The 57,671-nt window shown below is 68.0% G+C and carries 43 protein-coding genes, 2 pseudogenes and 1 riboswitch (1 of these 46 running past the window's edge); of the genes and pseudogenes, 24 read left to right on the top strand and 21 right to left on the bottom strand.

All coding sequences use genetic code 11. From position 1 onward, the window contains the following. The 3 genes and pseudogenes from LC490_RS00005 to sctT form a co-directional block, all read left to right on the top strand. Positions 1 to 583 (top strand): annotated as a pseudogene (locus LC490_RS00005) (hypothetical protein); the annotation flags it as partial. A 161-nt stretch (positions 584 to 744) separates the two neighbouring features. Continuing rightward, complete coding sequence (gene sctS, locus LC490_RS00010; protein WP_031373468.1) at positions 745 to 1,011, top strand: type III secretion system export apparatus subunit SctS; 267 nt, start codon at positions 745 to 747, stop codon at positions 1,009 to 1,011. Between the two features lie 31 nt (positions 1,012 to 1,042). Next, the gene (sctT, locus tag LC490_RS00015; RefSeq protein WP_036149407.1) at positions 1,043 to 1,831 is read left to right on the top strand and encodes a type III secretion system export apparatus subunit SctT; all 789 of its coding nucleotides are present in this window, start codon (positions 1,043 to 1,045) and stop codon (positions 1,829 to 1,831) included. Positions 1,832 to 2,221: 390 nt separating this feature from the next. Here sctT and sctU read toward each other — a convergent pair whose 3' ends face one another. After that, a complete protein-coding gene (gene sctU / locus LC490_RS00020; protein ID WP_051885283.1) occupies positions 2,222 to 3,331 on the bottom strand; it encodes a type III secretion system export apparatus subunit SctU in 1,110 nt (369 codons plus the stop codon). Positions 3,332 to 3,631: 300 nt separating this feature from the next. Between sctU and LC490_RS00025 the strand changes: the two genes are divergently transcribed. From LC490_RS00025 to LC490_RS00040, 4 genes are all read left to right on the top strand, one after another. Continuing rightward, on the top strand, positions 3,632 to 3,952 hold the full coding sequence (locus LC490_RS00025; RefSeq protein ID WP_223618807.1) for a hypothetical protein: 321 nt from the start codon (positions 3,632 to 3,634) through the stop codon (positions 3,950 to 3,952). Positions 3,953 to 4,061: 109 nt separating this feature from the next. Further along, entirely contained in the window at positions 4,062 to 4,742 is a 681-nt protein-coding gene (locus LC490_RS00030; protein WP_057919497.1) for a hypothetical protein, read from the top strand. A gap of 151 nt (positions 4,743 to 4,893) precedes the next feature. After that, entirely contained in the window at positions 4,894 to 5,520 is a 627-nt protein-coding gene (locus LC490_RS00035) for an SCO family protein (protein WP_223618808.1), read from the top strand. A 7-nt stretch (positions 5,521 to 5,527) separates the two neighbouring features. Then, entirely contained in the window at positions 5,528 to 5,983 is a 456-nt protein-coding gene (locus tag LC490_RS00040) for a copper chaperone PCu(A)C (RefSeq protein ID WP_223618809.1), read from the top strand. 1,056 nt (positions 5,984 to 7,039) lie between these two features. Here the strand turns inward: LC490_RS00040 and LC490_RS00045 are convergent. Further along, the gene (locus tag LC490_RS00045; RefSeq protein WP_036149219.1) at positions 7,040 to 7,618 is read right to left on the bottom strand and encodes a response regulator transcription factor; all 579 of its coding nucleotides are present in this window, start codon (positions 7,616 to 7,618) and stop codon (positions 7,040 to 7,042) included. 157 nt (positions 7,619 to 7,775) lie between these two features. Next, a complete protein-coding gene (locus LC490_RS00050) occupies positions 7,776 to 10,364 on the bottom strand; it encodes a glycoside hydrolase family 3 protein (RefSeq protein ID WP_223618810.1) in 2,589 nt (862 codons plus the stop codon). A 134-nt stretch (positions 10,365 to 10,498) separates the two neighbouring features. Between LC490_RS00050 and LC490_RS00055 the strand changes: the two genes are divergently transcribed. Next, a complete protein-coding gene (locus LC490_RS00055) occupies positions 10,499 to 11,524 on the top strand; it encodes a LacI family DNA-binding transcriptional regulator (protein ID WP_031373134.1) in 1,026 nt (341 codons plus the stop codon). Positions 11,525 to 11,613: 89 nt separating this feature from the next. Here the strand turns inward: LC490_RS00055 and LC490_RS00060 are convergent, their stop codons facing one another. The 9 genes and pseudogenes from LC490_RS00060 to glnA all read right to left on the bottom strand — a co-directional run bounded on the left by LC490_RS00060 (position 11,614) and on the right by glnA (position 24,538). Then, positions 11,614 to 13,176, bottom strand: coding sequence for a sodium/sugar symporter (locus LC490_RS00060; RefSeq protein WP_223618811.1), 1,563 nt, complete (start codon positions 13,174 to 13,176; stop codon positions 11,614 to 11,616). A 275-nt stretch (positions 13,177 to 13,451) separates the two neighbouring features. Continuing rightward, positions 13,452 to 16,130: a TonB-dependent receptor gene (locus LC490_RS00065; RefSeq protein ID WP_223618812.1), complete on the bottom strand. Its 2,679-nt coding sequence runs from the start codon at positions 16,128 to 16,130 to the stop codon at positions 13,452 to 13,454. Positions 16,131 to 16,590: 460 nt separating this feature from the next. After that, complete coding sequence (locus tag LC490_RS00070; protein WP_031373131.1) at positions 16,591 to 17,973, bottom strand: S8 family peptidase; 1,383 nt, start codon at positions 17,971 to 17,973, stop codon at positions 16,591 to 16,593. 535 nt (positions 17,974 to 18,508) lie between these two features. Further along, positions 18,509 to 18,868, bottom strand: coding sequence for a VOC family protein (locus LC490_RS00075; protein ID WP_223618813.1), 360 nt, complete (start codon positions 18,866 to 18,868; stop codon positions 18,509 to 18,511). Positions 18,869 to 18,891: 23 nt separating this feature from the next. Beyond that, positions 18,892 to 19,743 carry an AraC family transcriptional regulator gene (locus tag LC490_RS00080; protein ID WP_031373129.1) on the bottom strand — a complete coding sequence of 284 codons (852 nt, stop codon included), beginning with the start codon at positions 19,741 to 19,743 and terminating at the stop codon, positions 18,892 to 18,894. A gap of 236 nt (positions 19,744 to 19,979) precedes the next feature. Then, positions 19,980 to 21,227, bottom strand: a pseudogene (locus LC490_RS00085) (ammonium transporter); the annotation flags it as partial. Positions 21,228 to 21,367: 140 nt separating this feature from the next. After that, a complete protein-coding gene (locus tag LC490_RS00090; RefSeq protein ID WP_031373127.1) occupies positions 21,368 to 21,706 on the bottom strand; it encodes a P-II family nitrogen regulator in 339 nt (112 codons plus the stop codon). Between the two features lie 46 nt (positions 21,707 to 21,752). After that, positions 21,753 to 22,556 carry a TorF family putative porin gene (locus LC490_RS00095; protein WP_223618814.1) on the bottom strand — a complete coding sequence of 268 codons (804 nt, stop codon included), beginning with the start codon at positions 22,554 to 22,556 and terminating at the stop codon, positions 21,753 to 21,755. A gap of 572 nt (positions 22,557 to 23,128) precedes the next feature. Next, positions 23,129 to 24,538: a type I glutamate--ammonia ligase gene (gene glnA, locus LC490_RS00100; protein WP_031373125.1), complete on the bottom strand. Its 1,410-nt coding sequence runs from the start codon at positions 24,536 to 24,538 to the stop codon at positions 23,129 to 23,131. Between the two features lie 290 nt (positions 24,539 to 24,828). On the opposite strand from glnA, the gene LC490_RS00105 reads away from it, so the two are divergent. The 5 genes from LC490_RS00105 (at position 24,829) to LC490_RS00125 (ending at position 28,769) form a co-directional block, all read left to right on the top strand. After that, positions 24,829 to 25,635, top strand: a complete 807-nt coding sequence (locus LC490_RS00105; RefSeq protein WP_031373124.1) for an undecaprenyl-diphosphate phosphatase — start codon at positions 24,829 to 24,831, stop codon at positions 25,633 to 25,635. A gap of 31 nt (positions 25,636 to 25,666) precedes the next feature. Next, complete coding sequence (locus LC490_RS00110; protein WP_031373123.1) at positions 25,667 to 26,158, top strand: DUF2750 domain-containing protein; 492 nt, start codon at positions 25,667 to 25,669, stop codon at positions 26,156 to 26,158. An 85-nt stretch (positions 26,159 to 26,243) separates the two neighbouring features. Further along, positions 26,244 to 26,747 (top strand): META domain-containing protein, encoded by a 504-nt coding sequence (locus LC490_RS00115; RefSeq protein WP_223618815.1) that lies wholly within the window; start codon positions 26,244 to 26,246, stop codon positions 26,745 to 26,747. Positions 26,748 to 26,874: 127 nt separating this feature from the next. Further along, positions 26,875 to 27,804, top strand: coding sequence for a DUF4377 domain-containing protein (locus LC490_RS00120; protein ID WP_223618816.1), 930 nt, complete (start codon positions 26,875 to 26,877; stop codon positions 27,802 to 27,804). A gap of 110 nt (positions 27,805 to 27,914) precedes the next feature. Beyond that, the gene (locus tag LC490_RS00125) at positions 27,915 to 28,769 is read left to right on the top strand and encodes an META and DUF4377 domain-containing protein (protein ID WP_223618817.1); all 855 of its coding nucleotides are present in this window, start codon (positions 27,915 to 27,917) and stop codon (positions 28,767 to 28,769) included. Between the two features lie 24 nt (positions 28,770 to 28,793). On the opposite strand, the gene LC490_RS00130 is transcribed toward LC490_RS00125, so the two are convergent. From LC490_RS00130 to LC490_RS00155, 6 genes are all read right to left on the bottom strand, one after another. After that, positions 28,794 to 29,267: an RDD family protein gene (locus tag LC490_RS00130; RefSeq protein ID WP_051885217.1), complete on the bottom strand. Its 474-nt coding sequence runs from the start codon at positions 29,265 to 29,267 to the stop codon at positions 28,794 to 28,796. A gap of 139 nt (positions 29,268 to 29,406) precedes the next feature. Continuing rightward, the gene (locus LC490_RS00135) at positions 29,407 to 30,033 is read right to left on the bottom strand and encodes a YbhB/YbcL family Raf kinase inhibitor-like protein (protein WP_223618818.1); all 627 of its coding nucleotides are present in this window, start codon (positions 30,031 to 30,033) and stop codon (positions 29,407 to 29,409) included. A gap of 99 nt (positions 30,034 to 30,132) precedes the next feature. Further along, positions 30,133 to 32,208, bottom strand: a complete 2,076-nt coding sequence (locus LC490_RS00140) for a tetratricopeptide repeat protein (protein ID WP_223618819.1) — start codon at positions 32,206 to 32,208, stop codon at positions 30,133 to 30,135. Positions 32,209 to 32,301: 93 nt separating this feature from the next. After that, entirely contained in the window at positions 32,302 to 33,291 is a 990-nt protein-coding gene (locus LC490_RS00145; protein WP_031373116.1) for an alpha/beta fold hydrolase, read from the bottom strand. Between the two features lie 7 nt (positions 33,292 to 33,298). Then, the gene (locus LC490_RS00150) at positions 33,299 to 34,108 is read right to left on the bottom strand and encodes a lysophospholipid acyltransferase family protein (protein WP_031373115.1); all 810 of its coding nucleotides are present in this window, start codon (positions 34,106 to 34,108) and stop codon (positions 33,299 to 33,301) included. Between the two features lie 340 nt (positions 34,109 to 34,448). After that, on the bottom strand, positions 34,449 to 35,768 hold the full coding sequence (locus LC490_RS00155) for a sugar MFS transporter (protein ID WP_051885216.1): 1,320 nt from the start codon (positions 35,766 to 35,768) through the stop codon (positions 34,449 to 34,451). Between the two features lie 407 nt (positions 35,769 to 36,175). Between LC490_RS00155 and LC490_RS00160 the strand changes: the two genes are divergently transcribed. The 6 genes from LC490_RS00160 (at position 36,176) to LC490_RS00185 (ending at position 47,903) form a co-directional block, all read left to right on the top strand. Continuing rightward, positions 36,176 to 37,264 carry a glucokinase gene (locus LC490_RS00160; RefSeq protein ID WP_036149215.1) on the top strand — a complete coding sequence of 363 codons (1,089 nt, stop codon included), beginning with the start codon at positions 36,176 to 36,178 and terminating at the stop codon, positions 37,262 to 37,264. 202 nt (positions 37,265 to 37,466) lie between these two features. After that, entirely contained in the window at positions 37,467 to 40,154 is a 2,688-nt protein-coding gene (locus LC490_RS00165; protein ID WP_223618820.1) for a TonB-dependent receptor, read from the top strand. Between the two features lie 194 nt (positions 40,155 to 40,348). Further along, positions 40,349 to 42,754 carry a family 20 glycosylhydrolase gene (locus LC490_RS00170; protein ID WP_223618821.1) on the top strand — a complete coding sequence of 802 codons (2,406 nt, stop codon included), beginning with the start codon at positions 40,349 to 40,351 and terminating at the stop codon, positions 42,752 to 42,754. 241 nt (positions 42,755 to 42,995) lie between these two features. Continuing rightward, positions 42,996 to 43,634, top strand: coding sequence for a tetratricopeptide repeat protein (locus LC490_RS00175; protein WP_223618822.1), 639 nt, complete (start codon positions 42,996 to 42,998; stop codon positions 43,632 to 43,634). Positions 43,635 to 43,851: 217 nt separating this feature from the next. Continuing rightward, on the top strand, positions 43,852 to 45,048 hold the full coding sequence (locus tag LC490_RS00180; RefSeq protein WP_223618823.1) for an EAL domain-containing response regulator: 1,197 nt from the start codon (positions 43,852 to 43,854) through the stop codon (positions 45,046 to 45,048). A gap of 8 nt (positions 45,049 to 45,056) precedes the next feature. After that, positions 45,057 to 47,903, top strand: coding sequence for an ATP-binding protein (locus LC490_RS00185; protein ID WP_223618824.1), 2,847 nt, complete (start codon positions 45,057 to 45,059; stop codon positions 47,901 to 47,903). A 425-nt stretch (positions 47,904 to 48,328) separates the two neighbouring features. On the opposite strand, the gene LC490_RS00190 is transcribed toward LC490_RS00185, so the two are convergent. Next, positions 48,329 to 49,102: an ankyrin repeat domain-containing protein gene (locus LC490_RS00190; protein ID WP_051885211.1), complete on the bottom strand. Its 774-nt coding sequence runs from the start codon at positions 49,100 to 49,102 to the stop codon at positions 48,329 to 48,331. Positions 49,103 to 49,262: 160 nt separating this feature from the next. Then, a complete protein-coding gene (locus LC490_RS00195) occupies positions 49,263 to 50,768 on the bottom strand; it encodes a hypothetical protein (protein ID WP_223618825.1) in 1,506 nt (501 codons plus the stop codon). A gap of 219 nt (positions 50,769 to 50,987) precedes the next feature. On the opposite strand from LC490_RS00195, the gene ggt reads away from it, so the two are divergent. The 3 genes from ggt (at position 50,988) to LC490_RS00210 (ending at position 54,489) form a co-directional block, all read left to right on the top strand. Beyond that, a complete protein-coding gene (ggt, locus tag LC490_RS00200) occupies positions 50,988 to 52,718 on the top strand; it encodes a gamma-glutamyltransferase (RefSeq protein WP_223618826.1) in 1,731 nt (576 codons plus the stop codon). Between the two features lie 300 nt (positions 52,719 to 53,018). Further along, positions 53,019 to 53,099: riboswitch (S-adenosyl-L-homocysteine riboswitch) on the top strand. A 12-nt stretch (positions 53,100 to 53,111) separates the two neighbouring features. After that, complete coding sequence (locus LC490_RS00205) at positions 53,112 to 54,092, top strand: hypothetical protein (RefSeq protein ID WP_223618827.1); 981 nt, start codon at positions 53,112 to 53,114, stop codon at positions 54,090 to 54,092. A 43-nt stretch (positions 54,093 to 54,135) separates the two neighbouring features. After that, entirely contained in the window at positions 54,136 to 54,489 is a 354-nt protein-coding gene (locus LC490_RS00210) for a gamma-glutamylcyclotransferase family protein (RefSeq protein WP_223618828.1), read from the top strand. Positions 54,490 to 54,617: 128 nt separating this feature from the next. Here LC490_RS00210 and LC490_RS00215 read toward each other — a convergent pair whose 3' ends face one another. Then, positions 54,618 to 56,108, bottom strand: coding sequence for an AAA family ATPase (locus LC490_RS00215; protein ID WP_223618829.1), 1,491 nt, complete (start codon positions 56,106 to 56,108; stop codon positions 54,618 to 54,620). Between the two features lie 345 nt (positions 56,109 to 56,453). On the opposite strand from LC490_RS00215, the gene LC490_RS00220 reads away from it, so the two are divergent. After that, a complete protein-coding gene (locus LC490_RS00220; RefSeq protein ID WP_223618830.1) occupies positions 56,454 to 57,365 on the top strand; it encodes an AEC family transporter in 912 nt (303 codons plus the stop codon). 158 nt (positions 57,366 to 57,523) lie between these two features. Beyond that, positions 57,524 to 57,671 carry the beginning of a hypothetical protein gene (locus LC490_RS00225; protein ID WP_223618831.1) on the top strand. It continues 908 nt past the right edge of the window, so 148 of the gene's 1,056 nt are visible here — the first part of the coding sequence; it begins with the start codon at positions 57,524 to 57,526; the stop codon falls past the right edge of the window.

The following is a 57,671-nucleotide window of genomic DNA, read 5'->3' on the forward strand; positions in this document are numbered from 1 at the left end:
GGCCACGCCGGCCGCTACCGCGGCGGCGACCGCAGCTACCGCGGCGCCGGCCACTGCGGCACCTGCAACCGCTGCACCTGCGACCGCTGCAGCCGCTGCAGCCGCGGCGGCCGCACCGGCCGCGACCGCAGCCGCGGGCGCGGCGAAGAAACCGGCGACGCCCTTGCTCGGCGGCGGCGGCAAGATGGACACCGCACGCCTGCTGGCGATGATGGATGCCGGCAAGGAGCCCTTGCGCGGCTTCCTGATCAAGCATTCCAGCGACGCCGAGCGCGCGTTCTTTTTACGCAGCGCGCAGCGCCTGCTGCCGCCGGCCTCGCGCGGCGACATCTCGGTCAACGACTTCATCGTGGTGATTCCGGCCTTCACCGTCAGCGAACTCACCGCCGCCTTCCAGATCGGCTTCCTGATCTTCCTGCCGTTCCTGATCATCGACCTGGTCGTGTCCAACATCCTGTTGTCGCTCGGCATGATGATGCTGTCGCCGACCACGGTGTCGCTGCCGTTCAAGCTGCTGCTGTTCGTGCTGATCGGCGGCTGGGCCAAGCTGGTGCATGGGTTGGTGTTGACCTACGGCGGCTAGCGCCGGGAGGCGGCAATCGGGAATGGAGAATCGGGAATCGAAACAGCGGCCCTGCCGCGTGTCCGGATCGCCGTCCCGCTCTGACGCCTTCGCTTATCCGATTCCCTATTCTCCATCCCGATTCCCCCCTTCCTGAATCCCTAAAGCGAATCCCGACTCTTATGGGCGACATGCTCGAACTGACCAAACAGGCGCTGTGGCTGACGCTGCTGCTGTCGGGTCCGCCGGTGGTCGCCGCGGCCGTGGTCGGCCTGGTCGTGGCCTTCATCCAGGCCGCCACCCAGTTGCAGGAACAGACCTTCGCCTACGCGATCAAGTTCACCGTGATCGTGGTGACCTTGTTCGTCACCGCTTCGATGATCGGCGGCACCCTGTACACCTTCGCCGACCGCATCTTCATCGACTTCCCGGGCATGGTCCGGCATTGATGCGCGCCGGTGAGCCCCGCGCGACCGGCGCATGATCAGCTTCGATTCCGTCACCGACCTGATGCTCGCGCTGGGCCTGGTGCTGCCGCGCGTGATCGGCGCGTTCATGATGCTGCCGCTGCTGACCTCGGAGAACATGCCGCCGCTGGTGCGCAACAGCTTCATGGTCAGCCTGGGCATCATCGCGATCCCGGTGGCGGTGAACGGCGTGCCCCTGCACTCGCTCGGCGCGGTCGACTGGGCGCCGATCATCCTCAAAGAGCTGTTCATCGGCATCTCGATCGGCTTTTGCTTCGGCATGGTGTTCTGGGCGATCAGCGCCGCCGGCAACATCATCGACACCCAGGTCGGCATGACCCTGGCGCAGGTGTTCGACCCGATCCAGGGCCATCAGGCCTCGCTGCACGGCAGCTTCCTGTCGCAGTTCGCGGCTTGGTTGTTCATGGCCAGCGGTGCGTTCCTGGTGTTCCTGGACCTGCTGTTGTCGAGCTATGCGATGTGGCCGGTGACGTCCTACTTCCCGACCCTGCACGCGGTCGGCATGGAGTTGTTCGTCGGCCAGTTCAGTTATCTGATGACCGCCTTGCTGGTGCTGGCGGCGCCGGCGATGGTGGTGTTGCTGCTGATCGACCTGACCTTCGGCCTGGTCAACCGCTTCGCTCCGCAGCTCAACGTCTTCACCATCACCATGCCGATCAAGGCCTGGCTGGCGACCTGGATCATCCTGCTGATGCTCGGCGTGTACGTGGAGATCGTGCTCGACCGGCTCAACGACAACCGCGGCTTGCTCGAGGCCTTGAACCGGGTGTTCACGGTATAGGCGAACAGTCGTCGCTTGGTTTGCCGTCGAGTTGGCTCGCTGCTCGGGACGAGGACGAAAGCAAAAAGCAAATCCCCTCTGCCCCCCTTTCTCAAAGGGGGAGAGCACGGTTTTTGGGGAACAGCGCAGGCTTCGGGGAATAGTGCAGGTTTCGGGTAATACGCTTGCCCCCTTTGGAAAAGGGGGCGAACGGCCGCGCAGCGGACGTGGGGGATTTGCTCTTGCTCTGCCTTCGCGCCTTTGCAACGACAGCATGAGTATGCAGGCCGACGAACAAAGCGAACCATGCCCGCCGGCTCCGAGGCGGCCATGACTCACCGGCTCAATGCGGTTGCCCTTTGTCGAGGAGGCGAACGACCGCTCAGCGAACGTGAGGAAACGCTTACGGCCTCAGCGCGGCTCGTCGAGCGGCGGCGGCAGTTCCATTTCGCTGTCGTCGCCGTCGCGCAGGCGGCGCACGCTCTCGGCCCAGTGCAGCACTTCGGCCACGGCCTCGAAGAACTCGTTGCCGATGTAATCGTCCAGCGCCACATGTTCGTGCAGGCCGCGCGCCAGCTCGACGTTCTGCAGGATCGGCACGCCGGCCTCGGCCGCGGTACGCTTGATCTGCTCGGCCATGTAGCCCTCGCCCTTGGCCACCACCACCGGCAGGTCGGTAACGCCGTGTTCGTACTGCAGGGCGATGGCGATGTGGGTGGGGTTGGTCACGACGACATTCGATTGGCGGACGGCATTGAGCATGTTCTGCTGCGACCACTCCTGATGCAACTGCCGCCGCCGGCTCTTCACGTGCGGGTCGCCCTCGTTCTCCTTGACCTCCTGCTGGATGTCGCGGCGGCTCATGCGCAGTTGCTTGGTGTAGGCGAACTTCTGGTACCACACGTCGATGGCCGAGACGAAGAAGAACACGAAGATGGTCCAGATGCCGATCCGGATCAGGCCGTGCCAGATGCCCGCGCCCATCGCCGCGGGCGGCGCGTACGGCAGCAGCATCAGCTGGGCCAGCATCTTGTAGAGCACGAACATGCCGATGCCGATCAGCGCCGCGCTCTTGATCACCGACTTGACCAGCTCGACGAGGTTGTCCATCGAGAACATCTTCTTCACGCCGTCGGCCGGGTTCAGCTTCTCCAGGTTGGGCTTGAGCTTGTCCAGGGTCAGGATCGGGCCGATCTGCAGGAACTCGATGATCACGCCCAGGAACACCGCCGTCGCCAGCAGCGGCAGCGACAGCCACAGCAAGGTGTCGAAGGCGGTCGAGCCGACCTCGCGCAAGGCATCGCCGAAGGGCTGGTTGATCGCCTTCAGGCTGGTCTCGAACAAACGGATCAACTTCATCCGCATGAAGTCGAGCATCATCCAGCCGCACACCACCCAGCCGAGCACCAGCACGGTGCTGGTCAGCTCCTTGCTCTTGGCGACGTTGCCCTGCTTGCGGGCGTCCCGGATCCGTTTTTGGGTAGGCGGTTCGGTCTTGTCGGCGCCCTGGTCCTTCCCCATGCGCGGCCCTTCCAGCGAGAGGGGGTCGAGGCTAGCACGGGCCTGCGAAAACGGTCGTGCCGGCACACGCCAAATGCGAACTCGATACAAGGCGCCGTGCCCCGCGCTCGTCGCGTTGCCCGCGCCGCTCTGCACGCCCTCAGCCAGGCCTGGCGCCGCCCCCCGGCAGACCCGGAGCGGCCGCCGCGGGCGCCGGGATGAACGGCCCGACCACCACCTAGGGTCATCCCGAGTTGGCCACTTCGGCCCCCGGCGCTACATTTCGCCCATCCCCCCGACTTCACCCGTAACCTGCCCCGCATGAGCACGATCGGCAACGACCCGCGTATCGACCGCAGCAGCCTCGACGGGCAAGCTGCGCTCGAGAACTTGCGCGGACGCGAGCCGACCCCGCAAGAGCAGATCCAGCACGCCCCCCAGGTCGCCGAGACCGTCCCCGCCTACGCGCCGCCCGCGGTCGACCAGGGCGAGGACGTGCTCAACGCCGACGCCTGGAGCGAGGTCCCGGCCGGCGATCGCCTGCTCGCCGGCGACCCCGGCTTCGAGCACCAGCTCGGCCTGATGGACCTGTCGTCGGCCGCCGACCACGGCGCCGACGCCGTGCTCGATTCCCTGAGCTGAGCATCGCCGGCGGCGCTCGACGCCGCAGCGCATCGGCCTAGGCTAGGCTAGTCCCCCCTCCTGTCCGATCGCCGCGCCTGCCGCGGCACGCCGTGACCGACGCCTTGCCGTGACCGACGCCACCCCCACTCCCGAAGCCCTGCGCGCCGGCGCCGACCGCCTGGTTTCCGCGCTCGCCGCGCACAGCGACCCCGAGTACCGCCTGACCGTGCTCAAGCGCGTCGTGCGCCGCCTCGGCGAAGACCGCTATCCCTTGTTCATCCGATTGCTGGGGGTCATCGCCGAAAGCGACGATGCGCGCGCACAGCGTCTGATCGCCGACACCTTCGGCACCGCCCTGCGGCGCATGGACCTGCCCGGCGGCGCATTGAGTTCCTGGGGCGCCACGCGCCTGCCCGATTCGACCGGCCCGGTCGCGGTCAGCTCGCTGTCCGGACATTTCTTCGGCGCCACGCCGCGGCGCCTGCTCGGCCCGGTCGAATACCTCACCGTCTGGCATCTGCAACGCACCCAGCGCACCGCGCTCGGCGCGGCCACGTTCCGCACCGCGCTGTCGCGCCTGATCGCCCTGCTCAACCGCAGCGAAGACGCGCGCACCCTGTATCCGCAGAAACTCGCCGCCGACGCCCAGAACGAACTCGAAGGCGCCTACACCCGCGCCACCCGCGACCGCCTCGCCGCGATCGCCTCGGCCTGGCGCGCCGGTCAGTCGCCCGATGCCGTGGCCCAGGCCGCGCTCGCCGCCGACGAGACCTCGCACCCGAGCGGGTGGGTGGTGCGCGACCTGTAGTCGCGCGAGGTTCGTTCGGCCCGCCGCACGGCGGCGACGGCAGCGCATCGGTCGCGCAGCGCTGCGACATTCGACCACATCCGCCCGCACCGCGGCGGTGCTGCAATGTCCGCCTTCGGTTTCGACGAGGTGGATCGTGTTCGAACGCCAGTTGGCATCAACCTCCGCGCTGGCGCATTCGCCCGAGCGCCGTCGCCTGCTCGCCGGCCTCGCTTGCGCAGGCGTGGTTTCAGCTTGCGGCGGCATGCTTTCAGCCTGCGGCGGCCCTAGGCCCCTGTCCGTCCACGGCATCAACCTGAGCGGGCGCGATTTCGCCAAGGACTTCCACTTGCTCGACCCGCAAGGCCGCGAACGCTCGCTCGCCGACTTCCGCGGCAAGCTGGCGATGGTGTTCTTCGGTTTCACCCAGTGCCCCGACGTCTGCCCGACGGCGCTGACCCGTGCGGTGCAGATCCGCAAACTGCTCGGAAGCGATGCCGAGCGCTTGCAGGTGATCTTCATCACCGTCGACCCCGAGCGCGACACGCCGAAGGTGCTACAGGCCTATACCGAGGCCTTCGACCCGAGCTTCCTGGGCCTGTACGGCGACCCGGAGCGCACCGCGCAGACCGCCAAGGCCTTCCGTGTGGTCTATGCCAAGGTACCGACCGGCGCGTCCTACACCATCGACCATTCCGCGCTGAGCTATGTCTTCGACGCCAGCGGCGCGATCCGCCTGGCCCTGCGCCACGAACAGAGCGCGCAGGACTGCGTGCACGACCTCCGCCAGATTCTCTGAGAGCGCCATGACTTCGATCCGTTTCCTTACCGTCCTCGCGGCGGGTCTGCTGCTGAGCGCGAACGCGGTGGCGCAACCGCCGCAGGTCGCGATCGAATCGCCGTGGGTGCGCGCGAGCGTGCCGCAACAGCAGGCGACCGGCGCCTTCATGCGTCTGACCGCGCGTACCGACCTGCGCCTGGTCGCGGCGCGTTCGGACGTCGCAGCGGCCACCGAAGTGCACGAAATGGCGATGCAGGCCCAGATGATGCGCATGCGTCAGGTACCGTCGGTAGCGTTGCCGCGCGGGCGTACCGTCGCGCTTGCGCCGGGCGGTTACCACATCATGCTGATCGGTTTGAAACGCCCGCTCGGCGCGGGCGAGCAGGTGCCGCTGACCTTGGTGTTCGAGGATGCGGCGGGGCGGCGCAGCGAGGTTGGCGTGCAGGCGCCGGTGCGAGCCTTGGGCGCGGGTGCGCCGTGATTTGCGGTGTCCACGAGTAGGAGCGTCGCGAGCCGCGACCACGGAACGCGCAGAAGCGACAACGCCGATACCGCCCATCGAAGCGGCGCGCTGTCGTGGTGGGGAGGAGCGGCGCGAGCCGCGACCGCGCTGTTTCAATCTCGCGCCGCATCCGGTCGTAACCCCTGTAAGAGCGGCGTGAGCCGCGACCACGGAACGCGCAGAGGCGACAACGCCCATACCACCCATCGAAGCGGCGCACTGTCGCGGGGGTAGGAGCGGCGCGAGCCGCGACCGCGCTGCTTGTCGTTGCGGCGCTTTTTTCCGCAGCGCGATGAAACAAGATCAATAGCAGAGCTTCCGTCCGCTAAAGCGGCCGGGTTACCTTCTTTTGCTGGCCCAAAAGAAAGGTAACCAAAGAAAAGGGCTTTCCTTGCAAGGGCACAGGCCACGAGTGCGATGCTGTCGGCGGGATTTTCCGATAAGACGTCCCTGTCTTATCGAAAAACGCCGCACGTCCTGTGCGGCGCCCTCCGGGTCTACGGTTGCATCGCACATTCAGAACTGCGCCAAGCTATTCACAGCAACAGCAACGGCATCGTGATTGAGACAGATACTCATCCCGGCCGGCGATGGCGACTGAACGCACGCGGTCGGGGCTTGCGCCGCTCCTACCCTGGTAGCGTCGTTGTCTTGCTCTTGCTGCGGCTGTGCGTCGTCTCAACCTCACGAAGGCAATCGAAGACCCGAAGGGCGGCGCGCAGGGATGCGCGCCGTTTTTCATCGGGACAGGGATGTCCCGTATGAAAAATCCCTGCGTCGGCATCGAACGTGCGGGCCTGTGATTCAAAGAGAAGCATTTTTCTTTGGTTACCTTTCTTTTGTTGCTTATGACAAAAGAAAGTAACCCGCCGCTTTAGTGGCGGAAGCTTTTGGCGTTTGATCCTGACCCTGACCTTGCTTGATCGCTTCGAAGCAAGACCATCACAGCGCGGTCGCGACTTGCGTCGCTCCTACCCTGAGCTCCAGCCGGTGGCGCCGCAAGACCGGTGCGGTGCGGCGCAACCCACCCCAACCTCAAAACCCGATCAAACCGCGCTCCGGCCCCGGACGTTTACCCAGCTTGCGTTGCAAGGAGCGGCGATGCATCCCAAGCAAACGCGCGGTAGCGGAGATGTTGCCGCCGGTATCGGTCAGGGCCTGCTGGATGTGCTCCCACTCCATCCGCCGCAACGGCATCATCGTCTCCGGCGCGGGCAGCACCGGGGGCGTGTCGCACGACTCCAGTCCGAGCACGGCGAGGATGTTGGAGATGCTCGCCGGTTTGGGCAGATAGTCGTCGGCACCGCGCTTGATCGCGTCGACCGCGGTGGCGACGCTGGCGTACCCGGTCACCAGCACGATGCGCATGTCGGCGCGCAACTCGCGCAAGGGGCGGATCAGTTGCAGGCCGGATTCGTGTCCCAGCTTGAGGTCGATCAGGGCGAAGGCCGGCACTTGCCGCAGGGCCAGTTCCAGGGTTTCGGCGATGCTCGCCGCGGTGCGGGTTTCGACGCCGCGGCGGCCCAGGCTGCGCTGGAGGGTCGCGGCATAGGCCATGTCGTCGTCGACGATCAGGCCGCTGAGGAGCGGACGTGCACTGCTCGATGCATTCATGCGCGGCATCCTAGTCGATGCCCGCGCGGCGGGCCTGCGGCAAACTGCCACAGGACAAACTGTCCAGGGTGTGGTGCCCCCTCACCCAACCCCTCTCCCGTGAACGGGGGAGGGGCTAAAGCGATGACGCGGGCGCCCACGATTGCGACGAGGCGGCTTATTGGCGCTTGCAGTCCGCGACCCGGTCGGCGTCGGTGCCATAGGCCACTTCGTGCAGGGTGATCGTCGTCCCGGCCGAGGCCTGCAGGCCGAACGGCACCTCGAGCTTGGCCATGTCGGCGCCGCCGGCACGCACGCATTTCAGGGGCACGCCGATGCGCAGCCACTGGCCGCGCGGCAGGCCGCGCAAGGTGTCGCCGAACGGTACCTTGGACTCGCACTTCGGCCCGCAGGCGGCGATCAGGTTCGTCTCGCCCGCGCCGACCGCGTCGACTTTGAGGTCGATCAGCAACTGCACGTCGCCGTTGGTCTCGCGCACCAGTTCGACCGGCGTGTCGGCGACCCATTCCACCTTGGCATCGCCGTTCCATTGCAGGCGCCAGGCGTCTTCCTGCGCCTGGTAGTCGACCGCGGTGATCGCGAGCGCGCGATCCGCGGTCGCCAGCGGCGGCTTGCTCGCTTCGCCGTGCTTGCCCTGCGAATCGACGCGCAGGCGCCAGGCGCGCGGCAAGGCGCCGCGGCCGAGGAACTGCATCGAACGTTGGTCGAGATCGGCCGTGCCCGGGTCCTCCGACAAGGCCGCGACCTCGCCGCCGCGCGCATAGCTCAGGCCATAGCCGAAGGCGAACTGAGGTGCATAGTCCTTGTCGCCGACATTCGCCACCTGCACCGCGGTCTTCGGCCACGAGTACGGCAACCTGCCCTTGAAGTCGTAGGCGATGCCGCCCTGGCCGTCGCGCAGCAGCACGTCGGCGATGCCGCCGCCTTCCGAACCCGGCAACCACGCAGCGACAAAGGCATCGGAGGCGTTGATCTCGCGATTGACCCACAGCGGCCGGCCCGACAGCAGCACGCTGACCACGGCGATGCCCTGCGATTTCAGGCGCTTGATCAGTTCGAGCTCCGGATTGCGGGTCGGCCGGAACGCGAGCGTGCGCAGGTCGCCCTGGAATTCGGCGTACGGGTCCTCGCCGTAGACGACGATGGCGACGTCGGGCTTGCTCTTGTACTGGCCGTCGACGGCGAGTTCGGCCTGGCCGCCCGCGGCCTGGATGCCCTCACGCAGGCCCGACCAGATCGATTGCGCATTCGGGAAATCGGCCGGTTTCAGGCCGGTGCCCTGCCAGTTCAGGGTCCAGCCGCCGGACTGCTTGGCGATGTTGTCGGCGCCATCGCCGGCGACCAGGATGCGTTGCTGCGGCCGCAGCGGCAGCAGGCCGCCCTGGTTCTTCAGCAGCACCAGCGACTCGCGCACCGCCTGGCGCGCGACCGCGCGATGCTCGGGGCTGCCGAGCACCTCGAACTTGCCGCCGAGCGGGCGCTTGGACGGTGCGCCGGCTTCGAACAGGCCCAGACGCAGTTTGACCCGCAGGATGCGCGCCACCGCATCGTCTAGCCGCGCCATCGCGATCTCGCCGCTGCGCACTTGCTTGAGCGCATTGTCGTAATAGCCGCGCCAACTGTCGGGCGCCATCAGCATATCGACGCCGGCATTGAACGCCGCCGCGCAGTTCTCATTGCTGCAACCGGTCAGCTGCCCGTGCGCGTTCCAGTCGCCGACCACGAAGCCGTCGAAGCCCATGCGCTGCTTCAACACCTGGGTCAGCAATTCGCGGTTGCCGTGCATCTTCTGGCCCTGCCAACTCGAGAACGAGGCCATCACTGTCTGCGCGCCGGCTTCCAGCGCGGGCGGATAACCGGCGCCGTGCACGTCGCGCAGTTCGGCCTCGCCGATGTGGGCATCGCCCTGGTCGCGGCCCTCGAAAGTTCCGCCGTCGGCGAGGAAATGCTTGGCGGTGGCGATCACGTGCGCGCCGTCGAGGAATTGTTTACTGCCGAGCTTGCCCTGCAGGCCTTCGATCGCCGCCGCGGCATAGCTGGCGACCACCCGCGGGTCTTCGGAATAGCCTTCGTAGGTGCGGCCCCAGCGATCGTCGCGCGGCACCGTCAGGGTCGGCGCGAAGGTCCACTCCATGCCGGTCACGCGCACTTCCGCCGCGGTGGCCTCGCCGATGCGCCGGATCAGTTCGGGGTTGCGGGTCGCGCCCAGGCCGATGTTGTGCGGGAACAGGGTCGCGCCGATCAGATTATTGTGACCGTGCACCGCGTCGATGCCGAACAGGATGGGGATCGCGACCTTGCCGTCGCTGGCGTCCATCGATGCCGCATAGAAGCGGTCGGCGATGTCCAGCCACTCCTGCGGCGGCGCGTCGTAGCGCCCGCCGGGCTCGGAAATGCCGCCGGGCTCGGAGTTGCCGCCGGCCAGTACCGAGCCCAGGTGGTACTTGCGCACATCCTCGGGCGTGGCGCTGTTGATGTCGGCCTGGACGATCTGGCCGACTTTTTCCTCTACGCTCATCTTCGCCATCAGCTCGGCGATGCGCCGCTCCAGCGCCTCGTCGCGCGGCAGGGGCGCCTTCAGCGCCGGCCAGTGGGCCGGATCGATCTTGGCTACGCCCTCGGCCGCGACGGCCAAAGCCGGCAACAAGGCGAGGGCGAGCGCGCACAGCCGCCAGCGCCCCCGCGAGCGGCACACTTGGATCGATGGAACCGCGGCGCGAACGCGTTCGCTCGTCGTTGCATTCATGGTTCACTCCTGTTGGGGCGATACGATGGGGCACGATCTGCGAATCCGTTCGTCGTCGTCGCGCGCAATAGATGAGTATTCGGCGCGCATTCTGGCAAAATGCGCAGAACACGCGGCAAGGGAAACGACCGGTCATGCGAGTACGCATCGAAGATGTAGCGGAAGCGGCGGGCGTGTCGATGAAGACCGTCTCGCGCGTACTCAACCAGGAACCGAACGTCAGCGAGGACACGCGCAAGCGCGTCGAAGCCGCCGCGCGCAAGTTGCAGTACCGCCCCAATCCCTCGGCGCGCAGCCTCGCCGGCCAGCGTTCGTTCCTGGTCGCGCTGCTCTACGACAACCCGTCGAGCAACTATCTGATGGAAGTGCAGGCAGGCATGCTCGATGCCTGCATCGCCCATCACTACAACCTGATGCTGGCGCCGGTGACCTACGGCGAACGCAAATTCGTCGCCCACGTCGACGAGATCATCCAGCACTCGCGCGCCGACGGTCTGGTGTTGACGCCGCCGCTGACCGATCACCCCGGCCTGATGAAGCGCCTCGGCCAGCTCGGCATTCCCTACGCCAACATCTCGCCGAAACTGCGCGGCGGCCGCATCGGCGTGGTCCTCGACGAAGAACGCGCGGTGCGCGAGATGATGGCCCACCTGGTCTCGCTGGGTCATCGCCGCATCGCCCACATCAAGGGCCATCCCGAACACGGCGCCAGCCAGTGGCGCTTGAACGGTTATCGCGACGGTCTTGCCGCGGCCGGCATCGCCTACGATCCCGAACTGGTGATCGACGGCGACTTCCACTACGACACCGGCGCGATCTGCGCCCAGCGTCTGTTGTTGATGGCGGATCGGCCGACCGCGATCTTCGCCGCCAACGACGACATGGCCGCGGGCACGATCCGCACCGCCAGCGAGATGGGCTTGTCGATTCCGGGCGACGTGTCGGTGTGCGGCTTCGACGACACGCCGATCGCGCGCCAGATCTATCCGCCGCTGACCACGGTGCGCCAGCCGACGCGCGAGATGGGCCGCCTGGCGACCCACGAGTTGTTCAAGCGCATCAAGGCGCCCGACGGCGGTCAGATGATCACCGCCGGCTACGAGCTGCAGTTGCGCCAGTCGACCGGTCCGATCGGCAAGGGCCGCACGCGCCGGCGCTGAGCCGGCGCACGGGCGATGCGCCGAGGCGATATGCGCGGCGCGCGGCGCCCGCCGGGCTCGCGCGCTCGCACTTACCAGAACAGCCGCGCTCACCAGAACAGCGTGTACAGCGCGACCAGGATCGCCAGCACGGCGATCGCGGCGATGTTGAACGAAGGCGCGGTGGCAAAGCTCACGCCGTCGGTATGGATGCGGTCGCGACCGGCGCCGGACGGCGTCAGCAAGGACACCGCGACCGCCAGGATCGCCGCCAGTACGAACACCACGCCGACGCGGTTGACGAAGGGCAGCTCCGGCCAGGCTTGCTTGAGCACGATCGACAGCGCCAACGAGCCCACCGCCGCGGCGAGTGCGCCGGCTTCGTTGGCGCGCTTCCAGAACAGGCCGAGCACGAAGATCACCACGATGCCCGGGGTGAAGAAGCCGGTGTATTCCTGGATGTACTGGAAGCCCTGATCGAAGCTGCCTAGCAGCGGCCGCGCGGTCAGGATGCCGATCGCGATCGACACCGCCGCGGTGATGCGGCCGATCCGCACCAGCTTTCGCTCCGACGCATCCGGGCGGTGCTTGGCGTAGAAGTCGAGGGTGAAGATGGTCGCGACCGAATTGATCTTCGACGCCAGCGAGGCCACGATCGCCGCGATCAGGGCCGCGAACACCAGGCCCAGCGCGCCGGTCGGCAGCAGCGCCATCATCGCGGGGTAGGCATCGTCGTTGCGTTCCAGGCCCGGCGCCAGCATCACCGCGGCGATGCCCGGCAGCACCACGATGATCGGCAGCACCAGCTTCAGGATCGCGGCGAATACGATGCCTTTCTGCGCCTCGCGCAGGTCCTTGGCGGCCAGGGCGCGCTGGATGATGTACTGATTGAAACCCCAGTAGCTGACGTGCGCCACCCACAGGCCGCCGACCAATACGCCGATGCCGGGCAGATCCTTGTAGAAGGGGCTGTCCGGCGGCAGGATCATCTTGAAGTGCTCAGGATGCGTCGCCCACAAGGTCTTGAAGCCGGCGACGATGCCGGCGCCATCGCCGATCTTGCTCAGGGTCAGCCCGGCGACCAGCAAGCCGCCGAGCACCAGCAACGACACCTGCACGATGTCGGTCAACGCGACCGCCTTGAGCCCGCCGTACAGCTGATAGGCCAGGGCGAAACCGCCGAGCAGGCTCAGCGCCAGCATCTGGTCCATACCGGTCACCTGCACGATCGCCAGCGAACCGAGCCACAGGATCGAGGTCAGGTTGACGAATACGTACAGGCCGAGCCAGAACACCGCCATCAGGGTGCGGATGCGGGTGCCGTAACGTTCCTCGAGGAACTGCGGCATGGTGTAGATGCCGTTGCGCAGGAAGATCGGCAGGAAGAACTTGCCGACCACCAGCAAGGTCGCCGCCGCCATCCATTCATAAGACGCGATCGCCAGGCCGAGCGCATAGCCGGACCCGGACATGCCGATGATCTGCTCGGCGGAGATGTTGGCGGCGATCAGGGACGCGCCGATCGCCCACCACGGCAGCGCCTTGCTGGCGAGAAAGTAATCCTTTGCGGTTTTCTCGTGCCCGGGTTTCTCGCGCGAGACCCACTGCGCGAGAGCGAACACGCCGGCCAGGTAGACCAGGACGATGAGGGTGTCGAGCAGGGAGAGTTTCATGCGGTCCTGTCTGTCCGGGGCGGTGTCTTCGCCGTTCTACGCGCTGCCGTGCGGCGCGGCCATGGTCGCGGCCGCTGTTCATCGATGAATTCGATTGCAGTGGCTAAGTGTGCTGCGCGGGAGGCGGCGCGGCGGCGGGAAGATGGCGCACGGAAACTCGTCGAACGACCCCCGATCTTCGCCCACGTCCGCTTCGAATCCCCTTCGCCCCGCCCGCACGCCGTGGAGGTTCGCGCGGAGCGGAGCGAGGGGCTTGGGACGCGGTACGACAGCCATCAGAAGTTCCAGCGCACCCGCACGCCGTAGCTGCGCGCATCGTTGAGGAAGCGCGTGTTGACGCCGGAGCCGACCAGGGCCTTCTGCGACACGTCCTTGTTGGTCAGGTTGCTGCCCCAAACCTCGACCCGCCAGGCGCCGTCGAGCGTGGTGAAACCGGCGCCGGCGTTGATCTGGGTAAAGCCCTTCTGCTCGTCGGGGAAGCCCGCGGTCGCCGAGTCTTCGATACGGTCGACGGTGCCGGCAGTGTCGCGCAGGAAGATCACGTCGCGGTCGTTGTACTGGGTCAGGAAGAACGACGAGCGATACGCAGCCAGCACCTGCCAGTCGAAGGTGCCGCGCGAGAACTCGATGGCCTGTTGCAAACGCGCATTGAAGGTGTATTTGGACGAGAGCGGCAGGTCGTTGCCGGACAGGTCGATCTGCGAGGTGATGCCGCCGTTGCCGAAGTCCTGGCTGCGCACGTCGGCGACGATGCCCTCCTTGATCTCGGTCTGCAGGTACAGCGCATTGAGGTCGAGGGTGAAACCGCCGCCGAAGCGCAGGCGGCTTTCGGCCTCGATGCCGTACAGCTCGGACTTGCCGACGTTGCGATTGACCAGGGCGAAACCGGTGGCCTCGCCGTCGGGGTTGAAGGCAATCACGCTGAGGTCCTGGAAGACCTGGTCGTCGTAGTCGTAGTAAAAGCCGCTGACGTTGAAGGTCGAAGTGCGGCCGAGGAACTCGAAGGAGTTCTTCGAGCCGATTTCGAACGCGGTCAGTTTCTCCGGCTTGTAGGTTTCCGGAATCACGTTGACGTCGAAGCTGTCGTTGAAACCGCCGGCTTTGTGGCCGGTGGAGACGGTCGCGTATAGCAGGTTGCGCTCGCTGAGGTCGTACTCGAAGCCCAGGCGCCAGTCGATGAAGTCGAATGCGCTCGAGCCGTGCTGCGCCGACGGCACGCCCAGCACGAGAAAGCTGTGCTGGCCGTTAGCCGGGCAGTTGACGGTGTTGCCGCCGGTGTCGGGGCGGTCGACGCAGGTGCCGTTCGGGCGGCTGCCATCGACGATGCCGGCGAGTTGTTGCTGCATGGTGTCGCGCGCGCCGGCCTGCAGGATGCCCTGCAGCAGGAAACGGGCGAGGTCGGCGTTGCTGGTCAGGCCGGTCACCTCGAACGAGGGCCGGTCGAGCAGGGTCGGCTTGAAGCCTTCGGTGCCGAGGCGGGTCTGGAACACGCCGCCGTCGCCGCCCAGGCCGATGGTCCAGTTGCCGCCGATGCCGTCGCGCGACTTGCGCTCGTCGGTGTAGCGCACGCCGCCCTTGACCCGCAGACGCTCGTTGACGTCGAAGGTGCCGTCGCCGAACGCCGCCCAGGACTTGCCGTCGACATCGGGCATGGTGAATTCGGTGCCCGAGTAGAACGCGCCCTTGTCGGCGAGGGCCATGAAACCGACCTGCTGCTTCTCGTGGAAATAGAAACCGCCGGTGGTCCAGCGGAAGCGCGCATCGTCGTCGGACGATAGGCGCAGCTCATGGGTCTGCGACTGCGAACGCGCCTGCAGGTAGTTGGTGCCGAAATTGTCGTAGTCGATGCCGCCCCAGGTCGCCGGCTCGCCCGGCGGACGTGCGCGCAGGTCGCGCCCCGACCAGGTATTGCCGTCGGCGGCGGCGTTGATCTGGAAATAATCGACGTCGCGGTAGCTGCCGTTGTACTCCAAGGCGACGCCGCCGAAATCGTAGCGGACCGTGCCCTGGAAGCCCCACAGCTTGTTGTCGACCTTGCCCTGCACGCCGCGGTAGATGACATCGCGCATGTCGATATCTTCGGACGTATAGCCTTCCTGCGCGGCGCGGAACAGGCCGGCGCCGGGATAACCGGTGCCGAGTTCGCGGCCGACGTCGAGCATCGCGAACACCGACAGCTTGTCGTCGGGTTCGTACAGGAACGACAGGCGTCCGGCGCTGTCGTCCTGGATGCCGGCCGGGTCGAGGTGCTGCCACAGGCCGACGTTCTTGAAGCCGGCGTGCTTCTCGACGTGATAACCGGCGAAGCGAAGCGCAGCGTATTCGCCGAGCGGGAAATTCAGCGCGGTCTCGTAGCCCTTCTGATCGCGGTTGCCGACCTCGCCCTGCACGTAGCCGCTGAACCGGCCGCCGAGCTCGGGCTTCTTGGTGACGATGTTGAGGGTGCCGGCCAGCGCGTTGCGGCCGCGCAGCGTGCCTTGCGGGCCCTTGTTTATCTCGACGCGTTCGAGGTCGTAGAACATGCCGCCAAGGCCGCGCGGACGCGGGATGTAGGCGCCGTTGACGTGCGGCGCGGCGCCGGGGTCGCCGAGTTCGGTGTTGTTGGACGAACCCACGCCGCGGATGAAGACTTCGGTTGCGCCTTCCTGGTTGGCGATGCTCAGGCCCGGCACGGCGACCTGCATCTGGCGCAGTTCGTTGTTGATGCCCAGCCCGCGCAGATCGTCCTGCGACAGCGCCTGCGCGGTGCCGGCGTACTTCTGCAGGCTTTGCTCGCGGCGTTCGACGGTGACGATCACCGAATCCAGATCGGTCGCCTCTTTGCCCGATGCGGGCTGCGCATCGGCGGGCGTCGACGCGCTGTCCTGGGCGGCGGCATGGCCGGCCAACAACGCGGCGAAGATCGCGAAACTCAAGGTCGAACCGCGGACACGCTGGTGCATAGGCACGTTCATCAGGACATCCCCTCCCCGGGGCCGGCTGCAAGCCGATCGTGTTGTCTGTGGTGTGAGCGCGCTGGGCCGACAGGCCGGCGGCAGTGCGCAAAGCTTGTAGCGCGGCTATGACAGCGCTGTCAACTTGCGGACAGGATGCGGCAATGCAGCATGGTTGCATCCCACAACCGATCGCCGCGGCGAGGCCAGGACGACTGTCCCAAGGGAGCGTGATGCGGATCACGCGCAACGCGCATTCACCGAGGCGTAAGCGTTTTCAACGCGCGCGCGGCGACTGCGCGTCTGCGACCAAAGTCGATGGCGCAAAGGATCGCGTCAATGGAACTCGCAGCACATTGCTCGCCCGTGCATGCGCACGGGTTTGCGCAATGCATCACGCGCGCGCGCACGGCGCCGCGCCAACGAAGAACCCCGGCCTAAGCCGGGGTTCCTGGCACTGCCTTGCGAACGAGAGATGCGGTTACGGCATCGCGTCGGTGGCCGCATCGGCGTTGACGATGCCGGTACCGATCAACTGCGGCGGCACCGGCGGGATCGGGAACGGACGCGCGGTGGCCTTGATCAGGCGTTCGATCACCGCCGGCACTTCGTCGGGCGCCGGCTTGGACTGCATCAACGCGACCACGCCGGCCACGAACGGTGCCGCCATCGAGGTGCCGTTGTAGTTCGCGTAGCTGGGTGCGCCCGGCGTGGTCGCGCCGGTGTTGAGCGTGGACAAAATCCCCACGCCCGGCGCCGCCACGTCGACCACGCTGGTGGTGCCCCAGTTCGAGAAGCTGGCCTTACCTCCGGCCGAGGTGCTGGCGCCGACGGTGATTACGTTCTGGCAACTCGCCGGCTGGAAGTTGGCGGCGTTGGCGTTGCTGTTGCCGGCCGCCACCACCACGGTCACGCCGCGCTGCACCGCGCCGTTGATCGCGTTCTGGAAGGTCGAACTGCAGGTGCCGCTGCCGCCGAGGCTGAGGTTGATGACCACCGCCTTGTTGGCGCCGACCGCGGGCACGCCGGCGACGGTGCCGCCCGACGCCCAGGTGATTGCATCGGCGATGTCGACCAGGGTGCCGCCGCACTTGCCGAGCGCGCGCGCGGTCAGCACCTTGGAGCGGAACGCGGTGCCGGCCACGCCGGTCTGGTTGTTGGTGACCGCCGCGGCGATGCCGGTGACGTGGGTGCCGTGCCAGCTCGACGGGTTGGTGCCGCACCAATCGCCCGGGTCGGCCGGATTGCTGTCGCGGGCGCTGCCGTCGTTGGCGGTAGTGACGTTGGTGATGAAGTCGTAGCCGGTCGGCGTGGTCAGGTTGGCGGCGAGGTCGGGATGCGTGGTGATGCCGGTGTCGATCACCGCGATGATCTTGCCCTGGCCCTGAAAACCGTTGTCCCAGGCGGTGTTGGCGCGGATGCCGCCGGCGGCGCCGTGCAGGCCGTACTGCGAGGGATAGCTGGGATCGTTCGGGGTCAGGATCGGCTGGAAGATCGAGTTCGGCTCGACGTATTCGACATCGGGGTTGGCGGCGATCTGCTGCATCAGCGTGGTCGCTTCGACCACGTCGAGCGGACGGCTGACTTCGATCAGCTCTGCGCCGGTCGAGACCGGGCCGGCGTGCTTGATGGTCAGGTTCTTCTGCCCCAGGGTGCCGATGGCGGTGCTGAGTTCGCGCTGGAAATCCAGGGCTTTCGGCGCACCCGACTTATAGGCGACGACGAAGCCGGCGACCGGCCGGTCGGGATCGAGGCTGCTGAGGTTGACGCGGTCGGCGGCGAAGGCCGGCGCGGCGAGCAGGATGGATACGGTGGCGACCGCCAGCGCATGCCGGCGGAGCTTGGACTTTGATGGCTGAGACATTGCGAAACTCCCGTGAGGTTTCGTAAGCCGCACAATGCGGCGGAACCGTCCTGGTTCTCTCTCGCGATCGACTGTTGGAGGGACTGCTGCCTAGCGCGAGCGCGTCCGGACGTGGAGCGGACACAGCGCTATGTCCGCGCTAGGCAGCCTAGGCGCTCATGCCGCGCGCGCAAGGCGCAAATGCATCTGCATCACACCGCATTCGTGAACCCGCCGGATGGATACGGGATTCGCTCGCAGGCATCGCGCGCTGGCTGAACGAGTCGCTTGCGCGGGCGCGGTTCGCGCGGGTTCGTTCGAGTTGCGACGCCACGCGTGAAGACTTTGCCCGGCGGTTTTTTCGCCATTGGAAAGTTGCAACCGAGAGTGGCGCGGCAAGGCGCGGCGGACGATTCGCCGACACGAATTGAGCGCGTGCACCGCGGGCGCGGCGCATCGGCCGTCCGGCCACGGTCGTGTCGACGACCTTGCCGCATCAGCCATGTCGTACCCGACCGCGGGCGATCCGCCGCGCGGCGATGGCCGTCTCGCCGGCTTATTCCATGTACACCGCTTCGACGTTGTGGCCGTCGGGATCGAGCAGAAAGGCGGCGTAATAACCTGCGCCATAGTCCTCGCGCAAACCGGCGCCACCGTTATCGCGGCCGCCGGCCTTGACGCCATCGCGATGGAAGCCGTCGACGGCGGCGCGGCTTGCGGCGCGGAAAGCGACATGCGCGCCGCCGCGCGCATCGGCGTCGGGATACAGCCACAACGCCGGCGCATCCTTCGGGCCGAGCCCGGCGCCGCTGTCGTCGCTGGAGCCGACGACATGGCCGAGCGGCTTCAGTGCGGCACGGTAGAACTTCAGGCTGGCGGCGAGATCGCGCACCTTCAAACCGATATGGTCGTACATGGCATAACCTCCTTGAAGGGAGGTCAGCTTGCGACGATGCGGCCGATGCGTTCTTGGAAAATCTTGCGGTCGCCGCGCGCCGCCTGGCGGAACCGGCGCGGCGAGACGCCCGCAGCGCGATGAAAGCTGCGGCTGAAGTTGGACAGGTCGGCAAAACCGCTGTCGTAGGCCACCTCGGTGATCGCCCGCTGCGGGTCGGCCAGCATCGAGGCGGCGCGGCGCAGGCGCGCGCGCAACAGGTACTGGTGCGGGGTGACGCCGAGCGCGTCGGCGAACAGGCGCAGGAAATGGAAGGCGCTGAGCCCGGCGATGCGCGCGCCGTCGTCCAGGCCGACGGCGCGATGCGCATTCGCGTCCAGCCACATCGCCGCCTCGACCGCGCGGCGGCGGTCGGCGGCGCGCGGCCGTGGCCGCGTACTGGCCGTACCTTCGACGGTGTCGACGCAACGCCGCGCCAGCAGCAGGCCGACTTCGTCGACGCCAAGGTCGCTGCGCCCTTCGGCCGCGGCCTGGGCGAGTTCGCCCCAGACCATCAACTCCGGCAAGGGCGGCACGCCGCCGGCACGCCACAGCGCGCTGTGTGCACCGAGTTCGTCGACGAGTTCGGGCGACAGATGGAACGACAGGCATTCGTCGCCGCAGCCGTGATGCTCGTGGGTGCACAGGAATTCGTCGCCGGCGTGGCCGATCAACAGACTGCCGGCGACGAGCTCGTAGGCCTCTCCGCGCACGCGATAACCGAAGCTGCCGCGGCGGACGTAGGAGATGCAATGGCTGCGATGGCGCTCGACGAAGGGCGCATCCTGTGGACCGGCCCCGCAGCGGTAATCGACCGTGCAGAGCGATGCGCCTTCGCTGAGCGGGGTGATGTGCATACGGCCGATGCTAGGCCCGGGTGCGGACCGTGGCAATGGCCGAATCCGGGATTTCCTTGCCGATGGCGGTCCTCACCCCAACCCCTCTCCCGTGAATGGGAGAGGGGCTGTGCGGCGTCTAGCAGCAGGGGCGAGAAGAGAGGAACGGGAAACCAGTTCAGTCTGGGGCCCCACTCGTTCCTCATTCTTCGCTCCTAGATCCTAGTTCCTCGTCACTCGTTCCTCTCTCCTCCAACTCAGCTCTCGTAAGCCGACTCGCCATGGGTGGTGATGTCGAGGCCTTCGCGCTCGGATTCCTCCGGTACGCGTAAGCCCACCAGCAGCTTGACGATCGCGAACGCGATCACCGAGACCACGCCCGACCAGACCACGGTGATGCCGACGCTCAGCGCCTGCACGCCGACCTGCTGGGCGATGGTCTCGTTGCCGGCGCCGAGGCCGAAGCCGCCAAGCGCGGGCGAACTGAACACGCCGGTCAGTAGCGCGCCGATGATGCCGCCCAGGCCATGCACGCCGAACACGTCGAGGGCGTCGTCGGCGCGCAACAGGCGCTTGAGGCCATGCACGCCCCACACGCAGACCGCACCGGCGATCGCGCCGATCGCGATCGCGCCGAACGGGCCGACCGTGCCGCAAGCCGGGGTGATCGCGACGAGACCGGCGACCACGCCCGAGGCTCCGCCGAGCATCGACGGCTTGCCCTTGATCACCTTCTCTACCAGGCTCCAGGCCAACGCCGCCGCGGCCGTCGCCAGCAAGGTGTTGAGGAAGGCCAGCGCCGCGCCGGCGGTGGCTTCGAGGTTGGAGCCGGCATTGAAGCCGAACCAACCCACCCACAGCAGCGACGCGCCGATCATGGTGAAGGTGACGTTGTGCGGCTTGATCGCCTCGCGCCCGTAGCCCACCCGCTTGCCGACGAAGTAGGCGCCGACCAGACCGGCGATGCCGGCGTTGATGTGCACCACCGTGCCGCCGGCGAAATCGATCGCGCCCTTGGCGAACAGGTAACCGTCGGGCCCGTACCAGACCATGTGCGCGATCGGCAGGTAGGCGAAGGTGAACCAGATCGCCGAGAACAGCAGCACCGCCGAGAACTTGATGCGCTCGGCGAAGGCGCCGACGATCAGGGCGCCGGTGATGCCGGCGAAAGTCGACTGGAAGGCGATGAAGACGTACTCCGGCAGCGACACGCCGGCGGTGAACGTTGCCGCGAGCGAGGCCTTGTCGACGCCCTTGAGGAACAACTTGTCGAAGGTGCCGATGAAGGCGTTGCCGCCGCCGAAGGCCAGCGAGTAACCGTAGGTCACCCACAGCAGGACGATCAGCGAGAACACCGCCAACACCTGCATCAGCACCGACAGCACGTTCTTGGAGCGCACCAGGCCGCCGTAGAACAGAGCCAGGCCCGGCACGGTCATCAGCAGCACCAGCAGGGTCGAGGTCAGCATCCAGGCGACATCGCCCTTGTCGACCACGGGCGCGGCCGCGGCCTCCTGCGCGTGCGCAGCGCCGGCCGACAGCAGCGCCAGGGCCGGCGCGGCGGTCAGGGCCAGGGTGCGGGTGATCCGCTCGCGCGAGCGGGAATCGATCGTCGTGTCTTTCATTTCGTTTCTCGCGTGGAGGGTCACAGGGCGTCGTCGTCGAGCTCGCCGGTGCGGATGCGCACCGTGTTCTCGACCGGCAGGACGATGATTTTTCCGTCGCCGACCTTGCCGGTGCGCGCGGCATTCTGGATCGACTCCAAGGCCGCATCGAGCAGGCTGTCGGGGACGGCGCACTCGATCTTGAGCTTGGGCAGGAAATCGACGACGTACTCGGCGCCGCGGTACAACTCGGTGTGGCCCTTCTGGCGTCCGAAGCCTTTGACTTCGGTGACGGTGATGCCCGATACGCCGACTTCCGTCAGCGCCTCGCGCACCTCGTCGAGCTTGAACGGGCGGATGATGGCAATGATCAGTTTCATCTCGCGGCTCCGTGGTGGTTCGTGTGCGGTCGTGCGCGGGGCGTGCTCAGAACGCCTTGCTCACGGTCAGGGTGAAGGCGTCGTCGGCCAGGAAGTTGCCGTGGGCATTGGTGTAGAAGGCTTCTTCGGCATCGGTGTCGCTGTAGGCGGCGGCGACCGAGAAGCCGTTGTCGAAGCTCTTGGTCACGCCCACTTTCCAGTCGGCGTACTCGAAATCCTTGTTGTGCTCGATCCACTGCTTGCCGCCGTGGACGTTGAGCGTCCAGCCCGGCTGGAAAGTCCAGTTGAGGTTGGCGTCGAGGTAACCGCTGCCGTCGGAATCGGCGTAACCGAACAGGTCGGTCACGGCATAGGAATATTTGAGCCCGACCGACACCGTCTCCGACGGCGCCAGCGTGCCGCCGAGGTAGATCTCGGTGGTGTCCGGGCTGTTGAAGCCGCTCGGGTAGTCGCCGGGGTAGTAGTAGGTCAGCACGCCGACGTCGTAGGAGAACAGCTCGCCGGCCTTGCCGCGGTAACCGGCGTAAGCGTCGAGTTCGAGGCTGTTGGAGATGTCGTCGCCGATCACCACGGTGTCCGACAGCCAACTGACGTTGCTGCCCCAGGCGCCGACGTAGAAACCGCTGTCGTGCGCGTACTCGATACCGCCCTGCAAGGCGGGGTTCTGGTTGTTCTGCGACACCCCACGGAACAGGTAGTCGCTGGTCAGGCTCACCGAGCCCGAGGTTCCGGCGTGCGCGGTCGTGGCCGCGAGCGCGGCGAACGCGAGCGCGGTGGCGAGCGCCGCCTTGGCCAGCGCGGTCTTACCGGCGGTGGCGCCGGCGTGTTCGGTTTTGCGATGTAACGACATGACGCAGGCTCCTCATAAGCGGTGGCCCCTCCCCGGTCATTGCTTCGTTGCGCTCCGGCCGCGTCGACGCCTTCGTCGTACTCGTGCCGGAGGTGGACGCGCGGGCGGACTCTGCGGTCCGCGCCTGCGTCGAATGGCTGTCCTCCTGTCGGTGCGGTCGTCCTGGCACCGCGCGGGTCGATCGGTCGCGGCTCGATGGCTGCGTACTCGTCGCGTCGGCTGCAGTGCGTCGGTCGATCGTTTCTCGGTTTCGGGGTTTGCGTTCTGCTTCGTTTTCGGTTTTCGGTCCGGGACTTTGCCCTGCGTGCCCTGGGTTTGTTCGGGCAAGCCGCTCCCGCGACGTCGACCTCAGGCCGATATCGGGTGGCGTGGGCGAGTGGCGTCGCCCGGGTGGGTTCGTCTTCCCTGAAAGCGACACGGCCCGGAGCGTTAGCCCCGGGCCGTGTGCTGGTTACCGCATGTCGCGCATCGCGTCCGCGCGCCGCCGCGTGGCATCCCGCCGCGCCGCATCGAAGCGGCGCGGGCGATCGGGACGGCAGGCGGGTGGCGGCAAGGCGTAGGCGCTCATGTGATCAGACCGCGTAGTACATCTGGTATTCGAGCGGATGCGTCGCGGCGCGGAACTTGGTCACTTCCTGCATCTTCAGCGAGATGTAGCTGTCGATGAAGTCGTCGGTGAACACGCCGCCGGCCTTGAGGAAGTCGCGGTCCTTGTCGAGCGCTTCGAGCGCCTGGTCGAGCGAGTGGCACACGGTCGGGATGCCCTTCTCCTCTTCCGGCGGCAGGTCGTACAGGTCCTTGTCGCTCGGCGCGCCCGGGTCGATCTGGTTCTTGATGCCGTCCAGGCCGGCCATCATCAGCGCGGCGAAGGTCAGGTAGCCGGACTGGATCGGGTCGGGGAAGCGCATCTCGATGCGGCGCGCCTTCGGGTTGGCCACGTAGGGAATGCGGCAGCTGGCCGAACGGTTGCGGGCCGAATAGGCCAGCATCACCGGTGCTTCGTAGCCCGGCACCAGGCGCTTGTAGCTGTTGGTGCCCGAGTTGGTGAAGGCGTTGATCGCGCGCGCGTGCTTGAACACGCCGCCGATGTACCACAGCGCCATCTGCGACAGGCCGCCGTAGCCGTCGCCGCTGAACAGGTTGACGCCGCCCTTGGCGAAGGACTGGTGCACGTGCATGCCGCTGCCGTTGTCGCCGACGATCGGCTTGGGCATGAAGGTCGCGGTCTTGCCGTTGCGGTGGGCGACGTTCTTGATGATGTACTTCATCGTCAACAGCTCGTCGGCCTTGGCGACCAGCGAGTTGAACTTGGTGCCGATCTCGCACTGGCCGGCGTTGGCGACTTCGTGGTGGTGCACTTCGACTTCGATGCCGACCTGCTCGAGGGTCTTGCACATCTCGGCGCGGATGTCGTGCAGCGAGTCGAGCGGGGCGACCGGGAAATAACCGCCCTTCACGCCCGGACGGTAACCGCTGTTGCCGCCTTCGTATTCCTTGCCCGAGTTCCAGGCGGCTTCTTCCGAATCGATGTGGAAGAAGGTGTGGCCCATCTCATTGGCGTAACGGACCGAGTCGAAGATGAAGAATTCGGGTTCCGGGCCGAAGAAGGCCTGGTCGGCGACGCCGCTGGACTTCAGGTAGGCCTCGGCGCGCTTGGCGACGCCGCGCGGATCGCGCGAGTAGGCCTGCATGGTCGCCGGGTCGAGGATGTCGCAGGTCAGCACGACGGTCGGATCGGCGGTGAACGGGTCCAGGAACGCAGTCGAGGGATCCGGCAGCAGGATCATGTCCGACTCGTTGATGCCCTTCCAGCCGCTGATCGACGAACCGTCGAACATCTTGCCGTCTTCGAACAGCGAGGGCTCGACGATGGACTTGGGGAAGGTCACGTGGTGCTGCACGCCACGCATGTCGGTGAAACGCAGGTCGACGAATTCGACCTTGTGATCCTTGATGAGCTTTTCGACCTGTTCGAGAGACATGTTCGTTCCGGGAATGGGGAGTCGGGTGAAAGAGTCGTGCAACACGAGGGCATTGAAGCCGCCTGCCTATTGGGGAAGCAAGCGTCGTGCCAACTTTCAGTCGCCGGTAAGTCAATGAAATAAAAGCGAATCCTCGATTCACTGCCGACAGAACGCACCAGATGAGCGCAACGAAGCAAGCAATCGCACCAAATTAGTGCAGCACGCTTTCCGTTATTCTGGCGCGCCGCCGCGAACCCCCGATCGCGCCGCCGGCGTCCCGACTCCCCGACCCAAGACCCCCGCCCCTAATGACCGACCTGCTCGCCGCCCTGCTTCTCGGCATCATCGAAGGCATCACCGAATTCCTGCCGATCTCCAGCACCGGCCACCTGCTGATCGCGCAACACTGGCTCGGGCATCGCTCCGACCTGTTCAACATCTCGATCCAGGCCGGCGCGATCCTGGCCGTGGTGGTCATCTATTGGCGCCGGCTGTGGACGTTGGCGACCGGCTTCGGCCAGCGCGACAACCGCGACTACCTGTTCAAGCTCGCCCTCGCCTTCGGCGTAACCGCGGTGCTCGGCATCGCGGTCAAGAAGGCCGGCTTCTCCCTGCCCGACCAGGTGCTGCCGATCGCCTGGGCGTTGGTGCTGGGCGGTGTGTGGATGATCGCGGCCGAACATTTCGCCGCCAAGCGCGCCGCCGCGCTCGGCGAACGCAGCGAGATCACCTGGACCGTTGCGACCCTGGTCGGCATCGCCCAGGTCGTCGCCGGCGTGTTCCCGGGCACCTCGCGCTCGGGCGCGACCATCTTCATCGCCCTGCTGGCCGGCACCACCAGCCGCGCCGCGGCGACCGAGTTCACTTTCCTGATCGGCATCCCGACCATGTTCGCGGCCAGTGGCTACGAACTGCTCGGCGTGCTCGGCACGCCCGCCGCGGCCAACGAAGACTGGAACGCGCTCGCGGTGGCCTTCGTCGCCTCGGCGGTGACCGCCTTCATCGCGGTGAAGTGGCTGTTGCGCTATATCCAGACCCACCGTTTCACCGCGTTCGCGATCTACCGCTTCGTGTTCGGCGCAGCGCTGTTGCTGTTGATGCCCTCCGGTAGCTGATCGCATCGCCCCACCGGCAGGAGCCGCCGCCATGAACGAAGCAGATCGCGCCGCCGAACAAGAGTTGCTCGACTACGCGCAGTTGTCCGGACCCGAGCGCTACGCCGCCTTCGTCGCGGCCATCGCAGGCACCGGGCAGTTGTGGGTCGCCGAATCCGGCGAATTCGTCCTGACCTTGTTCGACGCCGACGGCCAGGAACTGCTGCCGGTATGGCCCTCGACCGGCACCGCGCGCGCCGCCCTGGCAGCCGCGCCGAACCTCAAGGGCTATGCGCCGGTGCTGCGCGAATTGGAAGCCTGGCGCGCGAAGGCCGCACCGGCGCTGACCGAAGCCGGCCTCGGCGTCGGCGTGTTCCCGAACACGACGATGCAGTGCGCGGTGGTCACCCCGGCGGAACTGCTGGGGCATATCGACGCCGTGCTCGCCGACGAAAGCGAGCAGGAAGACGACGGCGACGGCCGCCTCGACCTGGAGCGCGCCCAGCGCGAACTGGCGCAAAAGTTCGCCAAGCCGAAGTCCTGAACCCCGCGCGGCGCGACGGCGCGTTCGCCCAGGAGCCGCGGGCGCTGTCGTGCCCGCAGCGCATCCCCTTCGACATGGAGTCGGCATGCACCGGATCTGTTCTGCCGCAGCGCTCGCCGCGGCGCTCGCGGCCTGTTCGCTGTCCTCATCCGTCGCGTCGAAACGCTCGGCCCCGACGTATCCGCTGCCGCAGACCCAGGCCGGCTTGTTGCGCGCCTTCGATTGGTATCCGCTGGAGGCCACCGATGCGCAGGGCCGTCGCGTCGGCGAGCTGCGCGGAGCGCGTCGACGCGGCCTGCATGTGAGCTTCGGCGACGAGAGCTATCGAGTGAAAGGGGCCTGCAACACCATCAGCGGCGCCTATCGGGTCGAAGGCGAACGGATCGTGCACGACGAACGGCTCGACGCGGTGCAGACCGTGGCGGGCTGCCGCGGCGGCGCGGCGATGGAGCGCGCCTTTTTCGCCCAGCCCCTGATCGGCGCGCATTTCTCCATCGACACCCGCGGCCGCGCGCCGGTCCTGCGCCTCACGGCCGACGACGGCGCGCACATGCAGTTGATCGGCCTGCCGGCCGCGCCGGCGCGCTGAAACGCGGGCGGGCGCGAGCTGTTTCCTTCTTCGACAACGTGACCGAACCCGCATTTGTCCGCGCCTCGGCGATGGCGCGCGACGGCACGCGCGACCCAGGCTATGCCATCTCGCCAAGGAGGCCCTCATGCCCACGCCATCTTCCGTTTCCACCCATCGCTACCGTGCGCCTCTGCTGACGCTGGTCGCCGCCCTGCTCACGGCCGCCTGCAGCAGCGGGGCCGGCGATCTGCCCGGCCATACTTCGGCGGCGGCGGCGACCGAGCCCGAACCCACCGCCAAACCGGGCGACGCACGCTCGGCCGCGGTGACGCAGCGCCCGCCACCGCCGAAACCGGATCCGGGCCCGCAAGGCCTGGTCGGCTATCGCTGGCAGATACTGCTCGCGACCGCGGCCGACGGCCGCGCGCTGCCGGAGCTGCAGCCGAACGCGTTCTCGCAAATCCATTTCGAGTTCGGCGACGACGGACGCCTGACGATCGACGGGCACTGCGGCGAAATGTCCGGCAACTATCGCCTGCGCGGCGATGTCCTCGAGGTGTCCGATGAAGTTCAACAGGCCCTCGGCTGTGTCAACCATCTCGCCCAGGCGACTTCGATCGCGGTCCACGAATACCTGCTCTCGCCTTACCGCTACCGCCTGGAGGGCCGGGGCGTGCGCCAGCGCCTGCACTTGACCAGCCGTAACGGCACCCAGTTGGTCTTGCAGACCGCAGATGCGCTGTGGGGCAGCAAGCCGGTCGAGATGACGCTCGAGGTCGCGGCGAAAGAAGTCGATTGCGAAGGCCTGCTGGTCGCCGCATCCCGTTGCCTGTGGGTGCGCGAGCTGCATTACGTCCTCGGCCGGCGGGTGTCGGCCTCGGATTGGCATCGCTTCTACGGCCTTATCGAGGGCTATCGCCATTCACCCGGGGCGCACGAACTCGTCCATGTTCGCCATTACCCGCTGATGCTGCGCGGCCGGCTCGTAAGCTCGTATGCGTTGGACTACGCCACGCCCTCGGCCCCGGAACCGACCCATGTGAACGGCAGTGTAGGCGGAGCGGTCGGTCAATGATCCGCCCAATGATCGGCCCTGGCCGACCCGCGGCTGAACGCGGCCAACCCCATGGCCCGCGCACGGCCGTTGATTCTGTCTTCGCAGCAAACAATGGATCATCGCGCCCCATGACTATCACTCGCCCCCTCGTTTTGTCCGCCGCCGCGCTGTCGCTCGCCCTGCTTGCCGCCTGCGCCGCGCCTTCCCACAACACCGGCAACGGCGACACCGCCAAGCTCGCCCACGACAGCGCCGCGCCGGCCGATGCCGCGCCGGCGACTTCCGCCATCGACCTGGGCGGCTACAAGTGGAATCTCGACTCGGCCACCGACAACGCCGGCAAGCCGATCGCCGCGCTCCAGCGCGAAGGCAAGTACGGCCTGCAGCTGAGCTTCGTCAAGGACCGCCTCGGCGTGTCCGGCGGCTGCAACCACGTCGGTGCGATGTACGCGCTCAAGGGCGACCGCATCGAAGTCAAGCAGTTCCAGACCACGCTGATGGCCTGCCAGGACCAGCGCCTGATGCAAATGGACAGCGAGATTTCCAAGCAGCTCGAAGGCAGCGCGAAGTTCGCCATCGAAGGCGAGGCGCCGCAGCCGCGCCTGCTGCTGACCACCGCCTCGGGCAGCAAGCTGAGCCTCAGTGGCGAGCCGACCGCGGAAACCCGTTACGGCAGCGCCGGCGCGACCGTGTTCTTCGAGGTCGACGCGCAGCGCCGCACCTGCCCGCATCCGCTGATGCCCAAGCACCAGTGCCTGTGGGTGCGCGAGCGCAGCTACGACGCCAACGGCGTGTCGCAGGCGCCGGGCGAGTGGCAGTTCCTGTACCAGGACATCGAGGGCTACAAGCACGAAGCCGGCGTGCGCAACGTCGTGCGGGTCAAGAAGTTCGACATCAAGAACCCGCCGGCCGACGCTTCGTCGGTGGCCTACGTGCTCGACATGGTGGTCGAGAGCGAACTGGTGCCGGCGCCGAAGTCGTAAGCCTCCACTGCGGACGCGCTGGGCTCAGCGCGTCCGCACCACCAGGGTCTTCGGCAGACGGTCGTGCCAGCCGGCAGGACGGCGACTGTCCGAGAACAGCACCGAAAACGGCTCGAACGGGATCAGGCGCGCGACACTGCGCCCGATCACCTGCCCCCAACTCGGCGGACGCCCCTGCTCGTCGACCACGCGGGTGCCGGTGATGAGCTTGCCCACGGTGACGCCGAACATGCCTTCGAGCGGGATGTAGTAGATCAGCATCAGGCCCACGCCGATGGCGTAGTCGCGCAGCAGGTTCGGCTGCTCCATCCAGGCCAGCGCGCCTTCCCCGGCGAACAGAAGGTAGGCGAAGGCCAGCACGAAGCCGATCGCATAACAGGCGATGAAATCGATGAAGTAGTTGAAGAAGCGCCGGAGGAAGCTCGCCGCCTCCAGCTTCGCCATCCGCTCGTCCGCATGCACGTCGGTCTGCGGTGCGTGATACGGGTTGTCGTCCATGTCGGTCGTGCTCCCTGTCGGTCCCGAAGCGGGCCCCCTCGGCGGACTCTAGGGCAACCGACAGCGCGCCCGCAATCGCGGTGCGCGCCGCTCCGGTGCCGATGCACGCTCGCCCAGCGGCGATGCCGTGCGCCGTCGATCAGCCGGCGACCGCCGGATTCAACGCATACGTCGCATAGGTCGTGGCCTGGCCCAGCACGTGGCCCTGCATCGCGTACAGCACCTCGCCGGCGGTGAAACGCGCATCCACCTCGAGGCGCTCGACGTCGAGGGCGAACACGCGGAAGAAATAGCGGTGCAGACGCAGGTCGTTCGGCGGCGGGAAGGCGCCATCGTAGCCGTACCAGTCGCCGGCCATGTCCGGGTTGCCGACGAACCAGCCGGTGTAATCGTTGATGCCCTGGCGCGCGCCCGCCGGACCGGCCGGGTTCTGCTTGCCGTGCGCGGTCACGCCGTCGCTGCAGCTGCCGGCGGCGATCTCGGTGACGGCGGCAGGGATATCGATCATCGCCCAGTGGAAGAAATCGCCGCGCACCTGGTCGACCGGGATCTGCACGTCGTCGCGGTCGACCATCTCCGGCACGGTCGGCGCATCCGGGTCGATGCACAACAGCGCGAACGAGCGCGTGCCGGCCGGCACGCCGTCCCAGGCCAGGTGCGGATTGCGGTTGGCGGCGAAGCCGAAACCCTCGGCGGTGGCCTGGCCGGCGGCGAACTCGGCCGGCAGACGCTTACCGTGCTCGAAACTGTTGCTGTGGATACGCATGTCGGGCTCCTGCATCGACGGCGCCGTCAGCGCGGCGTCCGTGTCGTGGGTAGGGAGGGCGGCACGGCGCATCCGGCGGATGCGCCGTGCCGCTTCGGCTCAGTTTTCCGGATAGCCCAGGCGGCGGGCGACCGGCTTGAGCAGGGCGAAGGCTTCGCCGAGCGGACCGGTGTACTCGCGCCAACGGCCCGGCGCCAGACGCACGCCGCCGAGCGACAGATCGTTCGGCAGCGACACCTGGATGCGCAAGGTGTCGGCGACGGCCTGGGCGAGCGCGCCCGGGTCGTCGACGATCTCGTCGAGCTTGACCAGGTTGTGCGGGAACAGATTGCCTTCGTGCAGGTCGACGACCTGGTCCAGGGTCTGGGCCAGCCAGCGCGCGCCGGCTTCGGGCGTTTCCAGCGCGTACGGCGTGGTGCTGCCGAAGGCCAACCAGTCGAGCAGCATGTCGCGCGGGTCGCGCACCGCGATCAGCATCATCGCTTCGGGCAGGTAGGGACGCAGCGCGCGCAGCAGAGCGTTGTCCCACCACAGCAGCCAGTCGAACACCGGGCCTTCGGCGGCGCCGCGCGCGGGCAAGGCGGCGCGGTACATCTTGACCAGGAAGGCCGGATCGAGGGTGCCGGCGAGCAATTCCTCGACCGTGCCGTAGCGCTGCAGCGGATCGGTCGGCGGCTGCTCGCCGTAGCGATCGACCAACAGCGGCGCACCGACTGCGGTCAGCATCTGGGCGAAGCGTTCGACCCGCGAACCCGGCGCACCCCACAGCAACAGCACGCCTTGGGCACCGTCGGCGACCGGCGCCATCGCCGGCCATTCGGCGGCGTTGCGACGGCTGATGGTGTTGCGCGGCAGGCGCTGATCGATGACTTCGGCATGCAGCTCGGCCCAGGTCGCGGCCGCGGCTTCGGGCTGGCCGGCCAGGTCGAAGGCGCGCCCGAGCAACTGGCGCAACTCGCGCTTGACCAGGGGATCCGGCGACAGGCTGATCAGGCGTTCGATGCGTTCGGCGGCGGCGTCGGGATCGGTCTCGGCCAGGCCCTGGACGATGCGCATCTCGGCGCGCACGTCGCCGGGATGCAGCTCGACGATGCGATGGGCGATGGCTTCGGCCTGGGCGCGTTCGCCGAGGTAATCGTGCACCGCCGCGCGCGCTTCCAGCGCGCCCAGGTGATCGGGCATCGCCTGCTGCCAGCGCTCGATGACTTCGATCGCGCCGGCTTCGGCGAACGGCTCCAGGGCCAGGCGCGCGCGCCACAGGTTGGGCAGGTCGGCGTGGGTGGCGAGCGCGGATTCGAGGGTACGGCGCGCATCGTCGACGTCGTCGAGGCGGCGCCAGGCTTCCATGATCGCGTTGAGCGTGCGCGGGTCGTCGGGGATGACGGCCAGCGCCGAGCGCAGCGCCGGCAGCGCACGTTCGGGGCGGCCGGCGTCGAGTTCGAGCTCGCCGAGCCAACGCTGCACGCCGAAGCCGGCATCCTCGCGCTGGGCCACCGCGGCGACGCGGTCGGCGGCTTCGCCGAAGCGCTGCTGGCGGCGCATCAGGTCGGCGATCATCAGCTGCAGCGTGGGCTGCTCGGGCTGACGCTCGGCCAGGGTCAGGAAAGCCTGCTCGGCGAAGGCCAGATGGCCTTTGGCGAGGTAAGCGAAGGCGAGCGCATGGATGATCTGGGCGTCTTCCGGCGCCAGCGAGGCGGCCTGGCTGAGCACCGTCAGGGCGCGGTCGTTGTCGCCGCGGCGCAGCGCCAGCGAACCTTCCACGGCGGCGACCTGCGGATGGCCTGGGGCGATGCGCGCCGCGATGCGGCCGAGACGCTCGGCTTCATCGAGGTCGCCGCGCGCGATCGCGAGGTGGGCTTTGACGATGTAGGCCGGGAACTGATTGGGGTCGAGCCCGATCGCGGTGGCGAGCGCGGCCTGGGCCTCGTCGAGCTGACGACCGTCGAGCAGCGCGCCGGCGCGTTCCAGATGCAGCTGCGCATCCTCGGGGGCCAGGCCGATCGCGCGATCGATCGCCGCGACCGCACCTTCGCGGTCGCCGCCCAGGCGCAGCGCGGCGGCGTGCAGGCGATGCGCGGCAGCGTCTTGCGGGTCTGCGGCCACGGCCTGCTCGGCGGCGGACAACGCCTCCGCGGTGGCGCCGCGGCGCAGGGCGTCGAGGATGGGTTCGTACATTCGTCTGCTTCGGGTGGGATAAGAACCGCAATTGTAGGCGGGCCGCGGCGGTTTTCCCGGTCCCGGACCCCGCTTGCGCCGCCAGCGCGCGCCTCAGGCCGAAGCGCAGGCGCTCAGGCGGTCGGCGATCCAGCGTTCGGCGAAGCCGTCGAGCTGGGCGTTCTCGAGGAAGCCGCAATGCCCGCCCCAGGGCGCGATCTCGACGCGTGCGTGCTCGGGCACGACCAGTTCCTGGAAGCCGGCGACCGGGATCACCGGGTCGTCGGCGGCCATCAGGATGCTGACCGGCACTTCCAGGCGGGCCAGGCGCTGACCGGCGATCGAGTAGCCGTCGAAGTAGCGGTCGAGGGTGCCGAAGTCGGTGTGGCGCTCGACCATCCACTGGGTCAGCGGGCGCATGCTCAGGCCCAGGGTGCGGTCGTCGAAATCGTGCAGCGCCGGGAACAGCGCGCGCTTGCGCGCCAGCGAATCGCGCCATTTGCGCTCGAAGTACCACAGGTACAGCGGCAGGCCGGACTCCATCGAATCCATGGTCCGGGCCGGATCGAGCACCGGGCAGACCGCGGCGACATGGGCCAGCGGCAAGCCGGCGTCGGTGGCGCGCAAGGCCAGGCGCAGGGCGAAGTTGCCGCCGAGCGAATAGCCGGCGACCGACAGCGGCCGCAACGGAAAGCGCCGCGCGATCTCGGCCGTGGCCTGCACCACCTCGTCGATGCGGTTGGAGTGGAACAGGCCTTCGTTGAGATGGTGGGTGCCGCCGTGATCGCGGAAATTGAGCCGGAACACCTCGAAGCCGCGCGCCAGCAACTGCGCCGCGGTCAGGCGCATGTAGTTGGAATCGGCGCTGCCTTCCCAGCCGTGCAGCAGCATCACCAGCCCGCGCGGGGCGGTGCCGGGCACGGCGCTGTGCAGGCCGTGCAGGCGCACGCCGTCGCCGGCCTCAATCAGGTGTTCGGTGGTCTGCGCGCCGATCTGGGCGAAGCGTTGCTCGGCGCGGCGCCGGCGCAACGGGCTGGAACCCAGCGCCGACTGCACGTGCGCGTTCCTCAGCCAGCGTGGAGGCGCGTAGTCGGCGGCGGTCAGCATGGCCTCAGCTCGCCATCGCCTCGACGATGCGCTGCCGCGCCAGGTCGGCGATGCGGCGGCGGCCATCGGCTTCGCCGGGACCGATCGGGGTCAGGAAATGGATCTCGGCCACGCAGCCGGGTTCGCCGAGCAGGCGCAGGAAATTGGCGAAGAAGCTTTCCTTGCCCTGGAAGGCGACCACCGACTGGGCGTTGCCGCGCTCGCCGTAGCGCAGCGCGACCGGCTGCACCGGCACGTTGGCCTCGACCGCGGCGAGGAAGATGCGCGCATGGAAGGGGCCGATTTCACCGCCGCCGCGCGTGCCGCCTTCTGGAAACACGCCGACCGAGCGCCCGGCGCGCAGGCGCGCGAGCATCTCGTGCAGCACGCCACCGAGCGATTCGGTGTTGCCGCGGTGGTGGAAGATGGTCTCGCCGCGCGCTGCCAGCCAGCCGACCACCGGCCAGCTCTCGATCTCGCGCTTGGCCACGAAACCCATCATGCGCTGACTGTGCAGGGTCTCGATGTCGATCCAGCTGACGTGGTTGGCGACGAACAAGGTCGCGCCCGGCAGCGGCGTGCCGACACGGCGCAGGCGGAAACCGAACACGTGCATCAACCCGGCCGACCAGGCGCGGATCAGGCGATGACCCAGGGTTTCGCCGCCACCGACCGGGATGCGGGTGGTCAAGGGCGTGGTCAGCAGCAGCACGAGCGGCAGATGGACGAGCACATGCCACAGGAGCAGAGGTACACGGATCAGGTAACGCAGCGCGCGCGCGGTCGACGCACCCGTAGGCGCGACCGCGCCGGCGTGGGGAGGCGGCGCATTCATTGTGTGCACGATACCGAAGCGTCGTCGCAGCGGCCAGCGGCGATTGCGACTGATGGCGGGTTTTCGATTCGACGGTGAAAAATTGACCGCTCGTTCGGGCACGAGGGCGGTTGCAGGCCGGCAGCGGCGCCGCACCTGAGAAGGCAGACCGGGCACCCGCTCCCCTCTTCGACAGAGCGGGCGGGGGAACTGCTTCAGCCGGCTGGCTGAACCCGCCCAGCGCGGGGTGGCCGGCGCTGGCGCCGGTCACCCGATGCGCAGGCTCGGCACGCCCACGCCGAGCCCGCCGGATTCCCCTCGTACGAGTTAACGCACAAGGGGAACCGCGCCCGAAAGGCCCTTAGTTCGAGACCGCGGCCGAGGCGGTGCCCGCAGCCGTGGCCCGATGAGCCAGGCCGACCTTATGCCCGGCCTTGGCGAAGTACAGGATGTACAGGTAGCAGGGCACCATCAGCAGCAGGAACACCAGTTGGAAATCGAAGTGCTGCTTGAGCGCGGCGAACAGCTGCGGGATCACCGCGCCGCCGGCGATGCCCATCACCAGCAGGGCCGAACCGCGCTCGGTCAGACGCCCCAGCCCCTCGATCGCGAGCGGGAAGATCGCCGGCCACATCATCGCGTTGGCGAAGCCCAGCGCGGCGACGAAGCCGACCGAGACATAGCCCTTGGTGAAGAACGCACCGACGGTGAAGACGATGCCGAGCACGGCCGAGATCGCCAGGTATTTCTGCTGGCTGACGAAACGCGGAATCACCACCAGCCCGACCAGATAGCCGACCAGCATCGCGATCAGGGTGAAGGTGGTGAAGAAGCTGGTCTCGCTCGGCGGCAGGCCCAGGGCCGCGCCATAGGTGCCGATCGCGTCGCCGGCCATCACTTCGGCGCCGACGTAGACGAAGATGCACAAGGCGCCGAGCCAGACGTGCGGGTAATGCGCCAGGCCCTTCTTGTCGACGCCGCCGCTGTCGGCCGGCGTCGCGTTGACGTCTTCGGCGCGGATTTCCGGCAGCGGCGAGCGCAGCAACAGCACCGCCAGCAAGGCCAGCACGCCGGCCATGGCGACGTAAGGCACGTGCACTTTCGCGGCGAATTCGTCGAGCAGGGTCTGGCGGCCGGCCGGGGTCGCCGCGGCGAGCTGCGCATCGAATTTGTTGATGCCGGCCAGCACCAGGGTCGCGAACGCGAACGGCGCCAGCGCACCGGCGATCTTGTTGCAGATGCCCATCACCGCGATGCGCTGCGCCGCGCCTTCGATCGGGCCGAGGATGCTGATGTAAGGATTGGCCGCGGTCTGCAGGATCGCCAGGCCCGCGCCGATGGTGAACAGTCCGGCCAGCGCGCCCGGGTAGGAACCGCGCAAGACGAATTCGCCGAAGGCGAAGGCGCCGATCGCCATCACGAACAGACCCAGCGACATGCCTTTCTTCATGCCGGTGCGCTTGAGGATGCTCGACGCCGGCAGGGCCAGGAACAGGTAGGACAGGTAGAACACCGTCAGTACCAGGAACGCGTTGAAGTCGTTCAACTCGAACCGGTATTTGACGAAGGTGATCAGCGGCCCGTTGAGCCAGGTGACGAAACCGAACACGAAGAACAGCGCGCCGATGATCGCGATCGAACCCAGGTGACGCGGCCGAGCGCTGGCGTTGGAAACCGACATGAGACTCCCCTCCCAGAGCGGCGGGTACCGCCCGCCACGTCCCGCTGGTCATCCGGATGACCGGCACGACAAGCGTCGGCCCAACGTTGTCACAAGTCGCTCCCGCATACCAGTCGCATGGCCAAGAAGCCCGCCAAACCGTGATCTTGCGCGCGCGCCGCCATGTTGCGGCGCATCAATATTCCGGGCAGCGAAACACGGTTTTGAGGCCTGGGAGACACATTGGCGCGAACTTGTTGACAACGTTGTCAAACCCAGAGCACTCTCGGCGCCGCCAAGGGGAAACACACCGGCAGCCGCGGAGGGCGCATGCAGTGGGAATGGAACGGGACGTCGTCGATGTCCTTGCGGGGACGCATCATGAACACACACGCCGGCGTAGCGACGGCCGTCGCCGGAGCCTGCGCATGAGCGCGGCTGCACGGCTGAATACGGCCACGCCCCAGTTCATCGCCGCCGACGTCGGCGGCACTCATACCCGTGTCGGCCTGGTCCGCCCCGGCAACGGCGGCGAGTCCACCGTGACCGTGCTCGCTCACCGCAAGTACGTCTGCGCCGATTACCCGAGCCTGGCCGCGATCCTGGCCGAGTTCATCGCCAGCAACGGTGTCGGCGTCGATCACGTGGTGATCGCCTGCGCCGGCGTGGTGCTCGACGACCAGGTCATCAATTCCAACCTGCCGTGGCGGATCTCGCTGTCGGAACTGCGCCGCGAGCTCGGCCTGCGCCAGGTGCTGTTCATCAACGATTTCCAGGCCAACGCCAACGCCGCCCAGTGCATGGCGCCGAACGATTCGACTCTGCTCACGCCCGGCGTCAGCGAGTCGACGCCCGGCCCGGTACTGGTGATCGGCCCCGGCACCGGCCTCGGTGCGGCGGTGCGCATTCCGCACGGCAAGACCACCGTGGTGCTGCCGACCGAAGCCGGCCACACCGCCTTCGCGCCGGGCAATTCGCGCGAAGTCGAAATGCTGAGCCTGGCCCAGCAACGCGGCCAGACCCACGTGCCGACCGAGCACTTCGTCTCCGGTCCCGGCCTGGTCAATCTGTATAGCGCGCTGTGCACGCTCAACGGCGTCGAGCCGTCGCTGCGGGCGCCGGCTGCGATCACCGAAGCGGCGCGTCGCGGCGAAGCGATCGCGCGCGAAGCGGTGCTGACGTTCTGCGCGCTGCTCGGCAGCGTGATCGGCGATCTGGCCGTGATCAGCGGCGCCAAGTCGGTGTTCATCGCCGGCGGCATCCTGCCCCAGCTCAAGGACTTCGTGCCCGAGAGCGAATTCCACGCCCGCATGCTCGACAAGGGCGCGATGCGTCCGGTGCTCGAACGCGTGCCGGTGCGGCTGATCGAGAACGAACGGCTCGGCGTGATCGGTGCGGCGAGCTGGTATCTGGAGCACGGTCGGTACGAGCCGGGCCAGTACGAGCAGGGCCCGCAGGAAAGCGAACCCGGCGATGGCGCGACGGCGCCGGCGAATCGCCAACAAAAAACGCAGTAGGCGCAAGGCCTCAGGCGCACGCGCGCAAGGCGCGTGCGCGAAACCGCGGCCTCGCATCGAAGGCGGCAACACCGAAACCGGAAACGGCGTCGCCGCGACCGGCTGCATCAAGACAAACAAGACAAGACAAACCGGACTTCGCGACGAACCGGCTTTCCCCGGTCGATCGCCGAGCCATCACCGCCCGAGGGAGGAACAGTTAATGAAAGCGCGCAAGAGCATCCTGTCAGCCAGCATCGTCGCGGTCCTGACCTGTATCGGTCCGGGCCTGGCGGCCGCCCAGGACACCCAGGCAGCAACGAGCCCGTCCGCATCGTCGGAAGCCACCGAGCTCGATACCGTCGTCGTCACCGGCATCCGTGCGAGCCTGGAAAAGTCGCTGGATACCAAGCGAGCCAACGTGACCGTGTCGGAAGCGATCACCGCCGAGGACATCGGCAAGTTCGCCAACACCAACGTCGCCGAAGCGATGTCGCAGATTCCCGGCGTCACTCTCGATCGCCGCTTCGGCCAGGGCGAGCGGGTCAGCATCGACGGCACCGATCCCAGCCTCAACCTGACCTTCCTCGACGGCCATCCGGTCGCGCAGGCGATCTGGCTGTACGGCGAACAGCCGAACCGCGGCTTCGACTACACCCTGCTCGCGCCGGAAATCCTCGGCCGCCTGGAGATCATCAAGTCGTCGGAAGCGCGCATCACCGAAGGCAGCCTCGGCGGCACCGTGCTCATGCACACCCGCCAGCCGCTCGACATGGACGCCAACTCCGTCGCCGGATCGGTCAGCTACAACTACAGCGACCAGGGCAGCAAGGGCCGACCGAGCGCGTCGCTGCTGTACAGCTGGAAGAACCCGGAAGAAACCTTCGGCGTCTCGGTCGCCGCGCAGCACTACGAAGAGCAGGTCGATCGCCAGGGCCTGGAAATCTTCGGCTACGCGAAGGCCTCGACCTTCGCCAACGCCGCACGCGCCGGTCTCGACCCGAACGCGGAAGTGCCGAACTCGATCAACGCCGCCTGGTTCCAGCAGCACCGCAAGCGCGACAGCGCCGTGGTCAACCTGCAGTTCAAGCCGAGCGACGAGTGGGAGTTCAACCTCAGCGGCCTGTACATCAAGGAAAACTTCGACAACTACAACCAGTCGCTGTACAGCTTCCTGACCTGGAACGACGGCACTGTCGCCGCGGTCAACCGCCTCGGCGATGCGAAGAACGGCGTGGTCACCAGCGGCCACTCCAACGCCAACGCCGATGCCACCGGCGGCACGGTGCTGTACGACAACAACGTGCGCGAGTCGGAAGTCGAGACCAAGGGCATCGACCTGCGCACCGCGTTCGACGGCGAGGGTTGGGGCTTCAAGGGCCAGATCGGCAGCAGCAAGTCCGAGAACAAGCACCTCGCCCAGTACTTCATCGAGCCGGTCTACAACGGCGGCTTCAGCTGGAACATCGACCGCGGCATCACCTTCGACAACCCCGACGCCGCGCGCAATCCGGCCAACTGGGGTCCGTCGGGCGGCCTGGTCAACGGCTGGATGGGCAACAACGGCGTGTTCTCGACCGAGAGCAAGGACACCTACGGACAAGTCGACTTCAACGTCGAGTTCGACAGCGTGTTCAACAACCTCCAGTTCGGCGTGCGTCGCGCCAAGCACGAGGAGTCCTTCGAGCTCAACATCTACGGCCCGGTCAACCGCGGCACGCTGGCCGATGTCGGCACCGTCGGCCTGACCGACATCCGCGGCTTCAGCAACGACCACGGGCGCCACATCCAGGTCGGCCGCGGCAACGTGCTCGACTGGGTCAAAGGCAGCCCGCTGAACTTCGCCAACCCCGACCCGGCCGGCTTCCTCAACAACACCTGGGCGCTGGAACAGACCAACACCGCGGCCTATGTGCAGGCCGACTTCGCCAGCGGCGCCTGGCGCGGCAACTTCGGTCTGCGTTACGTCGAATCCAAGACCGACGCCAGCGGCTTCGTCTACGGCGGCGCGCCTTCGCTCGACAACCTGGCCGGCAAGTGGCAGACCAAGTCGAAGAAGGAAGACTTCGTGCTGCCGTCGCTGAACGTGGTCTACGACACCGGCAACGACGTGCTGCTGCGTTTCGCCGCGGCCAAGGTGATCGCCTGGGCGCCGTACAACCAGATGGTCAACAACACCTTCCTCAACGACACCACGTATAACGGCAGCGGCGGCAACGCCGACCTGTCGCCGTACGAGTCGACCAACTTCAACCTGTCGGCCGAGTGGTACTTCGCCGAACAGTCGGTGCTGGCGGCGTCGGTGTTCTACAAGGACATCTCCAACTACATCGACAGCGCGGCCCGGATCGAACGCCAGTACAACTCGATCCGCGACACCAACCGGGTCGTGTTCGACACCACCCTGGTCGGTTTCCACGGCTGCACCGCGGACGGCTATTGCGACTACGACATCCAGCGTCCGCGCAATGCCGGCAAGGGCAAGGTCAAGGGCTTCAACGTCAGCTACCAGCAGCCGTTCGCCGATACCGGCTTCGGCCTGACCGCGAACTACACCTACGCCGACGGCGAGAACAACACCGGCGACCCGCTGCCCTACCAGTCGCGCGACAGCGTCGCGATCAGCCCGTACTACGAGAACGGCCCGCTGACGTTGCGCCTGTCGTACAACTGGCGCAGCCATTACCTGGCCGGCGGCTACGTGGCCGGCGCAGCGCCGGCGAGCGTCGACGCCTACTCCGAACTCGGCGCCAGCGTGGGTTGGAAGTTCAACGAGAACATGGCCTTGTCGTTCGACGCCATGAACATCCTCGACGAGGAATACGTGCAGTACTCCGGCAGCAAGAGCAAGCCGGTCGGTACCTACCACAGCGGCCGTCGCTACATGGCCGCGTTCCGGTTCAACTTCTGATCCGCACCGCAACACGCACGCGCCGGCCGCTAGGCCGGACGCGTGGCCACGTCGCCGGGATCGCCACGATCCCGTCGGCACGTCGCATCCGAAGCCCGGCACTCACCCTGCCGGGCTTCGCCGCATTGAGCACCGCACACTGACACCGCCGGCGCGCCTCCACGCACGCCGGCCACGAACGGAGCAGCGCAACGATGAAAACGCGTACCGCCTGGAACCTGGCCCTGGCCAGCGCCGCGGCGATCGGACTGGCCGCCTGCCAGAACACGACCCCGCCGGCCGGCGCCGGCTCAGCCGACGCCACCTCCACCGCCGCGAGCGGCGCCGAGCCGGCGATCGCCGCGCATGCGAGCGCGGTGATCCCGCGCCCGGCGCAAGTCGTCGCCGGCGAAGGGCGGTTCGTGTTCGGGCCGCAGACGCGTCTGGTGGTCGCCGCCGACGACACCGCCGCGCGCCGCGTCGCCGAGGATTTCGCCGCACGCGTGCAGCAGCTGCGCGGCTTCGCGCCGAGCATCGACAGCGGCGGCAAGCCCGGCGCCGATGCGATCGTGTTCGCGCTCGACCCCAAGTCCGCCGCCAGCGGCGACGAGGCCTACACGCTGGAGATCGGCCGCGACGGCGTGCGCGTGCAGGCGCGCGCCGCGGCCGGCCTGTTCTACGGCGCGGTCACGCTGTGGCAGTTGGCCACCGCCGACGGCGGCAAGGGCGCGGCGAGCATCGCCGCGCAGCGCATCGACGACGCCCCGCGTTTCGTCTGGCGCGGCCTGATGCTCGACGTCGCCCGCCACTTCCGCAGCGTCGACGAGGTCAAGTCGGTGCTCGACCAGATGGCGCTGCACAAGCTCAATACCTTCCACTGGCATCTCACCGACGACCAGGGCTGGCGCGTGGAGATCAAGAAGTACCCGCGCCTGACCGAGGTCGGCGGTTGCCGCATCCTCGCCGGCGCCGCCGGCCGCGATGCCGAGGGCAAGCCCAAGCCCTATTGCGGCTATTACACCCAGGAGCAGATCCGCGACGTCGTGCGCTACGCCGCCGAGCGCCACATCACCGTGGTCCCGGAAATCGAAATGCCCGGCCATGCGCAATCGGCGATCGCCGCCTATCCCGAGCTCGGCGTCACCGACGTCGTACGCAAGGCGCCGCCGGTGTCGCCGGACTGGGGCGTGCACACCTATCTGTACGGCGTCGACGATTCGACTTTCGGCTTCCTCGAAAACGTCCTCGATGAAGTCGCCGGGTTGTTCCCGTCGCGCTACATCCACATCGGCGGCGACGAAGCGGCCAAGGACCAGTGGATCGCCTCGCCGAGCGTGCAGGCCAAGATCAAGTCGCTCGGCCTGAAGGACGAGATGGCGCTGCAGAGCTGGTTCGTCGGCCGCATCGCCGGCCACCTGCAGAAGCACGACCGCATCCTGCTGGGCTGGGACGAGATCCTCGAAGGCGGCAAGCTGCCGGCGAGCGCGACGGTGATGTCCTGGCGCGGCACCAAGGGCGCAGTCGAGGCCGCGCGCGAAGGCCACGACGTGGTCGTCGCGCCCGACCGCCAGCTCTACCTCGACTACGTCCAGAGCGATCGCGACGACGAGCCGAGCGGACGCTTCCCGATCAGCACCCTGCGCGACTTCTATCAGTTCTCGGTGGTGCCGCCCGAGCTCGACGCGGCCCAGAGCAAGCACGTGCTCGGCGCCCAGGCCAACCTGTGGAGCGAGCACCGCCGCAGCTTCGAGCGCATCCAGACCGCGCTGTACCCGCGCCTGGACGCCCTGGCCGAAGTGGTGTGGTCGCCGCAGGCGCGGATCGACTGGAACGACTTCCAGCAACGCCTGGCCGCGCAGATGGCGCGCTACCGCGCCCAGGACGTGAAGGCCTCCGACGTCGCGTTCGCGGTCAAGTTCAAGGTCGAGGACGGCGCCGACGGCGCCGCGCCGAAGCTGGCGCTGAGCAACCAGACCGGCTTCGGCGAGATCCGCTACCGCACCGACGGCCAGGACCCGGGCGTCGACGCTCCGCTGTACCGGCAACCGCTCGCCGCGACCCTGCCGCTGGACGTGGTGGCGACCACCTTCGTCGACGGCAAAGCGATTTCCGCGCCGCGCCGTTTCAGCGCCCGCGACCTGTCCGACCTGAGCACCCGCACCAGCGCCGGCCTGCGCCCTTGCCGCGAGGGCTACAACCTGCGCCTGGAGGACGACGCCGCGATCGAAGGCCAGGGCGACGGCGCCCGCGCCTCGCTGACCACCAACCTGATCGACCCCTGCTGGATCTACGAAGGCGCCCGCCTCGACGGGGTCGGCCGGATCGAGGTCCGGGTCGGCCAGGTGCCCTACAACTTCCAGCTCTGGCACGACACCAAGAACATCGTGACCCGCAAGGCCGAACTCGGCGGCGCCCTGGAAGTGCGCGTCGACGACTGCAAGAGCGCACCGATCGCGCGCCTGCCGCTGGCCGAAGCCAAGCGTTCGGACGGCCTGAGCACGCTGCAGGCGACCCTGCCGAAGCTCGCCGGCCGCCACGACCTGTGCTTCGTGTTCGCCAGCGGCGGCCACGACCCGCTGTGGGCGCTCGACCGCGTGACCCTGCGCCCGGCCGCGAACTGACCCGGCCAGGCCCTTCGCTCCGCCGCGGCGACCGCGGCGGAGCGCTCGTCCGCTGACCGCCGCTACCCGTCCTTGCCCGACCGTACCCGCGCCGGGGATGGCCCACCCGGCCGCAAGCGAGCGATGCCGCCCGTCCGTATCACGCTATTCGCCCGCTTGCGTCAAATAAATTATGTGCGCGGATTCATGGATTGTGCATCGCAGCGGTTAGCATGTAGGGGTTCCAGGGGGATCTACAAACATGCCTATTCGCAAGTTGTTGTTGGCTGCGGCACTCGCCGCCGCCGTGGTATCCGGCTCCGCCGGCGCCCAGGCCCTGTCGAAGCCGGGCGAGTTCTACTTCGACGCCGACGCTCAGACCACCAAGCCGGTGGTCGCGATCAAAGAGAACGGCGACGCAGCCATGGAACGGCTGGCCAAGATCATCGAACGCAAGGCGCACGCGCCGACCGAGGCCGCGCAGCTCGCGCACCTGGCCATGGAAGGCGGCCGGGTCGAGTTGGGCCGCCAGTTGTACGGGCGGGCGCTGCGCGAGATCGACAGCGGCAGCACCTACTGGCGCGCGATCATGTGGAACTACGCCTGGGATCTGTACCACCTCGGCGCCCACGAAGAAGCGTTCAAGTACTGGGTGACCCTGCACGGCGCGCGCAACGTCAGCGCCGCATGGATGCCGCCGACCTACGCGGTCGCGCTGTGGTCGTTGGGACGCAAGGACGAAGCGGTGGAGTGGTATGCCGCCGCGGTGCGCAGCGAGCCGGACCTGTGGCGCAACAGCTCGCGTTACGCCGAGCTGCTGCCGGCGTGGCGTGACAGCGACCGCGCCACCCTCGCCCAGGTGCAACAGGCCTGGGCCGAGAACCCGCCGCGCTGGCCGTAAGGCCGCGCAAGACCGCGCCGGGCGCCTCGCCCGGCCTGCGCGAAAGCAGCGGCGCGGCGTGATGCCGCGCCGCTTTTTTGTGGCCGACTCCGCCACCGCGACCGTTCGTCGCCGTTGTTTCCGTTGGACTCCTTACACGGCTACAGTCGGCCGTCCACAGCCGCGCGTTCGCTCGACGACGTCGGTCTGTCGATGCGCCGTCGCAGCCGAGGATCGGATGTCCCTTTCGCTACTGAGCGTTGTGGTGGTCGAAGACCACGGCTTCCAACGCCGCATGGCGCTGCGCCTGCTGTCCGAACTCGGCGTCGCCCGCCTGCACGAGGCCGGCGACGGCGCCTCCGCACTGCGCCTGCTGCGCTCGCTGGCGCAGGTGCCGGACGTGGTGCTGGTCGACCTGGACATGCCGGGCATGGACGGCATCGAATTCATCGACCACCTCGCCCGCGAACATCTGGCTCGCGCGATCCTGGTGGTCAGCGCGCTCGACGCCGCCCTGCTGCACACCGTCCAGACCATGGCCCGCGCCTGCGGCCTGCGCGTGCTGGAGGCGGTGCCCAAACCGCTGACCCGGAGCAAACTCTCCCAGGCCCTGGCCGGCCTGGAACTGGTCGCCGCCACCGTCGCCGACGACGACCCCGGCGAGATCGGCCTCGACAGCCTGCGCGCGGCCCTGGCCGCCGGCGAGATCGTGCCGTGGTTCCAACCGCAGGTCGAACTCGGCAATGGGCGGGCGATCGGCGTCGAGGCGTTGGCGCGCTGGCCCCGCAGCGACGGCCGCGTGGTGCTGCCGCAGCATTTCCTGCCGTTGCTGGAAAGCGAAGACCTGGTCGACGAACTCACCGAACAGATGCTCGCCCAGGCCTGCCGCTGGAAACGCCAGTGGGACCGCAGCGGGCTGCGCCTGAAACTGTCGGTCAACGTCTCCGCCTCGACCCTCGACGATGCCGGCGCCGCCGATCGCTATCAGCGCATCGTCCGCGAGGCCGGCGTCGACCCGGCCGAGGTCGTGCTCGAACTCACCGAAAGCTCGCTGATCGCCGACGCCGCGCGCGGCCTCGGCGTGCTCGCGCGCCTGCGCCTGAAGGGCTTCGGCCTGTCGATCGACGACTTCGGCACCGGCTGGTCGTCGCTGTCGCAACTCTCGCAGGTGCCGTTCACCGAATTGAAGATCGACCAGGAATTCATCGCCGGCGCCAGCCAGCAGCCGCGCAAGCGCGCGGTGGTCGAGGCCAGCCTCGATCTGGCGCGCAAGCTCGGCCTGGACGCGGTCGCCGAAGGCGTGGAAACGGTCGAGGACTGGCAGATGCTGGCCGAGCTGGGCTGCGCGATCGCCCAGGGCCGGCTGATCGGCGACGCGGTGCCCGGCGAAGAGTTGCCGGCCCTGCTCGGCCGCTGGCGTCGGCCCGAACATTGAGGCGCGCGGTGTTCGCCTGGCTCGACCGCTTCAGCATCCGCCACCAGTTGTGGGGGCTGTTCGGCCTGTTCCTGCTCACCGGCGCCAGCGTGCTGGTGATCGACGAGATCGAGCAGTACCGCGCGCGCCGCACCCTGCAGACCTTGCAGGACGACGCCCTGCTCGGCCTGCGCCTGATCAAGACCGTGTCCGACGGCTACGGCCTGGACGTGGTCGACACCACTTTCCGCGTACGCAACTATCTGGTCGACTGGGACGAAGGCCTGCAACGCGTCGACAGCGCGCAGCGTCGCGTCGACCAGGCCTGGCCGCGCCTGCAGGCCTTGCCGCATTCGGCCGAGGAGCGCGCGCAGTTGCTCGCCGCCGCACAGGCCCGCCGCACCGCCGACGCCGCCGCGGCCGAGCTGCGCGCGATATTGCGCCATCGCGACATCCGCGCACTGGGCCAATTCGCCGACAAACGCCTGTACCCGGCGATCGACCCGCTGACCCAACGCCTGCAACTGCTGTCCGACCTCAAGCTGGTCCAGGCCGACAGCGTGGTGCGCGCCGACATCGTCCGCAGCGAACGGGTCAGCCTGATCCGCATCGCCCTGTCGCTGTTCGCCCTGGCCACCGCGGCGCTGATCGGCCGGCGCATCCTGCGCAACGCCTCGCGCGGCATCGACCGCCTGACCTGGCTGGCGCGGCGCATGCGCGAGCACGACTACACCGCCGAGCCCGGCGAGCTGCCAGCCGGCGAACTCGGCGCGGTCATGCAGGCCTTCATCGACATGCGCCGCGACGTGCTCGGCTTCGAGACCGAACTGACCGGGCAGTTGATCCGCAACGAACGCACCCGCGCAGAACTCGAGCAGCGCGAGCGCTTCCAGCGTTCGCTGTTGGATTCGGCGCAGATCGCCATCCTCGCCGTCGACGGCGAGGGCTGCCTGACCCTGGTCAATCCCTTCGCCGAACGCCTGCTCGGGGTCAGCGCGCGGGAGGTGATCGGCCACGAACGCCTGCACACCGTGTTCGAACCGCGCGCCTTACAGGCCTTGGCGAGCGAGTTGAGCGCGCAGACCGGCCAAAGCGTACGCGCCGACTGGACCGCCTTGCGCGAGCTCGCCCTGGCCAACGCCGCGCCGCGCGAAACCCGCCTGCGCCACCGCAACGGCACCTGGGTGCCGGCGCTGGTCGCAGTGTCGGCCACCCACGAAGACGAAGACGCACCGGGCCTGCTGCTGATCGCCGCCGACCTGAGCGCGCTCAAGCGGCTCGAACGCGAACTGCGCGCCAGCGAAGCGCGCGCCCAGGACGCCAACCGCGCCAAGTCCTCGTTCCTGGCGGCGATGAGCCACGAGATCCGCACCCCGATGATCGGCGTCACCGGCATGATCGAGGTGCTCGCGCATTCGCGCCTGGACGCCGAGCAACGCCGCGCCCTCGACGTGATCGAGCAGTCGTCGCAATCGCTGCTGCAGATCATCGGCGGCATCCTCGACTTCTCCAAGATCGAAGCCGGACGCCTGGAGATCGTCACCGAGGCGGTCGACCTGCCGGCGCTGGTGCGCAGCACGATGGCCGGCTTCGTCGGGGCCGCCGCCAGCCGCGGCGTGACCTTAAACTGCCGAATCGACGCCGGCATCGCCCCGGCGCACTACGCCGACGCCCTGCGCCTGCGCCAGATCCTCGGCAATTTCCTCTCCAACGCGGTCAAGTTCACCGAGCGCGGCAGCATCGAGGTCGCGCTCGAATACCTCGGTCCGGTCCCCGCCGACGGCGACGACGAAGCCCGCGATGCCTTGTGTCTGCGCGTCAGCGACACCGGCATCGGCGTCAGCGCCGAGCAACAACAGCGTTTGTTCGAACCTTTCAGTCAGGCCGACGGCGACACCACCCGCCGCTACGGCGGCACCGGCCTCGGCCTGGCGATCTGCCGGCGCCTGGCGGTACTGATGGGCGGCGATGTGACGATGGAAAGCGCGCCCGGCGTTGGCACGAGCATGCGCTTGCGCGTCGCCCTGGCGCGGGCGCCGGTTTCGGAACTGCGCGCCTCGATGCTCGGCGACGCCGAGGCGACGGCACTGGTCGCGCGCCCGCTGCCCGACCTCGCCACCGCCGAGCACGAACGCAGCCTGATCCTGCTGATCGACGACCACCCGACCAACCGGTTGGTGATCGCGCGCCAGCTCGCCCTCGCCGGGTATGCCAGCGAATCCGCCAGCAGCGGCCAGGAAGGTCTGCAGCGCTGGCGCAGCGGGCGCTATGCGCTGCTGCTGTCGGACGTGCACATGCCCGGCCTGGACGGCTACGGCTTGGCTCGCGCGGTGCGCGAACAGGAAACGCGCGACGGCCTGCCGCGCACCCCGATCGTCGCCCTGACCGCGTCGGCCTTGAAAGGCGAAGCCGAGGCCTGCCAGGCCGCAGGCATGGACGACTACCTGGTCAAGCCGGTCGCGGTCGCGCGCCTGGCCGCCACCCTGCAGCGCTGGTTGCCGCACACCGTGCCGCCGCCGGGCACCTCGCCGGCGCTGGCGAGCGACGAACGCGCACGCGTACTCGACGGCGAGGTGCTGCAGCACCTGCTGAGCGACAGCGGCAGCGATACCGCCGAGGTGCTCGACGACTTCCTCGTCGTCACTCGCCAAGACCTGGCCGAGTTGCAGAATGCGCGCACGCAAGGCGACCTCGCCGGCGTGCGCCGTCAGGCCCATCGCATCAAGGGCGCCGCGGCCCTCATCGGAGCCCACGAACTCGGCGAGGCCGCGCAGGCCGTCGAGCAGGCCGCGCACGACGAAGACTGGGCATCGTTGCTGGCGGTGCTCAGCGAATTGGAAACCGCGCTCGAGCGTTTGCGGCGACTGCCGCGCTGAATCGAGCGTGGCGCTGGGCCGGATGAGAACGCCAAGAGCAAATCCCCCCTGCCCCCCTTTTCCAAAGGGGGGAACAGCAGTTGCGGCGGGTGCGGCGCGGGCGGCGGCAGCGATAGGCGCAGCCGCAGCGACGATCGCCTCTACACCTTTCGACCAAGCGTGTTGACTCGCCCCTTTGACAAAGGGGCCGCGCCCGGCGCAACGCCGAAGTCTCTCGTGCCTACAGCGCAGGGGATTTGCCGTTGCCGTTGCACCGGCAGCGACGATCGCCTCAAGACCTTCCGAACAAGCGTGTTGATTCGCCCCCTTTGACAAAGGGGGCGGCGCCCGGCGCAGCGCCGGGGTCGCTCGTGTCTACAGCGCGGGGGATTTGCTGTTGCTGTTGCTGTTGCTGTTGCCGTTACTGTTGCTGTTACCCCAACGCCCTACTTCGCCTGCGCATCCTCGATCGGGATTTGGTGCTCGCGCAGCCATTCGATCACCGCTTCGCGGTCGCGGCGGGTCTGGCCGTTGAGGACCTTCTCTGGGGTCATGAACATGAAACGCTGAAAACTCGCGCCCTGCACGTTGCGGGCGTTCGGGCTCGCGCCGGCCTGCAACAAGGTCAGGGCATGGCCGAATTCGTTGACCTTGGCGGCCTGGTGCAACGGGGTGTTGCCCATGCGGTCGGCCAGGTCGGGCTTGGCGCCGGCGGCAAGCAGGGCCTTGAAGTTGTCGGCGCGCTCGCCCATCAGCGCCGCCGCGAGCGGGGTGGCCTGAGTGACGGTGTTCGGGGTGTCCGGGTTGGCGCCGCGATCCAGCAGCACCCGCAGGTAACGCGGGTCGTTGGCCATCGCCGCCAGGTGCATCACGGTCATGCCGTCGTCGCTGCCGACCGCCGGGTCGGCGCCGACGCCCAGCAAGGCCTCCAGGCCGGCGCTGCTGTGGTGATACAGCGCCCACTGCAACGGCGTGGTGCCCTTGGCGCCGCGCGCGTTCGGGTTGGCGCCGGCGGCGGCGAGCTCGCGCACGCGCGCGGCATTACCGTCCGCCGCGGCCTCGGCCAGTTCGGCGCTGCGCACGTCGGGGAAGACTTCGCTGGCTTGCATCGATCGGTTTCCCGGGCCTGCACACGCCGTGCAGACCGACAGCATAAGCACGATGGCGGCGGCCATCACGCGCGAGGCCGCGCCGCGCGGGTTCAGATGCGGAAAGTTCATGACTAGGCGCCTGCTCTGGAAGACGACCGTGGTCGGATGGCCGGATCGTAACGCAGCCGCGCCGGCGGATAAGAGAAGGCGGTGCCGTTCACGGGCAGACGCGACCACGCAGCCCGCCGCCGTGGCGCGCCCACGCCGTCGCCACGCTCGCGTCCGCGCCTCAGTCGAAGGGATTGAGGAAGCTGCCGACGTCGTCGAGGACCTTGACCGTGCCTTCGGCGACATCGCCGGCGAAGTCGAGGGTGGCCTCGGTCGCGGTGCCCAGGCCATCGAACACGATCTCGGTCAGCTCGCCGGCGCCTTCGGCGACATCGCCGAGGATCTGGCCGCCGTCCTCGATCCAGCCGCCGAGGGTGTCGCCGGCATCCTTGAGGCCGACGTATTCGCCGAGGTCGCGGATCAGGCCGCCGGCAAGTTCGCCGCTGCCTTCGGCGACGTCGCCGACCAGGTTGAAGCCGCCGCGGCCGACGTCGCCGGCCAGATTCAAGGTGCCCTCGGCGAGGTCGCCGGTGAGCTTGAGGGTGCCGTCGATGTAGCGGCCATCGGCGTATTCGTTGTTGATCACGCCGTCGAGGTCGCCGCCGAAATCGTAGCCGACGTTGAAGGCGTCGACGCCGAGGTCGATCAGCTCCTGGGCGCCGTCGCCGAGCAGATCGATCGCGGTTTCCGAAACGGTCTCGGCCGTGCGGTCGAGGAGTCCGAGATCGTCGCCTTCGATGCTTTCGGTCGGGGTCGGGGTCTGGGTCTTCATCGCCTCGATCACGGTCGCGGCGCCGTGCGCGCTGAGCACGTTCGGCCAGCCTTCCGGATGCTTCAGGTTGAGCTCGTAACCGACCGCATCGGGCGTGCCGTTGAGCACCTCGACGCTCTGCTGCACGCCGGTCAGCGGGTCGCCGTCGACGTTGTAGCGGCGGATCTGGCCGTCCTCGGCCTGCGAGCGCGCGTCGTGCGGGCTGAAGCCCAGGTCGCGCAAGGTGTCGTTGCTGAGGCCGGCGGCGTTGAAAGTCACCGCGGTGTTGCCGGTGGCCAGCGCCGCGGTCGAGGCCAGGCCGCCGCCGAGCGAGTGGCCGGTGAACACGACGTTGTCGCCGAACGCAGCCTCGGCTTCCTTCGCCAGGGCGACCGCCTGCTTGTACTGACTGGTCTCGAAGCCCAGGCCCTGGCCGACGTCGTTCGCGATGTCGCCGTCGCCGAACGGGCTGAAGCCGTTGGTGCCGGCGAAGGCGACCACGTACTGGCCGTTGTTGTTGGTATAGACCGCGGCGCGGAAGCCGGTGCCCTCGGTCTCCAGCGAGGCCGGGTCGATGCCGGCCGGCTTGCCGTCGGGGCCCTTGAGGTCGAGCAGTTGCTCGGGGGTGAGACGCGTCCAGCCGGCGGTGCCGGCGCCGTCGGTCTTGTAGACGTCGCTCGACAGCTCGGCCAGCGAGGTGTCGATGGCCTTCTGCGGCTGCTGGCCGTAGAGCTGCTCGCTGAAGGGTTCCTGCGCGGCGGTGTCGACCGGCGCGTGCGGCGAATACGGCAGCTCGACCGGTGCGCTCGCCAGGGTCAGCGGTGGTGCGGTGTCCTGCGGCAGGGGTTGCGAGGACGGCTGCGGGTGCAGCAGGTGATCGATCAGATTCGGCAACTGGGCGAAACGGAACGCACTGTCGAACTCTGGAAAGCTCATCGCGGCCACCCCCTGGGTACTTGAACGCAGCGTATGGACGCGGATTGTGCAGAAACAGCTGGTACGCGCCCGAGCTAGGGTTGACCCTAGGGTTCGGGAATCGGGAATCGGGAATCGGGGAGCAAAGCAGGAACGGGAGCGGGAGGGAGGTCAACCTTCGGCCCAGGCGCGCGGTCGCCGGGCTGCGTTATGGTCGGGGTTCACCTGGAGAGGCACCGCATGTCCCGACCGATCACCGCGCCCCGCCGCGGCCTGGCGCTGCTCGCCCTGGCCTGCGCGCTCGGCCTGCCGCTGTCCGCCCCCGCCGCCGACCGCATCAGCGGCAAGGCCTTCGCCACCCGCAGCGAGGTCTACGCCCCGCACGCGATCGCCGCGACCTCGCACCCGCTGACCACCCAAATCGCGCTCGACGTGATGAAGGCCGGCGGCAGCGCGGTGGATGCCGCCATCGCCGCCAACGCCGCGCTCGGCCTGATGGAGCCGACCGGCAACGGCATCGGCGGCGATCTGTTCGCGATCGTGTGGGACCCGAAGACCCAAAAGCTCTACGGCTACAACGGCTCGGGCCGTTCGCCCAAGTCGCTGACCCTGGCCGAGTTCCAAAAGCGCGGGCTCAAGGACATTCCGCCGCACGGCCCGCTGCCGGTCACCGTGCCCGGCACGGTCGACGGCTGGTTCGCCCTGCACGAACGCTTCGGCCGCAAGCCGATGGCCGAGAACCTGGCGCCGGCGATCCGGTATGCGCGCGACGGCCATCCGGTGCACGAGGTCATCGCCTACTACTGGAACGCCTCGGTGCCGCGTCTGTCGAAGTGGCCGGGCTTCAAGGAGCAGTTCACCATCGACGGCCGCGCCCCGCGCACCGGCGAGATGTGGAAGAATCCGAACCTCGCCAACACCCTGGAGCAGATCGCGAAGGGCGGGCGCGATGCGTTCTACAAGGGCGAGATCGCCCACACCATCGATGCCTACTTCAAGGCCAACGACGGTTTCCTGAGTTACGACGACCTCGCCGCCCATCGCGGCGAATGGGTCGAGCCAGTCAGCACCAACTACCGCGGCTACGACGTCTGGGAACTGCCGCCGAACGGCCAGGGCATCGCCGCGCTGCAGATCCTCAACCTGCTCGAAGCCTACGACCTGAAGTCCTACGGCTTCGGCAGCGTCGAACACCTGCATCTGTTCACCGAGGCCAAGAAACTCGCCTTCGCCGACCGCGCGCGCTGGTACGCCGACCCGGCGTTCTCGAAATCGCCGGTCGCGAAATTGATCTCCAAAGACTACGCCGCGCAGCGGCGCAAGCTGATCTCGATGGACAAGGCCTTGCGCGAAGTGCAGCCGGCGACGCCGAAGGAGCTCGACGAAGGCGACACCATCTACATGACCGTCGCCGATGCCGACGGCATGATGGTCTCGCTGATCCAGTCCAACTACCGCGGCATGGGCAGCGGCATGGCGCCGCCGGGCCTGGGCTTCATCTTCCAGGACCGCGGCGAGCAGTTCGTGCTCAAGGAAGGCCATCCCAATTCGTTCGCGCCGGGCAAGCGCCCGTTCCACACCATCATTCCCGCGTTCGTGACCAAGGACGGCAAGCCCTGGCTGTCGTTCGGGGTGATGGGCGGGGCGATGCAGCCGCAGGGCCATGCCCAGATCGTCATCAACCTGATCGACTTCGGCATGAACCTGCAGGAAGCCGGCGACGCCCCGCGCCTGCAGCACGACGGTTCCACCGAACCGGCCGGCCAAGCCACGGTCATGAGCGACGGCGGCGAACTCGACCTGGAGACCGGCTTCGCCTACGAAACCGTGCGCGAGCTGATGCGCCGCGGCCACAGCGTGCGCTTCGCCCACGGCCCTTACGGCGGCTACCAGGCGATCATGGTCAACCCCCACGGCGGCTACGTCGGCGCCAGCGAATCGCGCAAGGACGGCCAGGCCGCGGGCTACTGAGCGAACCGCTTCGGGCTCGGAATGTAGGAGCGCGTAAGTCGCGACATGCACAGCGACATGAGCCCACGCAGTCGCGGCTCACGCCGCTCCTACAAAAGCCCCGCGGCTTCAGGGTAGGAGCGGCGCAAGCCGCGACCGCGTGGGCTCATGTCGCTGCGCAGTCGCGGCTCGCGCCGCTCCTACCCGAAAAGCATCGCCGCGCGATTGACAGCGCCGACTGTGCTATCGAACACTATTCGCGCGGCGTCGAACCAACGCCGCGCACCAGTTGCGGATCGCTCTCAGGGCCGGTCCGCAGTCCGGACCGAGGGGTGCTGCGACGGAACCGACGCGTTCCGCCACGCTCGATCCGCGATGCCGAGACAAGGGCGCCCTCCCGATCATGGAGGCGTCATGCCCGTTTCTCATACCGCGTCCGACGACGCGAACATCCATTCCGGTGCCGCGACCAGCGCCGCCCACGCTGCCTCGCCGAACGGCTTCCAGCTCGCCGTGGTCACCTCGGCCGTCTACGCCGAGTTCCATCCCGACGACGCCGGCCTCATCGACGCCCTGCGCGGGCACGGCATCGAACCGGTCGCCTGCGTCTGGAACGACCCGGCCGTGGACTGGACCCGCTTCGATGCCGTCCTGGTCCGCACCACCTGGGATTATTTCCGCCACTACGACGACTTCCTGGCCTGGTACGACCAGATCGAAACCCTCGGCCTGCCCATCGCCAACGAACTGCCCTTGCTGCGCTGGAACAGCAACAAGCGCTATTTGCTCGATCTCGCCGCCCTCGATGTCGCGATCATCCCGACCGTGTTGGCGCGCGGCGACGCCCTCGCCGACGCGGTCGCGGCGATGTCCGGACGCGAAGTGGTGATCAAGCCGACCGTCAGCGGCGGCGCCTGGCATACCGTGCGCGGTCGGGTCGGCGAGGCCGCCTTCGCCGAAGCCTTGGCGGCCCTGCCGCCCGAACTCGAATATCTGGTGCAACCCTTCATGGCCGAGATCGTCACCGAAGGCGAGTGGTCGCTGATGTTTTTCGACGGCCATTACAGCCACGCCGTACTCAAGAAACCCGACGCCGGCGACTACCGCGTGCAGACCGATTTCGGCGGCAGCGCGAGCTTGACCGAGCCCGACCCGGCGATTCTCGCCGCGGCCCGGCGCGCACTCGGCGCCGTGGCTGCGTTGGGCTATCGCGACCAGGCCTATGTGCGCGTGGACGGAGTGATGACCGCCGACGGCTTCCGCCTGATGGAACTGGAGTTCATCGAACCCTTCCTGCACCTCGCCGCGTATCCCCCGGCGGCGGAGTTGTTCGCCGCGCAACTGGCGCGGCGCTGGCCGAGTGTCGGCGAATCGGCGACGCTCGCCGCCGGATAAGCTTCTGCACCGCGCCGCCGCGAGGCGGCGCAACGGAGTCCGCATGCCCCCCGCAACCACCGAGCCCCTGTTTTCCTACGGCACCCTGCAGCAGGCCGATGTACAGCAGGCCACCTTCGGCCGTCTGCTCGAAGGCCAGGCCGACGCCCTGGTCGGTTACCGCCGCACGATGGTGAAGATCGAAGACGCGCAGGTCGTCGCCACCAGCGGCGCGGCCTATCACCCTATCGTCGAAGCCAGCGGCGATCCGCACGACCGCGTCGAAGGCATGGTGTTCGCGATCAGCGCCGAAGAACTGGCCCACGCCGACGCCTACGAAGTCGACGAGTACGAACGCGTGCAGGCCCAACTGGCGTCGGGGCGGCGCGCGTGGGTCTACGTGAAACGCCGTGGCTGAAGCGGCGGCCGGCGTTTGATCGGTCGACCGGTCAAACGCTCTTCGTATAGCGAAGCCATCGCGACGATCACCGACATCGCGAGGTTCCGCGAGCGCTGGCAATCGCCGTGCCCTCGTTCCTCGAACCCTCAATCCGCCGCAACCGTGCGCCCGCGCGCCCACTCGCGCAGCGCCGTGACCTGCTCGCCCATCAGCACCGACAAGGGCCGGGTCTGCTTGAGCTCGGCGCGCAACTGGAAATCCGCCAGGGGCGTGTTCGCCGCATGCGCGGCGTACATCGCCGCGACGATGGCCTGCTCGATCTCGGCGCCGGAAAAGCCGTCGCTGGCCTGGGCGAGCGCGACCAGGTCGAAACCTTCCGGCTTCAGCGCGCGCTTGCGCAGATGGCTGGCGAACAATTCCTCGCGCACCTCCGCGACCGGCAGGTCGACGAAGAAGATTTCGTCGAAGCGGCCCTTGCGCAGCAGTTCCGGCGGCAAGGCCTCGATCTGGTTGGCGGTGGCGACCAGGAACAGCCGCGACTTGCGCTCGGCCATCCAGGTCAACAGATAACCGAGCACGCGCCGCGACACCCCGCCGGCGTTGTCGCCGCCGTCGCCGGCCAGGCCTTTCTCGATCTCGTCGATCCACAGCACCGCCGGCGACAACTGCTCGGCCGAACTCAAGGCCGCGCGCAGGTTCTTCTCGGTCTCGCCGTGGAACTTGTCGTACAGGGTGCCGAAGTCCAGGCGCACCAGCGGCACGCCGAAACCGGCCGCGACCGCCTTGGCGATCATCGACTTGCCGCAGCCCTGCACGCCGAGCAACAGAATGCCCTTGGGCGGGTCCAGCCCGGGCGGCGCATCGCCGCTGACGAACACGCCGCGGCGTTGCTCGATCCAACGCTTGATCCGGCGCGCGCCGGCGACTTCGCTCATGCGCGCACTGTCGTATTCGTAATGCAGGTGGCCGGAACGGTTGAGCAGCTCGAACTTGAGCTTGGCCAGTTCCGGCAGGTCGTCCGGGCCGATCGCGCCGTCGCGGAAGATCAGATGGCGCGCGATCCGGCGCGCATCGACCGGGTCCAGGCCCTGCAGGTTGCGCACGATCTGCTTGACCGCGTCGGCGTCGCTCTCGACTCGGCGCCCGCCGTGCTCGCGCATGTAGTTCTCGGCTTCCTCGCGCACCAACTTGAGCAGGGCGTTGGCGTCCGGCAGGCTCGGTTGATGGCGCACCGCCAGCGACTCCAGGTCCGGCGGCAACTCGACCTTGTGCCCGATCAGCACCAGCACGTGCGGCTCGCAGCCGCGACGCTGGACGATCTCGCGCAGCTGGCGCTGAGTGCTGGCGTAGCCCAGGTAGGGGTGCGCATCGAACATCAGGTAGATGCCGCGCTGTTCGGCGTCGCGGATCGACTGCAAAGTGTTGGAGATGTCGGGAGCGACCTCGGTCTCTTCGTCGTCGCGGTCGAAATCGACCCGGCGCAGGCCTTCGGTGATCGACCAGCGGTACAGCGCCCGCCACACGTTCATCAATACCTGGCGGAACAGCTCGATCACCCGCGACTCGTCGCGGGTCTCGATCACGATCAATGCGGTGTTGGCGCGGATCAGCGCCGTCAGGTCTTGCAGTTCGCTCATGGGGCCGTTCTTCCGTGGACGCGACATGATACGGCGCGCCGATGGGTCGGCCTCGGAAAAACTCGGGCAACCGCAAATCCCCCACGCCCGCTGCGCGGTCGTTCGCCCCCTTTGTCAAAGGGGGCAACAGCCAGGGCCGCTGCAGCAAGGACGCATCGAACACAGGGCCTTTGCACTCCCACCCGAGGCACTTCCCCCCTTTGAAAAAGGGGGCCAAGGGGACTCGCTCTTGCTTCGCTTCCAAACCGCCCGCCCCCTCGAGCGCCGCTAAGCCTAAAGCCGCCTTGAGGCCGCGCCGCGCAACCGCGACCATGCTCTACCACCCGACGTTCGCGATCCCCGTCCATGGCTTTCGACGCCTTCGCCCTGGTCCTGGCCATGCTGGGGCTGGGTTACCTGTTCCAGCGCTCGCGCGTGTTGCCCGACAACGCCGCGCAGACGCTGAACCTGGTCGTGCTGTATGTCTGCCTGCCGGCAGCGGTGTTGCGCTATGCGCCGCGCCTGCATCTGGAACCGGCCCTGCTCGGCATCGCCGCGGTGCCATGGCTGCTGCTGGCCGCGACCCTGCCCTGCGTCGGCGCGTTGTCGCGCTGGCTGAAGTTCCGCCGCGACGAGCATGCGGTGCTGCTGCTCACCGTCGCCCTCGGCAACACCAGCTTTCTCGGCTATCCGCTGACCCGCGCCCTGATCGGCGAGCACGCCCTGCCGTACGCAGTGGTCTACGACCAGTTCGGCGCCTTCCTGATGCTGTCGACCTTCGGCCTGTGGGTGCTGGCGCGCTACGGCGGCGACCAGCGGCCCAGCGCCGCCGACATGCTGCGCCGGATCGTGCGCTTCCCGCCGCTGTGGGCCTTGTCGATCGGCTTCACGGTGATGCCGGCCGAACCGCCGAGCTGGATCGCCGGCGGCCTGCAACGCCTGTCCGACGCCCTGCTGCCGCTGGCAATGCTGACCATCGGCCTGTCGGTGAAACTGACCCTACCGCGCGACGAGCTCAAGCCGCTGCTGTCGGGCCTGACCCTGAAGCTGGCGCTGATGCCGGCCCTGGCCTGGGCGCTGGTGCCGTTGCTCGGCCTGCACGGCGAGATGGCCCGCACCACCGTGCTCGAATCGGCGATGCCGCCGATGGTCACCGCCGGCGCCCTGGCCATCGCCCACCAACTCGCCCCGCGCCTGGCCGCCGCAATGGTCGGCTACGGCCTGCTGCTGTCGCTGCTGACCTTGCCTCTGTGGGCCGCGATCGGAGCGAACGTATGAAATCTAAGGCCCGCATCCGCAGCGCCGAGGGGCGAGGCCGGCTTGGCCGCGTGTGGTCGGCAGCCTTGCTTGCGACTTTGTGCGCCTGCAGTCCATCGTCCGCCGATCGTGCTGCAACGACGGCCAAGACCGGCGCAGCGACAGGGGCCGTTCAACCGATGCCCACCGGCGAAACCGGCTTCATCGGCAAACCGGGCTCGCACCGAGCGCCTGCCTCGACGAAGGCGGCCGCCATGACCCGGCTCAGCGAAGACATTTCCGCTGCGCTGCAGGCGCACCTGCACATGCTGGCTGCCCGGGGCCAAG

It is taken from the genome of Lysobacter sp. ESA13C, from assembly GCF_019970005.1.
Taxonomy (GTDB): Bacteria; Pseudomonadota; Gammaproteobacteria; order Xanthomonadales; family Xanthomonadaceae; genus Lysobacter; species Lysobacter antibioticus_B.

What these genes read in the sequence shown, in the direction of transcription:
- sctS (WP_031373468.1), top strand. Translation starts at nt 745, where the DNA reads ATGGGCGACATGCTCGAACTGACCAAACAGGCGCTGTGGCTGACGCTG.
- sctT (WP_036149407.1), top strand. Translation starts at nt 1,043, where the DNA reads ATGATCAGCTTCGATTCCGTCACCGACCTGATGCTCGCGCTGGGCCTG.
- sctU (WP_051885283.1), bottom strand. Translation starts at nt 3,331, where the DNA reads ATGGGGAAGGACCAGGGCGCCGACAAGACCGAACCGCCTACCCAAAAA.
- LC490_RS00025 (WP_223618807.1), top strand. Translation starts at nt 3,632, where the DNA reads ATGAGCACGATCGGCAACGACCCGCGTATCGACCGCAGCAGCCTCGAC.
- LC490_RS00040 (WP_223618809.1), top strand. Translation starts at nt 5,528, where the DNA reads ATGACTTCGATCCGTTTCCTTACCGTCCTCGCGGCGGGTCTGCTGCTG.
- LC490_RS00045 (WP_036149219.1), bottom strand. Translation starts at nt 7,618, where the DNA reads ATGAATGCATCGAGCAGTGCACGTCCGCTCCTCAGCGGCCTGATCGTC.
- LC490_RS00050 (WP_223618810.1), bottom strand. Translation starts at nt 10,364, where the DNA reads ATGAATGCAACGACGAGCGAACGCGTTCGCGCCGCGGTTCCATCGATC.
- LC490_RS00055 (WP_031373134.1), top strand. Translation starts at nt 10,499, where the DNA reads ATGCGAGTACGCATCGAAGATGTAGCGGAAGCGGCGGGCGTGTCGATG.
- LC490_RS00060 (WP_223618811.1), bottom strand. Translation starts at nt 13,176, where the DNA reads ATGAAACTCTCCCTGCTCGACACCCTCATCGTCCTGGTCTACCTGGCC.
- LC490_RS00065 (WP_223618812.1), bottom strand. Translation starts at nt 16,130, where the DNA reads ATGAACGTGCCTATGCACCAGCGTGTCCGCGGTTCGACCTTGAGTTTC.
- LC490_RS00070 (WP_031373131.1), bottom strand. Translation starts at nt 17,973, where the DNA reads ATGTCTCAGCCATCAAAGTCCAAGCTCCGCCGGCATGCGCTGGCGGTC.
- LC490_RS00075 (WP_223618813.1), bottom strand. Translation starts at nt 18,868, where the DNA reads ATGTACGACCATATCGGTTTGAAGGTGCGCGATCTCGCCGCCAGCCTG.
- LC490_RS00080 (WP_031373129.1), bottom strand. Translation starts at nt 19,743, where the DNA reads ATGCACATCACCCCGCTCAGCGAAGGCGCATCGCTCTGCACGGTCGAT.
- LC490_RS00090 (WP_031373127.1), bottom strand. Translation starts at nt 21,706, where the DNA reads ATGAAACTGATCATTGCCATCATCCGCCCGTTCAAGCTCGACGAGGTG.
- LC490_RS00095 (WP_223618814.1), bottom strand. Translation starts at nt 22,556, where the DNA reads ATGTCGTTACATCGCAAAACCGAACACGCCGGCGCCACCGCCGGTAAG.
- glnA (WP_031373125.1), bottom strand. Translation starts at nt 24,538, where the DNA reads ATGTCTCTCGAACAGGTCGAAAAGCTCATCAAGGATCACAAGGTCGAA.
- LC490_RS00105 (WP_031373124.1), top strand. Translation starts at nt 24,829, where the DNA reads ATGACCGACCTGCTCGCCGCCCTGCTTCTCGGCATCATCGAAGGCATC.
- LC490_RS00110 (WP_031373123.1), top strand. Translation starts at nt 25,667, where the DNA reads ATGAACGAAGCAGATCGCGCCGCCGAACAAGAGTTGCTCGACTACGCG.
- LC490_RS00115 (WP_223618815.1), top strand. Translation starts at nt 26,244, where the DNA reads ATGCACCGGATCTGTTCTGCCGCAGCGCTCGCCGCGGCGCTCGCGGCC.
- LC490_RS00120 (WP_223618816.1), top strand. Translation starts at nt 26,875, where the DNA reads ATGCCCACGCCATCTTCCGTTTCCACCCATCGCTACCGTGCGCCTCTG.
- LC490_RS00125 (WP_223618817.1), top strand. Translation starts at nt 27,915, where the DNA reads ATGACTATCACTCGCCCCCTCGTTTTGTCCGCCGCCGCGCTGTCGCTC.
- LC490_RS00130 (WP_051885217.1), bottom strand. Translation starts at nt 29,267, where the DNA reads ATGGACGACAACCCGTATCACGCACCGCAGACCGACGTGCATGCGGAC.
- LC490_RS00135 (WP_223618818.1), bottom strand. Translation starts at nt 30,033, where the DNA reads ATGCGTATCCACAGCAACAGTTTCGAGCACGGTAAGCGTCTGCCGGCC.
- LC490_RS00140 (WP_223618819.1), bottom strand. Translation starts at nt 32,208, where the DNA reads ATGTACGAACCCATCCTCGACGCCCTGCGCCGCGGCGCCACCGCGGAG.
- LC490_RS00150 (WP_031373115.1), bottom strand. Translation starts at nt 34,108, where the DNA reads ATGAATGCGCCGCCTCCCCACGCCGGCGCGGTCGCGCCTACGGGTGCG.
- LC490_RS00155 (WP_051885216.1), bottom strand. Translation starts at nt 35,768, where the DNA reads ATGTCGGTTTCCAACGCCAGCGCTCGGCCGCGTCACCTGGGTTCGATC.
- LC490_RS00160 (WP_036149215.1), top strand. Translation starts at nt 36,176, where the DNA reads ATGAGCGCGGCTGCACGGCTGAATACGGCCACGCCCCAGTTCATCGCC.
- LC490_RS00165 (WP_223618820.1), top strand. Translation starts at nt 37,467, where the DNA reads ATGAAAGCGCGCAAGAGCATCCTGTCAGCCAGCATCGTCGCGGTCCTG.
- LC490_RS00170 (WP_223618821.1), top strand. Translation starts at nt 40,349, where the DNA reads ATGAAAACGCGTACCGCCTGGAACCTGGCCCTGGCCAGCGCCGCGGCG.
- LC490_RS00175 (WP_223618822.1), top strand. Translation starts at nt 42,996, where the DNA reads ATGCCTATTCGCAAGTTGTTGTTGGCTGCGGCACTCGCCGCCGCCGTG.
- LC490_RS00180 (WP_223618823.1), top strand. Translation starts at nt 43,852, where the DNA reads ATGTCCCTTTCGCTACTGAGCGTTGTGGTGGTCGAAGACCACGGCTTC.
- LC490_RS00190 (WP_051885211.1), bottom strand. Translation starts at nt 49,102, where the DNA reads ATGAACTTTCCGCATCTGAACCCGCGCGGCGCGGCCTCGCGCGTGATG.
- LC490_RS00195 (WP_223618825.1), bottom strand. Translation starts at nt 50,768, where the DNA reads ATGAGCTTTCCAGAGTTCGACAGTGCGTTCCGTTTCGCCCAGTTGCCG.
- ggt (WP_223618826.1), top strand. Translation starts at nt 50,988, where the DNA reads ATGTCCCGACCGATCACCGCGCCCCGCCGCGGCCTGGCGCTGCTCGCC.
- LC490_RS00205 (WP_223618827.1), top strand. Translation starts at nt 53,112, where the DNA reads ATGCCCGTTTCTCATACCGCGTCCGACGACGCGAACATCCATTCCGGT.
- LC490_RS00210 (WP_223618828.1), top strand. Translation starts at nt 54,136, where the DNA reads ATGCCCCCCGCAACCACCGAGCCCCTGTTTTCCTACGGCACCCTGCAG.
- LC490_RS00215 (WP_223618829.1), bottom strand. Translation starts at nt 56,108, where the DNA reads ATGAGCGAACTGCAAGACCTGACGGCGCTGATCCGCGCCAACACCGCA.
- LC490_RS00220 (WP_223618830.1), top strand. Translation starts at nt 56,454, where the DNA reads ATGGCTTTCGACGCCTTCGCCCTGGTCCTGGCCATGCTGGGGCTGGGT.